We start from the raw sequence: 43,324 nt of genomic DNA, 5'->3' as shown, positions 1-43,324 counted from the left end.
GGCTTCCTTCAGATTCGCAGTCACCCGCGACACCCTTGCCGTTCAGCTAACTCTTCCCCTTGTCGGGCGAGTAGAGGACTTTCACCTCCAAGTGAGTGCGCCCTGCCGGGCGCACCACGAAAAAACGCCCGCCCCCTGAGGGACGGGCGCTCTGCCAGAGCACTACGCGCGACGCTGCGCGTCAACCAGCCGCATCTCAAGGCTCGGCCCCCGCATGCGGATTCAGCTGACAGCAGCGGCCCGCTTACTCTTTCCGGCTGGCGCTGCTGCTTTTGTTTTGAGCGGAGCCCGCTTGCGATGCGCTGCCGCTGGCCGAACTTTCGCCGCCGGCCGACTGCTGGCTGCCCTGGTTGCTGACGCTTTGCAGGGTTTGGCCGTCACGGCTTTGCGCACCGCGTTGCTGGTCGCGGTTGCTACCGTTTTGATGGTTGGCCTGGAACGGTTCGGCGACGCGCTGCATGGCTTCGTGCTGCTTGCGCACATTTTTCTCTGTTTCTTCCGCAGCCGTGCGGGCCACTTCTTCGGCCAGGGCCTTGGCAGTGCGGCTCGTTTCATTCACATGACGCTCTGCAACATTGGCCAGTTCGACCTGCGTATCGGCTGCCAGACGCGATACCTGTTGCTGGTACTTGCGCAATTGCTCGGCCGCTGGCTGGCCCGCCACGGCAGCCACCTGGAACACATCTTCAGCGCGCTCGAGCGTCAGCAGATTCTGGCTGGTGGCCGTGATTTCTTCCAGCAAGCCTTGCGCCAGCTGCATGTTCAGGTCACTGAAATGCTGCACCGACTGGAACAGCGACTTCGACAGCCCATTGAAAAAAGCCAGTTGCGCTTCCAGGTGTTTTTTGGCGGCGGGGGTAACACTATGCGAATATGGATACATGGAGTTCCTCATTAAATAGCGGTTGGGTGGACATAAACAGATGGCGGCACCAACGGCTGTCGAACGGTGAGGCAGACGGCCAGGCTACGCCACGAACGCGAAAAACATATCCGATTGGTGGAAAGATGCTTTGCAACGCGAGTCCCAAGGCTACGTGAGCACCGCAGGTGAGGGATGATCTGGATCAAAGGTGCGCTAAGCTGCGCAGAAAGTTTTCGCCGGACGGCTTGCCCTAGCCAAACGTCAGTGACGGGAAGGAAAATCTGTGCCAGGCAAGCTCAACAAGTGACGCCCGCGTCCGGCACGACGGGCTTGTAGCCATGGCTGCGCAGCGAGGCTTCCAGCCAGCGGTTGCCATACCAGCCACGCGCCAACAGGTAACTGAGCTCCGCGGCGGCCATCAGCAGCATCATCGGACCGATGCGCATTTCGGTGGCCAGGTGGCTGCCAAACCACAGGCATGCATCCATCGCCAGCATGAGCAGCAACAGCCACCAGCGGCGCTTGGCCACGGCCCAAAACGAGCCCAGCAACAGGGCCGGCCAGGAAAAACCCGCTTTCACGTAGGCATAGCGGCCGGCATCGTCGGCAAACAGGGTGGCGCTGTGCTTCATGCTGCTCTCTTCTGGTAGTGAACGGTGTCAGGGTTCGGGATGGTGGCAGACAGCTTCGACATTGTGACCGTCCGGGCCCAGCACGAAGGCGCCATAGTAATTCGGGTGATAGATGGCGCGGATGCCGGGGGCGCCGTTATCCTTGCCGCCCGCTTCCAGCGCGGCCTGGTAAAACGCGTCCACCTGGGCGCGGTTGTCCGCCGCGAAAGCGAGATGCATGCCGGCATGCGGCGTGCCGCCTACGCCGAACCAGAAATCGGGCTTGCCATCCTTGCCCAGGCCGACCCAGCCATGCTCTTCCATCACCACCGACACGCCCAAGGGTGCCAGGGCGGCCGAAAAGAAAGCCTTGCTGGCCTGGGCATCGCTGACAGTCAAACCAATGTGATCAAGAATCATGATGGTGCTCCTCGCAGGTAAGGGGACAGGAAATGCAGTATGCGCCAATATTGCCTTTTAAGCAATCAAAACTACAGATCCGGCGCGTAGCGGGCGACCATCTGTTCCTGCGTTTCCTGCGGCCCGCTGCCGCCCGTCTGGTCCTGAATCATCTGCCCCATCGTCGGCAAGACGCAGCGTTCGACCTGGGCCGCGCTGTCCCACAGGCGCGAACGCATGAGGGCCTTGGCGCAATGCAGATACGCCTCGGCCACGTGCAGGCGCATGATCAGGCGCGGCGGGCTGCGCTCGCCGGCGAAGTGCGCCAGCAGCGCCGGATCGTCGCTGAGACTGGCCTCGCCATTCACGCGCAAGGTTTCATCGACGCCGGGGATCAGGAACAGCAACCCCGCCCTGCCCGTCTCGGCAATATTGCTGAAACTGTCGAGGCGGTTATTGCCCTTGGCATCGGGCAGCAGCAAGGTATGAGCATCGAGCACGTGCACGAAACCTGGCGCGCCGCCGCGCGGCGAGGCGTCGAGCTGACCGCCAGCCCCGCCCGTGGCCAGCACGGCGAACGGCGACAGCCCGATGAAGGCGATGCAATGCGGGTCGAGACGGTCGAGCTGCTTGCTCAGTGACCGCCCCTGCGCGGGCGGATAATGCGCGCGCAGTTGCTCCAACGAATCGATTTCCATGCGCTTCCCCAGCCTAGCGCAGGTTGCCCGTATGCCCCAGCGAATAACGGCCCGGCTGCGGCCATACGGTCAGGCCGTGCGGTTCCTGGCCGACTTTCACCTTGGATACGTCGCCGCTGTTCGTGTCGATGCGGTAGACCACGTCGTCGAAACGGCCGGACAGCCACAGGTACTTGCCATCGGCGGACACATTGCCCATGTCGGGGCTGCCGCCGCCAGGAATCGGCCAGTTCGACACGACTTTTTCCGTGGCGAAATCGATCACGCTGACGCTGCCCTTGCCGTTGCGCTTGCCATGGATGCGGTGCGTGCCACGATTGGCCACGTACAACTTCTTGCCGTCACGGCTGGGGTATAAGCCGTGCGCGCCCACGCCCGTCTGGATGAAGCCGATTTCCTTCAGGGTGGCGCCATCGACGATGTGCACGCCATCGGCGTCCATGTCGGCGATATAGAATTTCTTGCCGTCCGGCGAGATGCGTATATCTTGCGGCATGCCCTTCTTGACGCTGCAGATTTCATTTGCCGGGCCGCCCACGGGACCGGACTCGGCAAAGCGCTTGGCCGGCATCTGCAATTTCAGGTAGCCGTCGACCTTGCGGCCCACCAGGTCGATCTTGGCGATGGTGCCGTCGAACTCGCAGGTAAACATGGCGTAGCGGCCGTCATTCGAGAAATCGGCATGGTTGATGCCGCCGCATTGGGGCGTGTCGATCGAATACTGCACCGCCATGGTCTTCGGATCGCGGAAATCGAGGCGGTGGCGCGCTTCTGCCACGACGATGGCCGACTTGCCATCCGGCGTGTAATACATATTGTAGGGATCATCGACGGGCACTTCCTTGCCCGGCTTGCCGCTCAAAGGGTCGATCGGCGTCAAACTGCCCTTGTCCGTGCGCTCGGCATTGTTCGCCACCCACAGGGTGCGCAAGTCCCACGACGGCACGACGTGCTGCGGGCCGCTGCCGACCTTGAACTTGTCGACCACTTTCAGGCTCTCCTGGTCGATCACGTAGACGTCGTTCGAGCGCAAATTGGGCACGTAGACGCGGCGCAGATGATCCTTGACGACAGGACTCATATTGCTGCTGGCAATGCTGCCATACACGTTTTTCGGGTCCACCAGCGGCGGCATGCCCGGCAGCGGAGCATAGGCGGCGGCAGGGGCCGGCGTGCTGGCGCCGGTGACCTGGCTGGCCACGCCCAAACCTGCCAGCGCGGCAGCCAGGGCGGACAAGGTGACGATGGTGCGTCGTTGAGATTTTTTCATGTGATTTCGCGTCGTTTCGTTGCAAAAGCCGGAAGTTCAGCACTTCCAGCAGAAATTATTTATGACGTTGCAGCAGCTGCCTGATGGCGGCCACCGAGGTGTCCACCTGCAGCTTGATACCGATCTGGCCCAGTTCAGCCGTGGCACGCGTGGCGTCGCCGCGCACGCCGTCCGCCACGCCAGGCTTGGGTCCGTGCGCCATGGCCTCGCTGCGCACCAGCGACGGGTCAGTCGCCAGCATCAGCGCCGCGTCGGCCAAGCCCGCGTGCAAGCCAATCTCGGCGCTGCTGTGGCCGCGCTTTTGCAGTTCGGCAATATAGGCCGATTGCGTGATGTCATAGTAGTCGAGCAAGGCGTAAGCGCGCGCATCTTTGGCGGCGGAAGCTTTGCCCCAGGCTCGGTTCAGCCTGTTGGCCACATTCTGCTCGTTCTTCTGGTAGCCGCCATGGTCGCCGATAAAAATGATGTCGCGGAAACCATGCTGGCGCAGACTGGCGGCCGCCCCTTCCAGCAAGGCTTCGAAGGCGGCGGGCGGTATCGATATCGTGCCGGCAAAACGCATGTGGCCGGCCGGCGGCGAAATAGCGCCTTCCGGCACGTAGGAAACGACAGGAGCGACAATGGTGTTGCCCAGCTTTTGCGCAATCTGCCGCGCCAGCAGCCCGACGCGCGCATTGTGCTTGCCCAGCGCGATATACGGCCCGCTCTGCTCGACGCCGCCAATCGGCACCAGCACGGTGGTGGCGCCGTGGTCGATACGGCTGCGCAACTCCGTGCTGGTCAGCTCTTCCAGCATGACGCTACTGGCAGAAGTAGCGGCCTTGACCGGCGCGGTGAGCAGCAGACACGAAAACGTCAGGACGAACAGGGAAACGAGGGGCTTGCGTGAAAGGCGAAGCGTGGATGGCGCACAGGGCGCCGTTCGCTGGGGGAACTGCAAAGTCATAAGCCAACATCTTTCCGAGGTCAAAGGCGCCGTACCCGGCCTTGCCAGGCAAGCTGGCTGCCACGCAAGAATTGTATTCCATCATGACGGGAAGGGCACGTTAATTTGACGCGGCAGCTTGCAAGGAATTGATTAGGGGAAACTATCTATCAAGCGCTTGTCGCGTTAGCCCTGTCCGCCTCGCCAACATGGAGAGTCTCGTTACGTTGCTCTGCATAGGCCTTGAGTGAGCGCATCGTCTTGGGTAACCCTTGCCGGACTTGTTTGGCCACGCCTGGCCCGAACAGAAAGGCAAGTGCTCCGGTGAACCACACGCGGTGAACGACTTCCGATCCGCCATCTACGGCGGCAACCGTGTGCTCGAAATGGATGCGGAACAGGGGGATGTAGCCCTCGACGGTGAACGAGCGGCCTGCAGAGCGCTCGGTAACCAGCATCGCAATACCCATCCCTTTATTGGGAACTATCCGGCCCTGTGTTCCCACCGCGAATGGCCCGTTGAGGCGGGCTTGCTTTGTATCCGGATCCCACAGGTGCCATCGATCGACCTCGCTCCAGATCTGGTCGACGACCGTGGGCGGGACGGCAATGTGGATACTTTCTTTGATTTGCATCAATGGGGATCTCCCTATCATGTTGATAAAAGTCACTGAATCTGCCATCCGGCGTCGTGCAGTGCCTGGGTATTGGTCAGCGGCATGGCATTCATCATGTGAAATATCCACGACAATTGCGACACTCAAAGGATCGTTTTCCGACAGGAACAAAGACAGCTGCTTTTCCTTTGCATCGATAAAAAATATAGCTGCTGCGATTGCAGGATACACTGTTTTTTTAGCATATAAATAGAGTTAGATTCTGGTTATACTTGTCGCAGACAAAGCCGGATCATGATGACAGCCTTATTTGGCGCCAGGATTTAGGGATGCGCCATTGAGCAGGAACCACAAGCTGCCGCCCGTCATGACCGTGAGCCTATTGGATGTTGATAGATTATAAACGCAACACATTGGAGGGTTCAGGAGCTACAGCATCACTCAGCGGATATCGTTTGGCTTGATGCAGAGGATGCTCGCCGTGCATATGATGTAGTGGGCCTTCATGCCACATGGCTACTTTCTAATCGTCTTCGGAACAAACAAGGCACTCACGGCGCGCCGCCGGGAGTCGGTACATACGGTTGCCGGGTCGCCTCGCCGGGCAGCGTATGGTCGATGGCATCGCGGAGAAGCGTTCTCAGCGATGAGCGACTATGCGATGTTGTGCGCTGCTTTCGATTTTTTACGGGCCCCGGCCCATAACGCAGTTAAACGTCACCAACCGACCAGTGATCTCAAGCCAACTACTATTTCTCTTTAGCGCCCTGGGCTCCGTGAATGGCATATTCCTGGCGTTTTACTTTTTCAGCCGGCGCTCCCATCGCCTGACGCATGCCATGCTCGGCGCATTGCTGCTGGCGATCAGTTTTCGCACGGTTAAATCGGCGTTTTACTACTTTAATCCCGACCTTGCCGTCGCGTTTATTCAACTGGGCCTGTCGGCATGCCTGCTGATCGGGCCGCTGACATATCTGTATGTCCATAGCCATCTGGCCGACGTGACAGGCAGTGCCGTCAGCAAGCACTGGCACTTGCATCTTTTTCTGCCCTTATGCTTAATCGGCATCGCCACGCTATTCCCGTATTCGCGCAATACGGACACCTGGTTCTATGCGATGTGCGGCATCCATGCTTACTGGTTTTCTTGTCTGCTATTGGCGGGCATGCAGCTATGGCAGGCGCGCGCCGTATTAGGCCGCGTCGATGGCCGGTTTTCCCGTCAAACGGTGCTCCTGCTCAGCGTTTACTTCAGTAGTGTCCTGATACTCATCGCTTACGTCAGCACGCCATTCACGTCGTATATTATCGGCGCGCTCTCGTTTACTTTTTCTATCCACATCACGATCTTGACGTATATCGTGAAAAATGAAGCGTTGGAAGAGGCAGGCAAGAAGGAAAAATATCACAATAAAAAAATGAGCGACGGCGATGTCCGCGCATTGCTCAATTCCCTCGATAAGGTAATGTGCGAGCAGCAGCTGTATTTGAATCCGGCCTTGAGCCTGGCGATGCTGGCGAAGAAAGTCGGCAACCTGCAAACGACGGTTTCCCAGGTGATCAATGAAAACCTAAATAAAAGTTTCAACCTTTATATTAACGAGTTTCGCATTCAGCACGCAAAAGACCTGTTGATCACGGCATCCCACCTCAATATGGAACTCGTTGCCGAGCGCAGCGGCTTCAATTCCAATTCCACATTTTTTTCCGCGTTCAAGAAGATTACGGGACAAACGCCTGCCAGCTACCGAGCCGTCTTTGCGTCGGTGCCGCTCTCATCCTGTGGCGATGGCGCCGACCGTGCGCCGGCGCCATCGCCACACCATCGCGTCACCAGCGATTCCTGACATACCGCGCCGCACGCAGCGGCCGGTAAGCCCGGTGTGCAGGCCGCCTGAACTTGCGCTTGCGCTCCATCGCGGCCATCGTCGCCATCCCTCTCGAATTATGGATCCGGAGTCCTAAACTGTGGTTTGCGAGCATGGGCTTTCCCGTTCGCTCTAACGTGTCATTCGGCAGCATCGCTTCGTCGCACAGAGTGCGGACTCGATAGCCGCCCGAACAACCGTATTTACCTTCGGCGAATAGGTAATAGTAAAACTCTAGGTAATGTATGAATCAATATATTCTTTTGCGCGCCATTCTCCATATCTTTTTCTCATTTTACATGACCGGGCAGGCGATGGCTGCCACGGCGCCTGCCGCAGCAGGCGCGGACCGGGATCGGATCACAAAAACTTTGACGGACTATATGGATGGAACGGCCAATGGCGAACCAGCCAGATTGAAACAGGCGTTCCATCCTGATTTCAAGTTATACGCGGTAACGGAAGACAATGAATTGCTGATCCGTTCCGGGGAACAGTACATCGCGAAAATTAAGTCAGGCGAAAAAATTAAGCGCATCGGACGCATCGTATCGATCGACGTCGAGAACAATGCAGCCACCGCAAAGGTCGAAATACTAATGCCCAATTTCAGGCTTTACACTGATTATTTCCTGCTTCTCAAATACGCGGGCTCCTGGAAGATCGTGCAAAAGAGTTACACCTGGAAAGCGGTGCCCAAACAGCAAAAAAGGATCTTGTTCGTCACGTCGAACCAGCATACCTATGGCAATACGAAGATCAGCGCGGCCAACCATTTCGAGGAAATAGTCATTGCCTACGACGTTTTCAGGAAAAATGGCTATGCTGTGGATTTCGTCAGTCCCGACGGCGGTGCAATTCCAGTCGGCTACGTCGATACATCGAATCCGACGCAAAAGGAACACCTGTATGACGCCAGCTTCATGGCCTTGCTGAAGAATACGCTGAAGCCCGAACAAATCAATGCCAGCGAGTACCAGGCCGTCTATTATAGCGGCGGCGGGGCGGCCATGTTTGGCGTTGCAGAAAATAAAAAGATTCAGAATATCGCCAGCACAATCTATAAAAATGGCGGCGTCGTCTCGGCCATCTGCCACGGCACGGCCGGCATTGTCAACCTAAAGAATCCCGATGGCGCGTTCATCTTCGCGAATAAGAAAGTTACCGGATTTCCCGATATTTTCGAAGACACGAAAGCCGAATATTACAAGGCATTTCCATTTTCCATCGATAAGGAAGTCAGCAAGAACGGCGGGCATTTTGTCTACTCTAAAAAATGGGGCGACAACTTCTTCATCGTCGACGGCAACATCATCACGGGACAAGATCCGACGGCCACTGCTTCCGTGGCGCAGGAAGTTATCAAGAATCTCCAGCAACACAATTAAAAAGACAGGGGCTGACAATGAACATCCAAACTTTAAAAGCAGCATATTTAATGCTGGGACTCCTTGTATTGCTTCCGTTTTCGGCAAGCGCGAACAACGGCGCCGAAGCAATCCCGATAGAGAAGTTCGACCAGATCGTCAGCGAACTCAATACACCGAACAAGCCGGCATTTGCGATCGCCATTTTCAAGAAAGACAAATTGATATACGAAAAATCTTTCGGAAGCGCCAATCTCGAATACAAGATTCCTGCCACGGTTAATACGAAATTCCAGATCGATACACTTGCCTGGGAATTTATCGCGTACTCCGTCTTGAAGCTCGAAGAGCAGGGCCTGATAAAATTAAGTGACGATATCGGCATGTATGTTCCGGGGTTGCCGGATTTCGGCAAGAAAATCACCGTCAATCATTTGCTGAGCTCGACCGATGGCTTGCACGGATACAAGGTCTTGAAGTCGCTGTCAGGCTGGGAGCCGGCAGGGGCCGAACAGCACAATACCGTCCTGGAACTCGTGAAAAACCAAAAGAAATTGAACTTCAAACCCGGCGACGACTTTTCGCCGGGCGGTGACACGCGGCTGATACTGCTGGCGAAGATCGTCGAAGTCGCATCGGGCAAACCGTTCGATGAGTATTGCAAAAATAATATTTTTGCACCGCTTGGCATGGCGAACACCACGTTCCTCTACGGCGACGCGCCGCCGGAAAACACGGCCGTTCCGTATCGCGATGACGGCAAAGGTACTTATAAAATCGACTATGGCAGCGGAAACGTTCCAGGCCCCGTCAATCTTTACAGCTCGATCCGGGACCTCGCGATCTGGCGCTCCGCCATCTTATCCGACGCGCTCGGCGGGAATGCGCTGGCCACTAAACTCAATGCACCGATCAAGCTTGATGGCGGCGAAATCATCAAGGATATCGCCAGCATTTCGACATACGGACAGCAACACGCCGGCAAGGAACGGGGAATTGCAAAGATTTACCAGATAGGCAGTTTTGGCGGGTACGCGAGCGCGATTTTCCGTTTTCCCGATCAGGAAATTACTGCCGTCGTATTGAGTTCCGGCCTGGCGTACAACGGAATGTACGGCATGCAGATTGCCGCCACGATGTTGAAAAACCATTTCAGCGAGCCTGAAACCATCGATTATTCCAAGATCGAAAGCGTGAAGCTGAGCCGTGCGCAGAGTCAGAAATACGAAGGCGTGTACTGGAACCGCGAACGGGCGCTTGCTGCGAGAGTGCACGTTAAAAATAATGTCTTGTATTACACGCGGACGGAAGCCGATGGCCGCGTGCTGATCCCGTTAAGCGATTCGACTTTCCAAATGAAAATTGACGGCGACGATCATTATTTTATTAAATTCGTGGATAAGAAAGGCAAAATGAATATGCACTTCAGCATGGGGGACAGCGATCCCGTTGTTTTCGAAGCGTATAAGGCAGTTTCCTACGCAGAAAATGAACTGGCCAAATTTACGGGAACGTTTTACAGCGAAGAACTCAATTCCTCTTTCGTTTTTTTGGTAAATAACGGCCAGCTTACGGCCAACAATGTGCGTGTGGGCTCCGTTACTTTCAAGCCCGTCAAGATCGATGTATTTTCCGGAAATAAATCTTTCATGGGCGGCATTCAATTCAACCGTAATAGCAGAAATAAAATTATCGGATTTCAGGTTGTCGTAGACGAGGTGCGGAATCTGGAATTCAAGAAAGTGTGCATCGACGGTAGCTTAGTTTGCGAGATTTGAATGGGCGCGGTTTGGAAAGTACTGATCAATTCAATCTCCAGCGATTTCAAGGCGAAGTAACTGGCTCGACAGATCTGCGATTGAGAAACTCAAAAAATGGGGCAGCCTGAGGCCGCCAAGCCGACAGTCCGCAGGCGAAAGGCAGGCACGGCTGACTAGCGGGGAACGGGGCTGCACCCCACCTTCACTTCCATCCTGCCAGGCCACTTTATTCAACCTTGTCATAGCCGCCGAACATCAACGCCCCCCGATTAGCCAACCCCACCACCAACACCCCGGCATACCGGAGCAGTCACAAGCGTTACGCGCCTGTGCTGCGGCCGGGCAGCGCCAGGCGCCGGCTGGCTGCCGCCGCCGGGGCCGGCAAGCCGCCCGCCACCTTCAACGCTTTCCCCTGAGCATCGCCGCGCAGGCGGAACACGGCCACCACGTCGACCATTTCCACGGCGCGGTCTTGCAGCGAGGAAGCTGCTGCTGCCGCCTCTTCCACCAGGGCCGCGTTTTGCTGGGTCACCTGGTCCATCTGCGAAATGGCCTGGTTCACTTGCTCGATACCGGCGCTCTGCTCGTGGCTGGCGTTGGCGATGTCACCCATGATGTCCGTCACGCGGCGAATGCTGGCGACGATTTCTTCCATCGTCGCACCCGCCTGGTCAACCAGCGCGCTACCCGTGTTGACCTTGTCGACGGAATCCTCGATCAAGCCCTTGATTTCCTTGGCGGCAGCGGCCGAGCGCTGCGCCAGGTTGCGTACTTCCGTGGCCACCACGGCGAAGCCACGGCCCTGCTCGCCCGCGCGGGCCGCTTCGACGGCCGCATTCAGCGCCAAAATGTTGGTTTGGAAGGCAATGCCATCGATCACGCCGATAATGTCGGCGATCTTCTTCGCCGATTCATTGATGGAACCCATCGTGCCCACCACTTGCGCCACCACGGCGCCGCCCTTGCGGGCCACATCCGAGGCGGACACGGCCAGCGAGTTTGCCTGGCGCGCATTGTCCGTATTCTGGCGTACGGCCGAGGTCAGCTCTTCCAGGCTGGAGGCCGTTTCTTCCAGCGACGACGCCTGCTGCTCCGTGCGCACGGACAAGTCCGCGTTGCCGGCGGAAATCTGCGCGGCCGCCACGCTGACCGTATCGGCAGAGGCGCGCACGGTGGCGATCACGCCGACGATGCGTTCCAGGAATTTATTGAAAGCGGTGGCCGTGCGGCCCACTTCATCCATGCGCTCGACGGGCATGGCGACGGACAGGTCCAGCGAGGCGCTGACGCGCTCCAGCGTGTGTTCAATATTGCCCAGGCCGCCGCTGATGGTGCGATAGATATGCCAGGCCAGCGCGCCAGTCAGCAGCACGGCCACGCCCAGCACGGCCAGCATGGTGTTGAACGCCGTGTCGTAGGCGGCCAGGCTTTCGGCCTTCACGTCATCGACCAGCTTGTTGTTGTAGGCGATATGGTCATCCATGCTCTTTTTCGCGGCGGCAGCCGTGATGGCCAGTGGCGTACCGGCCAGCAAGGTGGCGCGCACGCCATCCATGTCGCCCGCGTAGGCGGCGGCAAAGAACGGCACCAGCGCGCGGCGATAGGCTTCCATGGCGGCCTGGTCGGCGTCGAGCATCTTGCTGTCCGTCGCGTCGTACAGGCGCTCGGCGCGATAGGTGGCAATGACCTTGTCGAAATTCGTGTTGGCATCGGCCACGGCCTTGTCCAGCGCCGTCTTGTCGGCCAAATTAGAGAATACGGACAGGCGGTAGCCGGCCAGGCGCGAGTCGGCCAGGAAACCCTTGGCCGCGTTCAAGCCCTGGATGCTGGGAATGATGCGGTTTTGCACAGTGTCAAAACGTTCCTGGGCGCGCTGCAACTGGATGGCGCCGCCGGCGCCCAGCAATAGCAGGGCCAGCAAGGCGATGGTCAGGGTCAGAATTAATTGCTTGGTGATATTCATGGTGTTTCGCAGTAAAAAAGGGGCCTGGCAAGGCCAGGCGGGATAAATAGCTGCCGATCAGGTGGCCGGGATGCGGGTGCTGGCGGGTGCTACGCGGCCAGCGGCGCGGCGTCAGGCGCGCGGCGCAGCAAGTCGCCATGCTGGCGGCAAAACGCCAGGCCCGCCTTGTGGCCCACGTCGAACAGCAACTGCATGTTCGAGCTGGACCAGTCCAGGGTGTCGGGCCAGTGCTGCTCCGGGATGCCGCCCATCAAGTCGAGTTTCAGCAAGCGCCGCTTGGGCTGGCCCGTGCGAGCGTCCGTGTTGTGCTCGAGTTCAAACAGGCGCAGCTCGCTCTTGGAAATCTTCACCAGCGGCGTAATGATGGAGCGCACCCAGGCGTCGTACAGGTTGCGCGGCTTGCGCAGCAAGCGCTCATCGCCCAGGATGTCGAGGATGACCAGGGTGTCGGCGTCATGGTGCTCGCCCTTGCCTTCGATAAACGGGTCGAAATTGAGCGTGTCGAGCGCCGCGCCTTCGATGTAGTCGTCGCCGGCGATGGTCGTGGGCGCATACAGGAAGGGGAACGACAGGGCCGCGCGCACGTGGATCGGCTCGATCTCGTGCTTACCCCAGATTTGCATGCGGTGCTCGCTGAGGTTGTAGGCATTGATGTAGAAATCGGGGCGCATGCGCGCCACGCCGGAGAAATCCACGGCTTTTTCCAGGAAGGGCAAGTGCGCGCACAGGCCCAGGCTCTTCGCCGACAAGTCCGATGGCGACAGCGACGACAGCATCAGCTTGCCCCAGTCCGACCAGGCCGTGGGCACGCCCGCAAACGTTTGCTGGAATGCCTGAAAAAAAGGATTGTTGGCCGGCGGTTGGAAAGCGTCGCGGAAAGTGCTCGCGTGCATGCCCGGCTTCTGGAATACCTTGTAGTTGATCGGGATCATCTTGTAGATGCTGTCGGCCACGCCCGTGTCGGCCCAGCTTTGCAAGGCCTGGCGCGGCGTGGCTTCGTGCGGCGTCGTGTAAAGCAAACCCATCAATACGCCGGCGCCCGAGGCGGAAATGACGTCGAACTCGATGCCCTCATCGAGGAAAGCGGCCAGGGCGCCGGCGATCAAGGTGGAATTTGGTGCGCCGCCGCCCAGCAGCAAACCCGTTTTGCGGGCCGGTTTCGCTGTCGCAGCTGGCACCGGATTCGGCGATGTCGTAGTGACTGTCTTCATGCACACTCCCTGAACGGAACGGGGTTACCATCCCTTAATTGTTGGTTACTACACGCTTATGGCGCCTAATCCTGCACATGTCCCCGCAAGCGACGCGCCGATACAATGTCGCAGAAACAGATATGAAATTAACATAAATAAATTCCTTATGGCAATTTTAATAACGCATGACCGGTATTCACGAAGGGCATAAGTTGATGCCGTGCGGCATGGCGTGATGCGGCGCAACAAATATAAATGCGACGCGGTTAGGAATAATCTCTTTGGGGTAGGAATATTCCTCAACCCGCCGCCAGCGCGGCGGCCCGGGGCATCAGAGGAATGATGCAGGGTCGGGAAGGGGCGAAGAAAAATGCAGGTGGGTACACAAATGGTCAACAAAGACGCGAATTTTGGGCGACAGATGGCGGCTCGACGGCCATAGCACCCAGAACTTGCTCGAGTACAGCAAGTGTTCAGCCAGCACGGCTTGCAGTTCGCCGCGCGCGATGGCGTCGCGCACGATAAAGTCAGGCAAATAAGCGAGGCCCACGCCCTGCGTGGCGGCGCCGATCAGCGCTTCGATATTGTTGCAGGTCAAGGCCGTCGGCAAGCGCAGCTCGCCGCCGCTGTCGCCCTCGGCGCGCTGCAGCGCCCATTCCTGTAATTTTCCCGTGGTGGGAAATTTATAGCGCACGCAAGCGTGCCCTTCCAGCTCGCGCGGCGTGGCCGGCATGCCATGGCGGGCGAAATACGCGGGAGCGCCCACGATGGCAAAGGCAAACGGCCCCAGCTCGCGCGCCATCAGGCGCGAATCGGTCAGCGTGCCGCTGCGCACGGCCACATCGACGCCTTCGGCCACCACGTCGACCAGGCGGTCGTTGAAATCGAGGTCGAGCTCGATCTCCGGATACTGGCGCGTAAAGTCCGCCAGCAGGGGCAGGATGATGCGGTAGCCGATCACGGGCAAGCTGACGCGCAGCTTGCCGCGCGGCGCCTCGGCCAGATGCGACAGTTCCGCCTCGGCATCGTCCAGGTCTGCCAGGATGCGCTGGCAGCGCTCGTAAAACAACGCGCCCTCGTTGCTCAGGCTGATGCGCCGCGTGCTGCGGTTCAGCAGGCGCACGCCCAGCTTTTCTTCCAGCCGCGCCACGCTTTTGCCCACGGCCGAGGCCGACACCCCGAGCAGCCTCCCGGCCGCCACATAGCTGCGCGTTTCCGCCGCGCGCACGAAGGCGACGATGCCATTCAGATTATCCATGCCACCTCGTCATTTCCATTAAGGAATATTTGTCCGTTATGAGTGGATTTTCAGCCACTTTTTCATTGATTGCGTCCATATTATCATCAGATTCCCTCTTTCTGGAATCATTCCCATGGATACAAATCTTCCCGCGCAAGCCCCGGATCAAGCGACTGCACGACGCACGCTGGTGCTGGCCGCCGTCTGCCTGGCCGCGCTGTGCATGCCGCTCAGTTTTACGGGGCCGGCCATCGCCATTCCCGCCATCGCCGCCGACCTGCACGGCACGCCGCTGGCGCTGGCGTGGATCACGAATGCCTTCATGCTCAGCTTTGGCGGTTGCCTGATGGTGGCCGGCGCGCTGGCCGACCGCTACGGCCGCAAGCGCGTGTTCTTGCTGGGCATGGGCGTGTTTTCCGCCGCCGCACTGGCGCTGTCGGCCGCCCCCGGCCTCCTGTCGCTCGATGTGCTGCGCGCTGTCCAGGGCCTAGGTTGCGCCATGGCCCTGTCGAGCGGACTGGCGGCGCTGGCGCAGGAATTCGACGGCCCGGCCCGCGCACGCGCCTTCAGCCTGATCGGCACGGCCTTTGGCGTGGGCCTGGCCTTCGGTCCCTTCCTGGCAGGCACATTGATCACCCACACGGGCTGGCGCGCCATTTTTGCCGCCACTGCCGCGGCCGGCCTGGCCGCCCTGCTGGCGGCCGCGCGCGCCATGCGCGAATCGCGCGATCCGCAGGCGCAAGGCGTGGACTGGCCCGGCGCCCTGACGTTTACGGGCGCCCTCTCCTTGTTTACCTATGGCTTGCTGCAGGCGCCGCACAAAGGCTGGGGCAGCGCCGCCAGCCTGGGGCTGCTCGGTGGCGCGGCCTTGCTGCTGGGCGTGTTCATCCGCGTGGAGCGGCACGCGGCGCGGCCCATGCTGGACTTGACCCTGTTCCGCCTGCCCGCTTTTGCCGGCGTACAACTGCTGGCGGCAGCGCCCGCGTTTTCCTTTGTCGTGCTGCTGGTGTTGCTGCCGGCCCGCTTCATCGGCATCGAAGGCTACAGCGCGCTGGAAGCGGGACGCATGATGATCGCCCTGTCGGCACCCATGCTGGTGCTGCCTATCCTGGCCGGTATGGCGGCGCAGCGCATTGCCGCCGCCCACATTTGCGCCAGCGGCCTGCTGCTGGCGGCGGGAGGCTTGCTGTGGCTCTCCAGCTGCGCGCCAGGGCAGTCACCCGCCACGTTGCTGGGGCCGCTGCTGCTGATCGGCTGCGGCATCAGCCTGCCCTGGGGCTTGATGGATGGCCTGGCCATCAGCGTCGTCCCGGTCGAGCGGGCGGGCATGGCGGCCGGCATCTTCAATACGACGCGCGTGGCGGGCGAAGGCTTGGCGCTGGCCATCGTCAGCGCGCTGCTGGGCACGCTCACTGTCGCAGCCCTCGGCGGCGGCATTGCTGGCATCGGCGCGGAACAGGCGGCGCACGCCGGCCCCTTCCTGGCGCTGGGCGAGCTGCGCCATGCGAACACACTCCTGCCACACACTCCCGCCGCCGAGCTGGCGCAAGCCTACGGCACGGCCTTCCGCCACCTGCTCTATGTGCTGGCCAGCATCACGACGGCGTCGGCCCTGCTGATCCTGGCCTTCCTGCGTCATCCGGCCGCTGCAACAATGGGCACGGACACGGCCGCACTGCCCGCCGGCAAGGTGCAAAACTAAGCCACCCTATTTCCTCACGACAGCAATTTCCTCCCCGCCACATCCGGCGGCGCCCACGCGCCGCCGCCCGCCTTTGACGTTTCTCCGCAACACCCGCAAAGTTCCTGAAGGATGCCAAGGATAAAACGAGTTTACTTATCAAAGCGCTTTGAACTATACTCAAAGCGCTTTGAAACATAGTTAAAGCGCTTTGAAACATAGTTAAAGCGCTTTGGTTGTGCAAAGCTATGCGCACCGACCCTACACCTATAAAAACACTGGAGACACAATGAACAAATTTTTCTTGAAAGCGTTGCCAGCGGCAGTACTCATGGCCTTGAGCGCGTCGGCCCAGGCCGCCCTGCCGATCGACTTCGGCGGCTACATCCGTTCGGGCCTCGGCACCAGCAGCGAAGGCGGCAAGGAAGCCTGCTTCGGCCTGGCCGGCGCCTCATCCAAGTATCGTCTGGGCAATGAGTGCGAAACCTACGGCGAGCTGAAATTCGGCGGCGAAGCCTTCAAGGCAGCCAACGGCACCACCTTCCGCATCAATACCCTGGTGGCGTTTTCCGTCAACCAGAACCAGGACTGGGAGCAATCGGACCCGTCGTGGCGCGAAATGAACGTAGTGGCCGACAAGATCGGCACGGGCGCCTTCGCCGAAGCGCGCGCCTGGGTCGGCAAGCGCTACTATGACCGCCAGGACGTGCACATCACCGATTACTACTTCTGGAATAACAGCGGCCCTGGCGCCGGCCTGGAAAACATCGATCTGGGCGCCGCCAAGCTGGCCTACGCCGTCGTGCGCACGGCCGATGACGGCGACAGCAAGCGCATGGGCCTGTCCCACGACCTGCGCTTCTCCGGCATCAAGGTCAACCCTGACGGCGAACTGACGCTGGGCTTGCAATTCAACCAGAAACGCAACGCGCAAGGCGCGGCCCCCATCGCCAGCGGCCACTTGCTGACCATCATGCATACGCAAGGCAATCTGCTGGGCGGCTTCAACAAGGTGGCATTACAGTATGGCAAAGGCAGCGCCGCCAACACGGGCGGCTTCAACCTGGGCGCCGGCAAGGATGACAAGGTCGTGCGCCTGACGGAACAGATCATGATCCAGCCGAAAGGCGCCTGGTCGGGCATGGGCACCTTCGTCTACGAAGACAAGGAAACGGCCGGCGTCAGCAGCAAGTGGACGTCGATTGGCGCGCGTCCCGTCTACCACTTCACGGATAACTACAGCCTGGCCGTGGAACTGGGCCACGATATCGTCAAGCCGGAAGGCGGCGAGAGCCGCAACCTGACCAAGCTGACCTTCGCGCCGCAACTGTCGGCCGGCAACAGCTTCTGGTCGCGTCCCGTGCTGCGCGCCTTCTACACCTATGCCAAATGGAACAAGGCAGCCCAGTCGGCCGCCGCGGCGGAAACGGCCCTGTCATCGACGGGCGTGTTCGGTGGAAAAACAAACGGCAGCTCCATGGGTTTCCAAGTGGAATCCTGGTGGTAAGAGCATCCAACATTGGCTGATGCCGCAAGGCACCAGCCACTGGCAGCAACATCGCCCGCATTTCGGGGCAGGCAGTACCCGGACCCACCATTTCGCCGCTGCACGCGATGGCCGGCAGCTTCAATGTAGTGATTCAGCAGTATCCTCTTTTAGCGCGGGCGCCCCTGGGTTTGCCCGCGTATTTTTTTGGGCGCTGCCGCCGCTGGTCATCCCCCTGATCATTCCGGCATTTATCAGATAAACTACCCGTCATCGCACCGCATCGCTCCCGACCCACTCTGGATAGACCCCAACTGCTGCATTCATGAACCTCAAAAATCTCGCCAAAACGCTAGGAATATCCGAAACCACCGTCAGCCGCGCCTTGAATGGCTACCCGGAAGTGAGCGAACGTACGCGCGAGCGGGTGCTGGCCGCCGCGCAGGCGGCCGGCTACCGCCCCAATCCCATGGCGCGCAGCCTGGCCGTCGGGCGCACGAATATCGTCGGCATCATCTACCCGCTGATGCCGAACGACCTGGCCGACCCCATGTTCATCGAGATCGTGGGCGGCATGTCGGAAGCGCTGGAAGCGCAGCAGATGGACATGATGATCGCGCCCGCCTCGGCCACCAATGAATTCTACACCTATGAACGCATGGTCAAGGGCCGCCGCATCGATGGCCTGGTCGTCGGGCGCACGAAACCGTTCGACGAACGCATCGCCTACCTGGCGCAGCAGGGCATGCCCTTTGTCGCGCACGGCCGCACGCAGCTGAACCAGCCGCACGCCTGGTTCGACTACGACAACGAGGCGGGCATGCGCCTGGCCGTCGAGCGCCTGGTGCAGCTGGGCCACCAGCGCATCGGCCTGATCAGCGCCACGCCGAACCTGAACTTCGTGCGCCAGCGCGTAGAGAGTTTCCAGCACGCCATGCAGGCGGGCGGCCTCGCCGTCGACCCCGACAACCTGGTCGACAATGCGCACGACCGCCGCGCCGGCTACCAGGCCATGCAGCGCCTGCTGGCCCGCTCGCCCCGCCCTACCGCCGTCATCGTCGACAACCACATGTCGGGCGTGGGTGCCGTGCGCGCCCTGCTCGACGCGGGCATCGCCATCGGCCGCGAGATGTCGCTGATCGTCTGGGGCGTGATGGAAGACTCCCTGGCTGGCCACAACGTCACCACCGTCGTCCAGCCCGACCCGCGCGGCGCCGGCGCGAAGATGATCCACATGCTGCTGGCCCTGATGGACGGCACGCCCGTCACCGACTTGCAGGAACTGTGGCCGTGCGAATTGTTGCCGGGCGAGTCGGCGGGGCCCGTGCCGAACTAGGCGCCCCCCTCCCTTACGCCGCCGGCCGCCTGGCCGGCAGCGCCGCATTGTTGTCCTGAATCACCCTCATAAAAAAATCGTATGTCTGGCGCGTGTATCGCTTTACTTTTCAAAGCGCTTTGAACTATACTCATTTCATACCCAAAGCGCTTTGAATTTTAAAATAAGACGTTCGCCTACCAACCAGCAGCGCTGCCCTGATAGCCAAGGCTACAGGCAACTTTTAAGAAATCATTCATGCCGACCATCCAGAACAATCTCGCCCACCTGCCCGCCGACTGGTGGCGCAGCGCCGTCATCTACCAGGTCTATCCACGCAGCTTCCTCGACAGCAATGGCGACGGCATCGGCGACTTGCCCGGCATTACCTCCAAGCTCGCATACATCGCCGCCCTGGGCGCCGACATCGTCTGGATTTCGCCCTTCTTCACGTCGCCGATGAAAGACTTCGGTTACGACGTAGCCGACTTCTGCGACGTCGATCCCATGTTTGGTACCTTGGCCGATTTCGACCGCCTGGTGGCGCGGGCCCATGAACTGGGCTTGAAAGTGATGATCGACCAGGTGCTGTCGCACTCGTCCGACGTCCACCCGTGGTTCGTGGAAAGCCGCTCCAGCCGCGACAATGCCAAGGCCGACTGGTATGTGTGGGCCGACCAGAAACCGGATGGCACGGCGCCGAATAACTGGCTGTCCGTATTCGGCGGTTCCGCCTGGCAATGGGAGCCGCGCCGCGGCCAGTACTACCTGCACGATTTCCTCGCCAGCCAGCCCGACCTGAATTTCCATAATCCGGCCGTGCAGCAGGCGCAGCTGGACAACCTGCGTTTCTGGCTGGAACGCGGCGTCGATGGCTTCCGTTTCGATTCCTGCAACTTCCCGTATCACGACCAGTTGTTGCGCGACAATCCACCAGCTGCGCAGCGCGATGCGAGCAGCGTGTCAGCCATCAACCCGTATGGCATGCAAGCGCACGTGTATGACAAGACGCAGCCGGAAAATATTGCCTACCTGCAGCGCGTGCGCGCCGTGCTTGACGAATATCAAGCCATTTCCATCGGCGAAGTGGGCGACGACAATGCGCTGGCCACCATGGCTGCCTACACGGGCGCCGACAAGCTGCACATGGCTTACAGTTTCAACTTGCTGACGGCGGAGTTTTCGGCCGCGCACATCCGCACGCAAGTGGAAGAATTTGAGGCGCAAGTGGCCGACGGCTGGGCTTCCTGGTCCGTGGGCAACCACGACAGCGTGCGCGTCATGACGCGCTGGGGCGGCGAGAACCCGTCGCCCTCGCTGGCCAAGGTGGTGCTGGCCGTGCAGGCGGCGCTGAAAGGCACGCCATGCCTATACCAGGGCGACGAGCTGGCCCTGACGGAAGCGGACATTCCTTTCGAAGCCCTGCAAGACCCGTACGGTATCCCGTTCTGGCCCCAGTTCAAGGGCCGCGACGGCTGCCGCACGCCGATGCCGTGGGTAGCTGACGCGCCGCATGGCGGCTTCAGTTCGGCAAAACCCTGGTTGCCCGTGCCGCCCGAACATCTGGCGCGCGCCGTTGACGTCGAAGAAAACGATTCCGCTTCACCATTGCAGTTTGCGCAAGCCATCCTCGCCTGGCGCCGCACCCTGCCGCAATTGCTGCGCGGCGACATCGTCTTCTTCGATGCACCGGAACCCGTGCTGGCCCTGCGCCGCGACTTGCCAGGCCAACCGTCCGTGCTGGCGGCCTTCAACCTGGGTACGCAAGCCGTCACGTTCGCCTGGCCAGACGCGGCCCCAGCGGCCGAGCTGGCCGGTCACGGCTTGCAAGGCAGCAAAGATGGCCAACAGATCAGCTTGCCCTCGCATGGCGGCTGGTTCGGCACCCTGGCGTAAATCGCAGGCTTTGGCGGCCATGCCGCCAATTACAATAACGAGCCCCGCGCATCAGCGGGGCCGAATTGACAGATTGAGGACGACAGACATGGCTGGACTGAAGTTAACAGGCCTGAAGAAGGCATATGGCGACGTGCAAACCCTGCACGGCATCGACCTGGAGATCGCCGATGGCGAATTCATGGTCTTCGTGGGCCCGTCCGGCTGCGGCAAATCCACCTTGCTGCGCAGCATCTGCGGCCTGGAAGAAATCAGCGGCGGCGATTTGTTCATCGGCAAGACGCGCATGAACGACGTGCCGCCCGCCAAGCGCGGCATCGCCATGGTATTCCAGAGCTATGCCCTGTACCCGCACATGAGCGTGGCGCAAAACATGGCGTTTGGCCTCAAGCTAGCCGGGATGAGTAAAGTAGAAATTGCCGACGCCGTGCAGCGCGCCGCGCAAATCCTGCGCATCGAACCTTTGCTGGAACGCAAACCAAAAGACTTGTCGGGCGGCCAGCGCCAGCGCGTGGCCATCGGCCGCGCCATCGTGCGCAAGCCCGACGTTTTCCTGTTCGACGAACCGCTGTCGAATCTCGACGCCTCGCTGCGCGTGCAGATGCGCATCGAACTGGCGAATTTGCATCGCGAATTGCGCTCGACCATGATTTACGTCACGCATGATCAGGTCGAGGCGATGACCCTGGCCGACCGCATCGTCGTGCTCAACGCGGGCCGCATCGAACAAGTGGGCGCACCGCTAGAGCTATACCACCATCCCGCCAACCTGTTCGTGGCCGGTTTCCTCGGTTCGCCCCGCATGAACTTCCTCAAAGGCAAGATCCACAGCTACGCGGACGGCGTGGCCACCATCGTCACGAATGCGGGCGGCTTGCTGCAGGCGGCACTCCAGCAGCCGCTGGCCAGCGGCACCCCCGTCACCGTCGGCGCGCGGCCCGAACACGTACAAGCGTGCGCGCCTGGCGCCACTGCCGCTATCACAGCCAGCGTGCAGGCGGTGGAAAAACTGGGCGACATCAGCTATCTGTATGTGCAGGTACCGGGCGGCGACGAGCCGCTGGTGGTGCGCGCCGATGCCGATACGGACTGGGCCATTGGCCAGAACGTGGCGCTGCAGGTGGCGCCCGCCCGCGTCCACGTGTTCGACGAGCACGGCCAGACCCGTACCTGACACCCGGCTTTAAGGGGTCAGGCGCTACAGGCGCCGCCTGGCCCGGTTGCATCGTTTCAGCCTTGATACTTCACATAAAAGAGACACTGGAGATTGACATGTCCTTCACACACCCGAAACGCAGCTTCATCAAAACCACCCTGATCGCCGCCGCCCTGGCCGGCATCGGCAACCTGGCCGCCGTCAGCATGGCAAACGCGGCCGAAGCAGGCACCCTCTTGATCTGGATCAATGGCGACAAGGGCTACAAGGGCCTGGCCAAGGTCGGCGAGGAATTCACCAAAAAGACGGGCATCAAGGTCGTCGTCGAACACCCGGAAGATGCACCGAACAAATTCCAGCAGGCAGCGGCCGCCGGCAAGGGCCCGGATATCTGGATCTGGCCGCATGACCGCATCGGCGGCTGGATTGACGCCGGCTTGCTGCAACCAGTAACGCCAAGCAAGGAAGCGCGCGCCGCCATCCTGCCGCTGGCCTGGAACGCCTTCACCGTGGGCGGCAAGACCTGGGGCTACCCGATCTCCATCGAAGCCGTGGCCCTCGTCTACAACAAGGATCTGGTGCCGAATCCGCCAAAAACCTTCGAAGAAATCGCTGCGCTGGACAAAAAACTCTCGGCGCAAGGCAAGAAAGCCATCCTGTGGGATTACACGAATACCTATTTCACCTGGCCTTTGCTGGGCGCGGGCGGCGGATTCCCGTTTGAAGTCAAGGCTGATGGGCGCTACGATGCGGCCAAGACGGGCGTCAACAATGCCGGTTCGCAAGCTGGCGTGAATGCGCTGATGACCCTGATCAACAGCGGCGCCATGCCAAAGGGCGCGGGCTACGCGGAAATGGAAGCGGGCTTCAACCAGGGCAAGATCGCCATGATGATCAACGGCCCATGGTCGTGGGACAACGCGCGCAAATCGAAGATCAATTACGGTGTGGCAACGATTCCTACCGTGGCAGGCAAGACGGCCACGCCATTCGTGGGCGTGCTGGGCGCGATGATTTCGAAAGCCAGCCCGAACAAGGACCTGGCCACGGAATTCCTGGAAAACCAGATGCTGCAGATCAATGGCCTGAAAACCATCAACGCCGACGTCCCGCTGGGCACGCCAGCGAATAAAGTGCTGTTCGCGGAATTGAAAACCAATCCGAACATCCAGGCGACGATGGAAAGCGCGCAAGCGGGCCGCCCGATGCCGAACAACCCGGAAATGGGCCGCTTCTGGTCATCGATGCAATCGGCGCTGGAAAACATCACGCAAGGCCGCCAGACGACCAAGGATGGCCTGGACGCGGCGGCGAAGCGGATTACGACGGCGAATTGATAAATAAGGCCTGAACCCCAAGCGACATCTGGGGTCGGACCCTGAGGGTCCGACCCCAGCCTTTCAAAGGGTTTGGCAGCAACCACGCCAACGCCTCGTCAGCACCATCCTTACAGCGCTTCATTTTCACAGGTATCCCATCGTGCGCAAGTTTATCGGCCCTACGGTATTGACCATCAGCATGGCGCTGGGTCTGTATCTGCTCTTCATGTTGTACATTTCCGGCCAGACCATGCTGGCCGCCGTTTTCCTCGGCTTGCTGACCTTGACGACGTTTGTCTTCACGTCGCCGCGCGCCTATGCCTACCGTTATCTGTTTCCCGGCATCACGGCGGTCATCGTCTTCGTGCTGCTGCCGATGGTGTACACGGTGTCGATCGGCTTTACCAATTTCAGTTCGCGCAACCTGCTTACCTACGAGCGGGCCACGCAATATTTGCTGGACGAGACGCAGCGCGTGGAAAGCACGGGCTACGCGCTGACCGTGCATCCCGACAACAAGGAATACCGCTTGCGCCTGGAAAGCCCGGACACGGGCGAAGTGCTGCTGACGCAGCCGCTGGCCCTGAAGCGCGCCGTGCCCCTGAACGTGGAAGTGGCGCCGATCGATCCCGTGCAGGCACCCGTGCTGGCAGCGCCGCTGTCCATCAAGGACATCATCACCCTGCAAAAGGATTTGAAGCTGCTCACCCTGGTCATGCCGAACAAAATCGAACTGCGCATGGTGGGCTTGCGCGAATTCGGCCCCGTCGCGCATGTCTACAAGCAATTGCCCGACCAAACCCTGAAGAAAATCGCCACGGGCGAACTGGTCAAACCGAACTTCAAGACGGGCTTTTATGAAATGCCGGACGGCACGAAACTGGAGCCGGGTTTCAAGGTGAACGTGGGCTTCGCCAACTTCGTCAAGATTTTCTCCGATGAAGCGTTCCGCGGCCCCTTCCTGCGCATTTTCGTCTGGACCATCGTCTTCGCCCTGATCAGCGTAGCCACCACGACGGGCCTGGGCATGGTGCTGGCCGTACTCTTGAACTGGGATGCGCTGCGCTTCCGCGGCCTGTACCGTACCCTGCTGTTCCTGCCATACGCCGTGCCGGGCTTTATTTCCATCCTGGTCTTCAAAGGTTTATTTAACAACAACTTCGGCGAAATCAACCTGGTGCTCGATGCCTTGTTCGGCATCAAGCCCGCCTGGTTCTCGGACACCACCCTGGCCAAGGCCATGATCCTGATCGTCAACACCTGGCTCGGCTACCCCTATATGATGGTGGTGTGCATGGGATTGATCAAGGCGATCCCGTCGGACCTGTACGAAGCCTCGGCCCTGGCCGGCGCGGGACCGCTGACGAATTTCTTCAAGATCACCCTGCCGTTGATCATCAAGCCGCTCACGCCCTTGATGGTGGCCAGCCTGGGTTTCAATTTCAATAATTTCGTGCTGATCAGTTTGCTGACGGGCGGGCGTCCCGATTTCCTCGACACAACCTTACCGGCCGGCACGACGGACTTGCTCGTGTCCTACACCTACCGCATCGCGTTCGAGGATTCGGGCCAGAACTTTGGCCTGGCCGCCGCCATCTCGACCCTGATCTTCTTCCTCGTGGCCGCGATTTCGCTGGTCAACATGCGCCTGACGCGCATGAACAAAGCATAAAGGACAGACCATGGCTATCGTTGTCGACCGTTCCAACCGCTGGCGCATCCTGGCGGCCCACGTCGCCGTGATCGCGCTGATCGCGCTGGTGATGTTCCCCTTCCTGATGATTTTGTCGATCTCATTGCGGCCCGGCAACTTCGCCTCGGGCAGTTTGATACCACCCGAAATCAGCTTCGAACATTGGCGATTGGCGCTGGGCATGTCTTACCAGGCGCCCAACGGCACGCTGGTCGAACCGGACTTCCCCGTGCTGCTGTGGCTGTGGAATTCCATCAAGGTGGCCAGCATGAGCGCCACCGTCACCGTGCTGCTGTCGACCACTTGCGCGTATGCGTTCGCGCGCATGCAGTTCCGCTTCAAGTCGCAAACCCTGTCCGCGCTGATGCTGCTGCAGATGTTCCCCGCAGTGCTGGCCCTGGTGGCCATCTACGCCATCTTCGATGTGCTGGGCAACTACGTGCCGTGGCTGGGCATCGACCACCACGGCAGCCTGGTGCTGGCTTACACGGGCGGCATCGCCCTGCATATCTGGACCATCAAGGGCTACTATCAAACCATCCCCATCGAAATCGAGGAAGCGGCCAAGGTCGACGGCGCCACCCAATGGCAGGCGTTTATCTACGTGCTGCTGCCGATGACGGTACCCATCCTGATGGTGGTGTTTTTGTTGTCCTTCATCGGCGCCATCATCGAATACCCGATCGCCTCCGTGCTGCTGCATGAACAGAACAACCTGACCCTGGCCGTCGGCTCGAAGCTGTTCCTGTACGAGCAAAAATACCTGTGGGGCGACTTCGCCGCGGCAGCCATCTTGTCCGGCTTGCCCATCACGGCCGTGTTCCTGCTGGCACAAAAATGGATGATCTCCGGCCTGACGGCTGGCGGCGTGAAGGGCTGACATGAAGACCGTGCTGACCGCCCTCGCCGCTTTGCTCTTCTGCGCACCGGCGCAGGCGGGCAGTTTCGCGGACAACCCCATCGTCTACTTTGCCGTGACAGATCGCTACGCCAACGGCAATCCCGGCAACGACCACAGTTATGGCCGTGCCGCCGACCCGCAAGGCGACGATGTGGGCAGCTTTCACGGCGGCGACATCGCCGGCATCACGCAGCAGCTGAAAGCCGGCTATTTTCAAGACCTGGGCGTCAACGCCCTGTGGATCACGGCGCCCTACGAGCAGATCCACGGCTGGGTGGTGGGCGGCAAGCAGCAATTCCAGCACTATGCCTACCACGGCTACTGGGCGCTCGACTACACCACCATGGACGCCAACATGGGCACGCGCGAAGAATTGCGCGAGATGATCAACACTGCCCACGCGCAAGGCATCCGCGTGCTGTTCGACGTGGTGCTGAACCATCCCGGCTACGCGGACTTGCGCACCCTGGCACAGTACAAGGTGCCCGTGCTGTGGCCCGGCCATGAAAAGGCGGTGCTGCGCGACTATCACAGCTTCATCGACTATAACAACTTCGAATTCAGGCAGTGGTGGGGCCCGGACTGGGTACGCGCCGGCTTGCCCGGCTACACGGATGGCGGCAAGGACGATTTCACCATGCAGCTGGCGTATCTGCCCGACTTCCGCACGGAAAGCGGCAAGGCCGTGGGCTTGCCGCCTATCCTGCAGCGCAAGGCCGACACACGCGCCGTCGCCCTGCCCGACACCAGCGTGCGCGCTTACCTGGTCCACTGGCTGGCCGACTGGGTGCGCGAATTCGGCGTTGACGGTTTCAGGGCCGACACCGTCAAGCACGTGGAGCCGGCCAGCTGGCTGGCCCTGCGCGCGGCCGCCACCGATGCCCTCGATGATTGGAAGGCGCGCCACCCGCAGCAGAAAATCGACGACGCGCCATTCTGGATGACGGGCGAAGCGTGGGGCCATGGCCCCGAGCGCAGCAGCTGGCATGACGCGGGCTTCGACTCGATGATCAATTTCGACTTCCAAAGCCGCGCTGGCGGCGACTGGAAAAGCATCGACGGCGTGTACCGCCAATACGCGGGCTTGCTGGGCAAGCGCATTGGCAATGAACCCCGCTACGACATCCTGTCGTACATCTCCTCGCACGACACCAGCCTGTTCCCCCGCGACCGGCTGAAACATGGCTTGTCCGCCCTGCTGCTGGCGCCCGGTGGCGTGCAGCTGTTTTATGGCGATGAAAGCGCGCGCCAGCCTGGCGCCGCGCCCATCGGCGACGAACAGCAAGCCACCCGCTCCGACATGAACTGGACAACCATGGATGCGGCCATGCTGGCGCATGCGCGCAAGCTGGGCCAGTTCCGTTTGCGCCACCCTGCCCTGGCGCGCGGCGAACATCGATTGATCGACGAAAAACCGTACGCTTTCGCCCGCGTGATGGATGGCGACGCCGTCATCGCCGTGCCCGAAGCAAAGGGCGCGTTCACCCTGAAGGTGCACGGCGTGTTCGCCGACGGCGCCCTGCTGCGCGACGCGTATACGCATCAAACATACTTAGTCAAAGATGGCGCCGTTGCCGTGAACGCGGCCGGCACCGTCCTGCTGGAGAAAGCGGCACCATGAGCACCTATGACATTTTAGTGGTCGGCGGCGCCGGCATCGACACAATAGTGCGTGTCCCTTCCCTGCAATTGCCGGTGGCCGATTCCGTGCACGTGCCGCCCATCCACGATTACGTGGCGCACACGGGCAATGGCGTGGCGCTGGGCTGCCACGCACTGGGCCTGCGCTGCAAGTTCATCGACTTCATCGGCGACGATGCGCAAGGCGCGGCCATCCTGCAGCGCTATAAGGATGCAAAACTCGACTTTTCACATCTCGTCGAACCTTCGGGCACGCGGCGCAGCGTCAACCTGGTCGACCCGCAAGGGCGCAGGCTGTCGTTGTACGACGGCCGCCATCCGGAAGACGTGCGCATGCCGCCCAACTTCTACCTGCCCTACCTGGGACCGGCCCGCCACGCGCACTTTTCCATCATGGGCTGGGTGGCCGAGCTGTTCGACGATGCGCAAGTGTGCGGCACCACGGTGTCGACCGATTTGCACGACTGGGATGGCGTCAACCCGCACCACAAGGTGTTCGCGCTGCGCGCCGACCTGGTCTTCCTCAGCACGGCCGCGCTGGGCGAGCGCATGGAATCCGTCATGCGCGCGATTGTCGCGGAGGGACGCGCACAGGCGGTGATCGCCATGGCTGGCGCGCAGGGTGCGTATGTGCTGGAACGGGGCAGCGTGTCCGTGCGCCACACTCCGGCGGCGCGATTGGAGCTGCCCGTGGTGGACACGAATGGGGCGGGCGACTCGTTTGTGGCCGCCTTCCTGCACGCCTGGCTGGGCGATGCAAGCCTGGACACTGCCATGCGCCGTGGCGCCATCGCCGGCGCGTTTGCCTGCGCGCAGAACGGCACGCATGAACGGTTTATCGGGTTGGCAGAGCTGCATGACTTATATCAAGACAGTACTAGCTTATAGCTTAATATTCTATCAAGCGTAGCATCGAGCTAAGGGGCGCATGGCACAATGGCTGCGGATTTGACCCCGCATACCATCGACACCGGAGACCACATGAGAATCGAAACCCTGGCCGTACACGCCGGCTACACCCCCGACCCAACCACCAAGGCGGCCGCCGTCCCCATTTACCAGACGGTGGCCTACGCCTTCGACAATGCCCAGCATGGCGCCGACCTGTTCGACCTGAAGGTCGCCGGTAATATCTACACGCGCATCATGAATCCCACGCAGGACGTGCTGGAAAAGAGAGTCGCGGCACTGGAAGGCGGCGTGGCTGCGCTGGCCGTGGCGTCGGGCATGGCGGCCATTACCTACGCGATCCAGACCATCACCGAAGCGGGCGACAATTTCATCTCCGCCAGCCAGCTGTATGGCGGCACCTACAACCTGTTTGCCCACACCCTGCCGCAGATCGGCATCGAAGTGCGCTTCGCCGATGCGCGCCAGCCCGAGACCTTCGCCGCCCTGATCGACGCGCGCACCAAAGCCATCTTTTGCGAATCGATCGGCAACCCGCTGGGCAATGTCACCGATGTGGCAAAACTGGCCGAGATCGCGCATGCGCACGGCATCCCGCTGATCGTCGATAACACGGTACCGAGCCCCTATTTGTTCCGCCCCATCGAGCACGGCGCCGACATCGTCGTCCATTCGCTGACCAAATACCTGGGCGGCCACGGCACCACCGTGGGCGGCGCCATCGTCGACAGCGGCAAATTCCCCTGGGCCGAACACAAGGAACGCTTCAAGCGCCTGAACGAACCGGACGTGTCGTATCACGGCGTCGTCTACACGGAAGCCTTCGGCCCCGCCGCCTTCATCGGCCGCGCGCGCGTCGTCCCGCTGCGTAATATGGGTGCGGCCATCTCGCCGCTATCCGCCTTCCAGCTGATCCAGGGCATCGAGACGCTGGCCCTGCGCATGGACCGCATCTGCGACAATACCCTGGCCCTGGCCAAACACCTGAAACAGCATCCAAAAGTCGCGTGGGTCAATTACGCGGGCCTGGAAGACCACCCGGACCACGCGCTGGTGAAAAAATACATGCACGGCCGCGCCTCGGGCATCCTGTCCTTCGGCCTGAAACTGGCCGCCGGCGAGGATCCGCGCGCGGCCGGTGCCCGCGTGCTCGACGCCCTGCAGCTGTTCACGCGCCTGGTCAACATCGGCGACGCCAAGTCACTGGCCACACACCCGGCCTCCACCACGCACCGCCAGCTCAATGCCGAGGAACTGGCCAAGGCAGGCGTGTCCGAAGACATGCTGCGCCTGTCCGTGGGCATCGAGCATATCGACGACTTGCGCGAAGATCTGGAGCAGGCCTTGAACGCGGCGTAAGCCCTACTTCACGCGGCCAGCGGGGGATTTCATGGCGTAATGCGCAACATGAACTCCCCGCCACCATCGCCGGAACAGACTGCGTCCGGCATGTTCCGCGCCGAATATACGCGGCGCATGAATGCCGTGCACGTGGACGCGCATGACGCGCGAATGGCTGCCGACCAGCGGCCTGCAATGGGACAAGCGCCCGTGCTTCGAACGCTTTTCAGCCGCCACGGCGCTGAACCCGGCCACCGGCGAATTCTCTTGCGAGATCGGCATTCCCGTGCGGCCGCTGTAATGCTCATGTCGGATTACGCTCCGCCAACAACTGCGCCACCTGCCCGAGCCTCTCGTCCACCGCACCTGAGACGTTGAAAAATGCGATTCCCCGCCGCGCCAGCTCCGTTTGATACCACGCATGCTGGCGCGCGCGGAAATCCTCGTCGCGGCGCGTGCCGTCCTGGATGAAGGGGAAATCGGGGGTGCATAGCAGCACCAGGTCGTAGCGATGTTCGGCCAGCTGCGCCAGTTCCTGCTCGGCCCTGCCGAACATCTCGAGGCAGTAAAAATACGTCGTCATGGGCGAGGTATCGCAAAACAGCCAGCGCCGCGCAGCCAATAGCGCCTGCGCTTCACGGCGCAGCTGTTCCCGGCCGATCTTCAGCAAATCATCATAAGCCAGCACGCCATCCTGGCTTTCCCACAGCTCGCGGCCATATTCGGCCACCCAGGCCGTCTCGAAACGCCGCGCCAGCGCCTGCGTCAAGGTCGTCTTGCCGCTCGATTCGCCACCGAGCACGCACACGCGCATGACGAAATCGGCGCGCACGATGGGTGACAGGAAGGCGCTGTGCGCATGCGGGTCTTGCCGCGCCAGGGTGCCAGACACGGGCACCACAGTTCTCGCCTGGTCCACGCTCACGTGCGCCACCGGCCCGCTTGCAAAATGGCGTTCCAGTACCCGCGCAAAACCGGGGCCATAGTCTTCGCTGGTGAATACGGCATCGACGGGCAGCGCCAGCACCGTCCAGCACAGCCAGCCCATGAAGTGGCGGTGCTCGTCGCCATCGGCGTCGTTGTGCGGCAGCGCGCGCGCCGGCATGCCGCGCGCACCGCACAGGGTGGCCAGGCGGGCATCGTCCAGCACGACGATTTGCGCCTGCGGGAACAGCGCGCGCAACCAGCGTTCCCGGCGCGCCGGCTCGTAACCGGGAAATTCAGGCTTGGTGTAGCTGACCACCAGCAGTTCTTCGCAAGCGTCTTGCGCACGCTTGATCAACAGTTCGTGGCCCTGGTGCAGCGGGCAAAATTTGCCGACCACGAGGCCGCGTTTATAAAGGTTCATGCCACTGCTTCCTGCAAATCCGAGGTGTATTGAATGATCTTGTCTTCCGCCAGCAAAGTCTCGACCGTGATGGCGCCGAAAAATGGCGCGAGCAAGGCACGCGCCCGGTCCGCCTGCGGCATGGCGCCCGGCGCCAGGCGCAGCGCGATGGCGCCATCGCCATGCTGGTGCAGGCCGAACAGGGCGATGGCCAGCGGCTTCAAGGCATGCGTGATGTCGATATTGTTGATCCATTCGCCCTTGATCGTCCTGTAACGCAAGGGGCTGCGGCCGGCCAGTCCCACCAGCAAGGGGCCGTGCGGGCCATGCGCGAGCGAGGCATAATCACCGGTGCGGTAGCGCACCAGCGGCAGGCAAAAGTTAAAACCGCCCGTCACCGTGATTTCGCCGCGCGCGCCATCGGCCACGGGCTGGCCCGCACTATCGAGGATTTCCACGTACAAGCGGTGCTGCAGCAGCACGTGGCCACCCGCCTGTTCGTCGTAGACGGCGACCGGTCCCACTTCATTGAGCGAATAGATGTCGAGCACGGGACAGCCGAAGCGTTGTTCCAGGCGCGCGCGCATGCCGGGCAAGAGCATCATCGAGACGGACAGCAGCGCGGCCGGCTTGTGCGTCATGGGCAGGGTCAGGAGTTCGGCAAACGAGATGGGGTCGCCCGCGATCAGCTCGGGCGCCATGGCGTCCAGATAGCGCGCGCGGTCGTCCGGGTCGCGCCAGTCGTCCACGTGCAGATTGATCTTCGCCAGGCCCGATTCGTGCATCGTCGGCGTAACGGAGACATAGGTGAAGCAGCGGCGCTGGTGCCCCAGCAGCATCACCCCCACCTGCCCCATGCCATGGCGCAGGGTGACGCCGAAGCGGCGCAGCGCGCGCTTGTGGAAGGCCAGGTAGCGCCCCGCCACCAGCGGGTGCGAAGCGATCAGCAGCGGGTGGCCCGTGGTGCCCGTCGTCTGGAAATTGATCATGCGCGCCAGGTCCGCATCGTCGGGTACGAAGGCGGCGATGTCGTGCGCCAGCTCGGCGCGGCTGATGGGTGCCACGTCCGCAAGGCGGGCGGGGGGCGAACCGCAGGCGCGGTAATGCGGCACCGTGGCGTAGACCGTTTTGAGAAAATCCGCCAGCCAGGGCGGCGGCGCGGCATCGCTCCAAGCGACTACCGCCTGCATGACTTCCTGCTCGTAGGCGCGCAAGGCTTCCACTTCGGCGCTGAGAAGCTTGTTGCCGCTGCGGTTGCGGTAGACGGGCGCCGCAGGATGGCTGCGCAGTTTTTCCAGCATGCGCACGCCCGCCGGCGTCAGGGTGGGACAGTAGTCGCGGTCCGATTCCCAGGCGCCGCCAGGCAGATTGAGGTCAGATTTGCCAGCGAGCGTCATTCGCGCGACCACTTATCGGCCGATTCCTCTGCCGCCTTTTTCGCCAGCGCCTCGCGAATTTCCCGCGCGCGCTGTTCGGCCAGCCGGCTCGCTTCGAGCAGGCGGCGGCGCTCCGTGCCGCTGATGGCCGACAACCTGTCCGTGGCCTGCGCCACGCTTTCGTCGCGGGGACGAAAACCCAGGCGCGCCAGCACGATGCGCGCCAGTTCCTCGCGCCGCTCGGGGTCTTGCGTGAACTGGTGGGCGGGCGTGGCGGCGGCCAGTTCGCGCGCCGCCTCGCCCAATACCTGCAGCAAGGCGGGCTGCGGCAATTGCTGGCCGATCAACCAGTCGTCGGCCAGCAGCCAGCACAGGATCATGGCCAGCGCCAGCCGGTTGCGGTCCGCCTTCACTTGCGCGCCGATAAAACCCTGCAGTGACGCGGCGGGGGCTCGCGCGCCATGCAGCAGCAGGATGTCGTTGACCAACGCGGCAACCGCCACGGCCTGCGCATTGGCGACGCCGGCGATGCGCGGCTCGGCGAGGAATTCGACGGGCGTGTCGGCCAGGCGGTGGGTTAAGGCTTCAAGGTGGGGACCAGAGATATTCATGGGCCTCTTCTTATACAGTGATGTGCAAATTTAGCCCCAAAAGCAAAGGCTGGGGTCAGACCCGGCGGGTCTGGCCCCGGATTTAAACATAGTGGCGCCGGCTGAACGCCCGCGCAAATTCCAGCAAGTCCTCGTAGCGCTCGACGGCGTGGATATCCCAGCCCTGTTCGCGGCGCGCGCGCTTTAAATCATCATAGGTTTGCTGCAGCCACTTGTGGCTGGCCGCGCCATCCCAGTCGCGTGCCAGGTTCAGGGCCATGGTGCCGCCCGCACCGCCCTGGGCCAGCGCCTTGGCCGAAATATCCCAGCCGCTGTTGCCCAGTTCATCCTTGTCGAACATGGTGGTGATGCCATCGTCGGAAATCATCAGGATGTGCGCAGGCCGTTCGCGCCTGGCCGCATAGGTCTGGCGCAGGCGGTGGATGGGGAAACAGGTGCCGCCGCCAAAAAATTCCGTCAGCACGCCCAGGATCATGTCTTCATCGCGCATGAAACCTGGCGTCTGCATCACTTCGTTCTTGCCGCTCCACAGGGTCACCTGCACTTTCGCGCCGGCGCGCAGGGCGGACAAGGCGATCACGGCGCCAGCCAGTGTCAAAAACGAGGTGTGCGCCTGCGGGTTTGGCATGGAGCCGGAACTGTCCACGTACATGTCCAGGTCGACGGGCACGGCGTCGGTGGCGCGCGCCGGTTCGCGGCCAACCACGCGGCGCACGGTAGTCACGCCCGGCACGGGGCGCGGCGACTGCATCACGGATTGCAGCCAGTCGATGTCTTCCAGCGGGTCGCCGATTTCCCAAGCTTCCAGCCCTTCCATCTGCGGCTCCTGCGATTCGGGCGCGGGGCGGCTGGGGAACGCCACCAGGTGCGGCAAGGCCCGCTCGCGGTAATAACGGATGGCGATTTCATGGTCGCTCAAGTCCACGCCCGAGGCCTTTAAAATGTCGCCCAGCTCGAATGGTTCGCGCAATTGGCCGCCACCCGGCCGGGCCGGCGCCTCGGCTTGCGGCTCCTCGCCCTCAAGACCGGAGATGCGTTTGTCGTGCACGGGATGGATGGCGCCGTCCGCCTCGTCATCTTCGATCTGCTGCGCGCCATACGTCTGGCAGCCACGGGCGGCGTCGCGCGTATCGAGCAGGTAGCGGCTCGGGCTCAATGCATCCGTATCCTCGACCAGGTAAGGCAGCAGCAAGGTGGCGAAGCGGCCCGCCGCCAGCATCCAGTCGTTCGCGTAGACGCGGATCAGGCGCGCACCCAGCCAGGCATCCGTGTCCAGACGCTCGTCGGCCTGGCCGCCCCCCAGCTCGCCCTTGTCCAGTTGCCACAGGTTTTCATAGATACGCATGTACAAGGTCCATACGCCACCGCTTTTAGCGTCAGCTTGCGCCGTGCATCCCTGTTGCAGCTTGCGGTAAATGTCGGCCATGCGCAGATTCGCCTGGCGCTGCAAGCGGTCGTTGATGAACAGGTCCGTGTACAGGTTGGCCACCATGGGCGCGTGCTGTTCCAAAGTGGGCAAGGCGCGGCGCATGCGCGCCAGCAGGCGGAACTGGTCGCTGGCGCTGCCCGGCGCGAGGATGTGGTGGCCGATTTCATGGGCGAGCACTTCCAGCGCATAGTCGTCCAGACCCAGCTCCGTCACCAGCGGCAAGTCCACCACGACGCTCTGGTCCAGCAAACGGATCATGGCGAAGCTGCCGGACAAACCGTGCTTGCTGGCCTCGACGTGGCTGGCGCACAGGCTCGGGTCGCGCAAGCGCGTAAATTTGCTCCACACGGCCAGGGCCTCGGGCCAGGCGGCGCGCCAGCTGTCGATCAGCGCGGTGTCGGCGGTCTCGGTCTTTTTCATGCGAGCGGCAGCAGGCGGATCGCGTGCGTCCACGGTGACGTAATGGCCAGCGTATGCGCATTGGCGGCGATGGCGATGTCGCCGGCCGGCAGGTCGAGCGCGATGCGGCGCGCGCCGATATGCAGGGTCGCCCCATCGAGGTGCACGGACGACGGCAGCTCGTTTGGCGCCTGCTCGAACTCCTGCGCCGTGGCGCTGTGCAGCACGGCGCCATAGGCGTCGGCCACCAGCAGGTAGTGGCGCTCGGCGCTGCGCACGACAAATCCGTCCTTTGTCGCGCGTACTTGCGGCGGCGCGCCGAAATCGCCACCGAGGCCACTGAAGCTGCCGAACTCCCTGCCATCGGCATTGCCGCGCCAGGGATTGCCCAGCAACTGCGCATGCACCTGCGGCCATTGCGCGCCCGGCTCGCCAAAGGCGGCCAGCGCCAGCGCTTGCGGCAAAGTGTCGGCGGCAGCCAGCGCGCCCTGGCGGAAATGCGCGACGCCGGCGCGCCAGGCCAGCACCTGGCCCACGGCGCGCAGCTGCGCCACCGTGGCGATCTGCGCTGCCAGGGCAGCCAGCTCACGCTGCCACTGCGCGGGACGCACGCCCACCACGGAGGCTATGTGGATGGCGGCGTTGCTGAGCATGCCCAGCACCTCGACAGGCGCGGTGGCCAGCAGAGGGGGAAACTGCGGTGCCAGTTCGCGCCAGACGGTGTTAAGGAAGGGATTTTTCGCCGCCGGCCCCGCCAAGCCGTGGCCCACCAGCTCCAGGGCCATGTCGTAGGCGGCCAAGGTGACGCCGCCCGCGCGCTCAGGCGCAGCGTCGGCCACGGCCACTACCAGCGGATCGACGCCATCGTGCAGGAAAGCCCCGAAGGCGGCCATGTCGAGCGATGGAAAACGCCGGCGCGCTTCCGCAGCGCGGCCGTTGAACTGGGCGCGGCCGGTGGCAAGTATCGCCGCAAAGGCAGGAGAGATCATCGCCGCTCCTCAATCGCTGTGCGAAAAGTGCAGCAGATAGCGTTCATCCCCCAGTTCGAACGCGATCTCGTCCCAGTGGATCGCGTACCAGAACCCGGAAGGCGGTGTCATCGTCACTGCGTGCAGGGAAAAACCGCCCAGCGCGTCGTCGAGCGACGCCAGGAAGGTGGCCACCAGCTGCGTGCGAAAGCGCCCGGGTGGCGCCGCCTGCATGTGCTGCGACGAGAAAAACCAGCGCTGGCACACCTGCTCCAGGTGCGCGCGCCCGCACGGCGCCGCATTGACCTGCCACAAGGCTGCCGGCAAGTCGCGTGCCGGTACGATGACGTGCAAGGCATAATCTTCCACGCGCAAGCCCAGCGCCGTGGTCAAATTGGGCGCAGCGGGCAGGCGCTGCAACTCGTAGCTGGCGCACAGGTCGCTGGCTTCACTGTTCAGTAGAGCCAGCGCTTCCAGGAAGCCTTGACAATGCAGGACGCTCATTGCGAACGCAGCCAACTGCGGTAATTCGTATAGCGCTGATGCAGGTACTTGAGCTTGAGCAGGTCGTCGTACAGGGGGCCGTACAGCTTGCGCCCTTTGGTGCGTTCGCCGATCAGCTTTTCGATGCGGTTCAGGCGCGCCAGGGTTTCGCGCTCGCTGACGCCATCGAGGCCCAGGTCGAATTCGGCGGACAGCACGCCGACAGGATCGTCGCGGTCCAGGTCCAGGCGGTTGAATTCATCGTTCGACAAATCGAACAAACGGCGCAGCCAGCCCAGTCTGTCGCTGCGGTAGGCGGCGTTTTCCGGCAGCGCGAAAAAGGGTGCATCCGGGTCCGGCTGCAGCTTGTTATGCAGGACGAACGGCAGCACCTGGCGCAAGTCTTCCAGCGCCACCTCGCCATTGCCGCGGAAATAGGCCATGGCCTTGGCGTAGATCATGAGCGCCATCAGGGTGCGCACGGAAATGCCGTTGAGGGTCTGGCAGCCCAGGTCCTTCAGGCGGTCGCGCCCATTGTCGGCCGCCTGCGCGGCGCCCCGGTCGGCGCCAGCCAGGCGGGCCGTATCCTTGGTCATGTATTCGAACTGGCCGCCGGCCGTCTCGAACAGCTCGAACTGGCTGGCGAAAAATTCCAGGCGGCGGCGCACGGCGTCCGGTATGCCCACCTGGCGGATCGCTTCGCCTATTTGATCCACTTCGCCTTCCGTGAAGATGATCTCGGGCGGCACCAGCTCTTCGGGCCGCACGTTTTCTTCCACGCGCAGCAGCAACTCGTTCAGGAAACGCGGATTGAACGCCAGCGCCTGTACCGTCACGTCGACCCGGTCGCGCAGCGCTTCGATCACCTGATAGGTGCCGCCGCCCTGGTCGTCGTTGGCCGTCAGATACCAGGCCGCTTCCGGGCATTCGTAAATATGGTTCAGCACTTCCGCGTAATTGTCGCCCATGACGGTGAGCAGCGCGCTTTGCGTACGCGTGGGGATGCGGTTGTATTCATCGACGATTTTCACGCGCATGCCCAGCCAGGCGCGCCAGGCGATGCGGATATCGTCCATGCTTTGCGCGTTCACCAGATCAAACGGCAGCGGATTGCCCAGCAAATCTGCCACCGTCATCTGCGGGTGGCCATGCTGCATGGCGCGCTTGACTTCCTTGACGGTGGAACCGGCCAGCACGCCCATCAGCAAGGCGCTGGCCGTCTTGCCCCGCCCCGGCCCGCCGACGAACAGGCATTTGCGGCGCGTGGCAAAGGTCAGCAGGGGCAGCAAAATAAAACTCGAATAGCTTTGCGCCGACGGCAAATTCAGGGTGCGCCGGCTGTCGCCCACGGAATACGTCTGCGACGGCCCATCGTTGTACTCGATATCGTAATGGGGACTGATGATGGCGTGATTGACGATCCAGAAATACGCCTGGCGCAGCTTTTCATCGAAGGGCCGAGCTTGCGCCTCGCCTTCTGCTCCCAGCGCGATGGGTCCCTGATACAGGTCCGCCACGTCGAACTGCCGCGCGGCGGGTGCCGCCTTGGGTTTGGTGGGGGCTTGCGAAAGACGCTGGAACAAATTAAAGGCTGACATGATGGACAGGCAACGTGGCGGAAACGAAATTATTACATATCGGCCCCATTACGCCTTGTTCAAATCAACAACGCTTTCATCCATCCTGCGCCAGCGCCACCAGCCCAGCGCCACGCAGGCCACCAGCAAGCACAGCAAGCCCGCCACTTCATGGCGGATTTCATACAGCGAGGCGCCCATCTGGTTGAGCGCGACAAAGCCCTGGATGCCGGCCGTGGATGGCAGCAGCCAGCGCAGCCATTGCAGCACGACGGGCATGGATGAGACGGGCCAGGTCAGGCCCGCCAGGAACAGCACCGGCATCGAGGTGGCGATCATCAGCTGCGTGCCCCGTTCGCGCGTGCGGAACAGCATGCCCAGCAGCATGCCGAAGGCCGCTTCCGCCAGAGAGAACAGCACGAGCAGCAAGAGCATGCCGCCAAAGTTGCCGCCACGGGGGTAATCCTGGAACCAGAAGACGAAACCGAAGAAATAGCAGCAGTTGAGGAACGCCACGCAGGCAAACGCCAGCAGCATGCCCATATACCCACCCGCCGTGCGCTTGCCCGCCAGGGGAAAACTCTTGCGCTGATACCAAGTACCGAACAGCATGGTCATGCCGATCAGCAAGGTCTGCTGTACGATCAACGTCGCCACGCCGGGCACGACATACGCGCCATAGCCTTCCTTGACGTTAAACAGGGGCACGGCGGTTAAGACGATGGGCGAGCGCTGCTGGTTTGCCTGGACGCTGGACGGCGTGCCGGCGCCCAAACGCTTGAGTTCAATACCAGCCGACACCGTACCCACCACTTCAGCCAGGCCATTCAAGGCCACCTTATTCAGCATCAAATACAAGCCATTGCCCGCCACCTGCGCATGGGCGGCGCGGCCGGCCAGCACGTCCGTCTGCAAGCCCTCGGGCAGGATCAATACGCCCATGACCTTGTCGCGCCACAGCAAATCTTGCGCGATGGGCAAGTCCGGCGTGACGGCGATCACCTGCAAGGAGGGATGGGCCATGGCGAAGCGCGTCAGCTGGCGCGACATGGCGCTGCGGTCCTGGTCGACGACCGCCACGGGCACGCGCTGGACGATTTCCGTCGAGTACGGCAAAGGATAAAAGAACGAATAAATGATGCCGCCGATGAACAGCAAGGTCAGCGCGCCCTTGTCCGTCAGCATGGCGCGCCAGGTGGCGAGAAAGGATTGCCACATCATGCGCGCCCCCAGGCCGCAGGCGCATTCGCGCGGCGCGCCAGCAGGAAGACGCCCACGGCGCCGCAGCCGATGGCGATACCGGCCAGTATCAGCATTTCCTGTACGCCATAGCGCCACGGCGCGCCGGCCAGCCAGTATTTGGTTTGCAGTTGCAGATAATGCGTGAGCGGCAAGGCTTCCGCCCAGGCGCGCGCCGGCGCCGGCATGGCCATCAGGGGAAAGGCCTGGCCCGCAAAGGCGAAGGCCGGCGCCGTGATGAAGGCGGCGCCCGACAGGGCCAACCGCAGGGACAGAGTGGCGGCAATCAGCAAGGTGGCCAGACCACAATAGGCCAGCACCAGCAACAGCATACTCAGCAGCAAGGCCGGCAAGCTGCCCGCCACGGCCCAGCCACGCGCCAGGCTGAAGAACAGCAAGTACAGCAGCGCCAGCGCAGTGTAAGAAATGAGGGGAAACAGCAGCTTGGCACCGATGGCGCGCAGCCAGCTGCCATGTGCCGAGACCAGCCATTGCGGCACGGTGCCGTCGCGCAACTCGCGTCCGATGGAGGTGACGACGGCGACGACGATGAAAATCTGCAGCATGGCCGGCATCAGGGCCAGGGTCAAAAACGCTTCATAACTGGTGTTTTCATTGTACAAACTGTTCAGTGTCGTGCGTATCGGTTCGAACTGGGCCGCTGCCTGCCCCCCCGACATGCCCTTTTTCACCCGCGCCGTCATCTCGATGCCGGCCGACAAGGTCGTGCTGACCGTGCGCACGTCGCGCAGCAAGGCGCCCGCGTGCGAGGAAAACTGCGCGTTGTACAGCCACTGCACGGTGGCTTGGCGGCCACCCAGCAGTTTCTGTTCGAAATCGTTCGGGATCAGCAGATAGCCGAACGCCGTGCGTTCGCGCAGCCGGTGCAGGGCTTCGTCGCTGGACGCCACTTTCGCCGCCACCTGGACGCCGGGAGAAGCGTCGAGCCAGCGCGTCAGCTGGCGCGACAAGGTGGAGTTATCGTTATCGATGACGACGATGGGCAAGTCGCGCGCGATGCCGGCGGAAAACACCAGCCACAACATGCCGCACAGCACGACGGGAATCCAGCTGAGCATGCCCATATCCCAGAAGTCGCCGCGCAAGCGCCGCCACTCGCGCGCCAGCGCCGCCGGCTGCTCTTTGTCAATCTCGCTCATCGGCTATCAGAGCGGTGGAAAAACGACCGACATGCCCGGACGCAAGCCCTCGACCTTGATGGCGGGGCGCAAGCGGATTTCAAACGTGCGCAAGTCCGTACCACCCGGACGCGCCGCGCGCCACGTGGCAAAGTCCGGCAGCACGGCCACGGAGCTGACCTTGAAGCTCACTTGCTGTTTCAACGCCGGCACATTGGCCGTATGCGTGCTGCCCATGCCAAACGCCGCCATCTCATCTTCGCGCACTTGCAGCACGGCCCAGGCGTCGTCGAGGTTCACGAGAGTGATGACGGGGAAACCTTGTGGCGCCAGTTCGCCCGGCTGGATCTGGATCTTGCTGACCTGGCCTGCCACCGGCGCGGCGATCTTCGTTTCGGCCAGGGCGATCTGCGCTTCCGTCAGCACGGCGCCCACCTGGCGCGCCTGGGCGGCGGCGGCCGTCTTGTCTTCCGGACGGGCGCCCGTTTGCGCCATGTCATACTGCGCGCGGGCAGCTTGCGCCAGCTGGTCTGCGGCGCGCCATTGCGCTTGCGCCTCGTCACGTTTCTGCTGGGCAATTACGCCTTGCTCGTACATATTGTTGACGCGGGTATACGTGGTTTTGGCGATGGTGGCCCCCGTTTGCGCCCGCTCCCAGTTGGCTTTGGCGGCACGGACTTCTTCCGGACGCGCGCCCGCTTGCGCCTTTTGCGCCACGGCATCGGCTGCCTGCGTGGCGGCCGTCGCTTGCGCGATCTTCGCATCCACTTCCGGGCTCGTCAGCTGGAACAGCAGCTCGCCTTTCGGCACCGTCTGGCCCAGCTTGACGTACAGCTCGCCCACCCTGCCCGGCACTTTCGACGAGACATTGACTTCCTGCGCATCCATCTGTCCCTGCAAAGGCAGGCGCTGCGGCTGGAACGCCTGGTACAGGCCCCAGCCCACGAAGGCGAGAACGATGACTGCGGCGACTATGGCCAAGGGTTTTTTGGAATTACTCATTATTAGTTGTCCACAGGTAATTGGATATCGGCCGCGGCCGCCAGGCTGCCCAGACGCTGCGTCTCGCCCGTCGCTTCCAGCAATTGCGCCAGCCCCATCACATAGTTATAGGCCGTCTGCGCGCGCTGGGTTTCCACCTTCGCCAGGTTCAGGCGCGCATCGACCACTTCCAGCGACGTCACTTGCCCTTGTTGGAAGGCCACTGTTTGCAAGCGGATATTTTCGCGCGCCAGCTCCACCGACGAGGCCGTGGACAGATACTGGATGCGGGCGTTTTCCAGCGCGCGCCAGTTTTTCTCGATCAGGGTGGGAATGTCGCGCTCGGCCTGGCGCGCCACCACTTCCACCCGTTCCTGGTCGAGCTTGGCGGCGGCGATCATCTTGCCCGTATTGATGCGGTGCACGAGGGGCACGGACACGACCAGGCCGATGGCCCAGTTCGAGCGCACGAGTTTTTCGTTGCCGCGATTCAAATTGTAATTACCGATGGCAAACACGGTGGGCGCATATTCCTTGCCATGCAGCTTCAAGGCTTGCTCGGCCTGCACGCGCTTGCTGTCGATCTTTTTCCAGTTCGCATTTTCGCGCATGCCCGTACTGATGAACGATTGCAGAGTACCCACCGGCAAGCTGTTGACGAACAGCGGCGTGCTGGGCAGCACTTGCGCGTTGACGGCGAGCAAACGGTCGAGCGCCACCTGGGCGATTTCCTCGTCGCTGCGCGCCTGCGCTTCCTCGCTGCGGGCGCTGTCCAGGGCCACGTCGGCGCGCAAGCGTTCCGCGCGCGAAATCAGGCCGCCCTTTTCCAGCTTGGCCGCGTCGCGCTGATGCTGCGTCACGCCGGCCGTCACTTCGGCCCGCACGGCCACCACCCGCTTGGCCAGCAACAACTGGAAATAGCGCTGCGCCACCAGGGTGGCCAGCTGTTCTTCCGCTTCCGTGTGCTCGGCCTGCGCGGCCAGGGTCAGGCTGGAAGCGAGGCCCTTGACGGCGTCCAGGCGCCCGCCCGTGTAGATGGGCCACATGCCCAGCAAGCCGAACGAGGTCAGGTCCGTCACCACTTCACGGTTCAGGGAATTGGGAATGTGCGGCGTGGGCAAGCCGGGAATCGGCGGCAGCACCGATTCGATGCCGCCCACCACGCCGGACAAGCCGCTCGTATCGATACTCAAGTCCGTCGACAAACGGCCGCGAAACGCCGTCAAGTCCACCGACGGGCCATCGATATTCGACAGCGCCTCGGCCTTTAATGTTTTGGCGCGCACGTCGAGCGCGGCGCCCTGCACGGCGCCCGAAGCCTTGGCCGCTTGCTGCAGCGCTTCGTTAAATGTCAGCGGTTGCGCCACGGCGGGCAGGGCCGCGCCCAGCGCGCTCGCCAGCAATAATGATAAGTGTCCTTGCAATCTGCCCATGTAGCGTCCAGTCAATGAATGAGGGGAAAGCACGGGGTTGCCATGTTTATACTTTCACAATAGCAATTATATCCACGGATGTCTATTTCTGCCTACACTATTGGTTACGGAAGCTGACAATCGAGTAGGGAGCTGAGTTACCTCAGCCGCCCTCTCACACCACCGTACGTGCGGTTCCGCATACGGCGGTTCATTTCACAAGCTGGAAGCGCTGCTGGGTGTCCAGCAGCGAAACTAACCCCAGCGCG

36 protein-coding genes are annotated in these 43,324 nt (G+C 61.9%); 15 read left to right on the top strand and 21 right to left on the bottom strand.

The annotated features are described in order from the left end of the window. Nucleotides 1-244: 244 nt before the first annotated feature. The 7 genes from phaP to ACQ4WS_RS22695 form a co-directional block, all read right to left on the bottom strand. Nucleotides 245-883, bottom strand: coding sequence for a TIGR01841 family phasin (phaP, locus tag ACQ4WS_RS22725; RefSeq protein ID WP_436479280.1), 639 nt, complete (start codon nt 881-883; stop codon nt 245-247). Nucleotides 884-1,161: 278 nt separating this feature from the next. Beyond that, on the bottom strand, nt 1,162-1,497 hold the full coding sequence (locus ACQ4WS_RS22720) for a DUF2628 domain-containing protein (protein ID WP_436479279.1): 336 nt from the start codon (nt 1,495-1,497) through the stop codon (nt 1,162-1,164). A gap of 27 nt (nt 1,498-1,524) precedes the next feature. Then, nucleotides 1,525-1,896, bottom strand: coding sequence for a VOC family protein (locus tag ACQ4WS_RS22715; protein ID WP_436479278.1), 372 nt, complete (start codon nt 1,894-1,896; stop codon nt 1,525-1,527). A 71-nt stretch (nt 1,897-1,967) separates the two neighbouring features. Further along, the gene (locus ACQ4WS_RS22710; RefSeq protein WP_436479277.1) at nt 1,968-2,573 is read right to left on the bottom strand and encodes a pyridoxamine 5'-phosphate oxidase family protein; all 606 of its coding nucleotides are present in this window, start codon (nt 2,571-2,573) and stop codon (nt 1,968-1,970) included. A gap of 13 nt (nt 2,574-2,586) precedes the next feature. Continuing rightward, on the bottom strand, nt 2,587-3,843 hold the full coding sequence (locus tag ACQ4WS_RS22705; RefSeq protein WP_436479276.1) for a YncE family protein: 1,257 nt from the start codon (nt 3,841-3,843) through the stop codon (nt 2,587-2,589). Nucleotides 3,844-3,898: 55 nt separating this feature from the next. After that, a complete protein-coding gene (locus ACQ4WS_RS22700) occupies nt 3,899-4,639 on the bottom strand; it encodes a creatininase family protein (RefSeq protein WP_436479275.1) in 741 nt (246 codons plus the stop codon). A gap of 299 nt (nt 4,640-4,938) precedes the next feature. Beyond that, a complete protein-coding gene (locus ACQ4WS_RS22695; RefSeq protein WP_436479274.1) occupies nt 4,939-5,616 on the bottom strand; it encodes an SRPBCC family protein in 678 nt (225 codons plus the stop codon). A gap of 545 nt (nt 5,617-6,161) precedes the next feature. On the opposite strand from ACQ4WS_RS22695, the gene ACQ4WS_RS22690 reads away from it, so the two are divergent. From ACQ4WS_RS22690 to ACQ4WS_RS22680, 3 genes are all read left to right on the top strand, one after another. Beyond that, nucleotides 6,162-7,232, top strand: coding sequence for an AraC family transcriptional regulator (locus ACQ4WS_RS22690; protein WP_436479273.1), 1,071 nt, complete (start codon nt 6,162-6,164; stop codon nt 7,230-7,232). A 266-nt stretch (nt 7,233-7,498) separates the two neighbouring features. Continuing rightward, on the top strand, nt 7,499-8,641 hold the full coding sequence (locus ACQ4WS_RS22685; RefSeq protein ID WP_436479272.1) for a nuclear transport factor 2 family protein: 1,143 nt from the start codon (nt 7,499-7,501) through the stop codon (nt 8,639-8,641). A 17-nt stretch (nt 8,642-8,658) separates the two neighbouring features. Continuing rightward, on the top strand, nt 8,659-10,398 hold the full coding sequence (locus ACQ4WS_RS22680; protein WP_436479271.1) for a serine hydrolase domain-containing protein: 1,740 nt from the start codon (nt 8,659-8,661) through the stop codon (nt 10,396-10,398). Nucleotides 10,399-10,699: 301 nt separating this feature from the next. On the opposite strand, the gene ACQ4WS_RS22675 is transcribed toward ACQ4WS_RS22680, so the two are convergent. The 3 genes from ACQ4WS_RS22675 to ACQ4WS_RS22665 form a co-directional block, all read right to left on the bottom strand. Beyond that, a complete protein-coding gene (locus ACQ4WS_RS22675) occupies nt 10,700-12,343 on the bottom strand; it encodes a methyl-accepting chemotaxis protein (RefSeq protein WP_436479270.1) in 1,644 nt (547 codons plus the stop codon). An 89-nt stretch (nt 12,344-12,432) separates the two neighbouring features. Next, nucleotides 12,433-13,554, bottom strand: coding sequence for a patatin-like phospholipase family protein (locus ACQ4WS_RS22670; RefSeq protein ID WP_436479269.1), 1,122 nt, complete (start codon nt 13,552-13,554; stop codon nt 12,433-12,435). Nucleotides 13,555-13,867: 313 nt separating this feature from the next. Further along, on the bottom strand, nt 13,868-14,794 hold the full coding sequence (locus ACQ4WS_RS22665; RefSeq protein ID WP_436479268.1) for a LysR family transcriptional regulator: 927 nt from the start codon (nt 14,792-14,794) through the stop codon (nt 13,868-13,870). Between the two features lie 115 nt (nt 14,795-14,909). On the opposite strand from ACQ4WS_RS22665, the gene ACQ4WS_RS22660 reads away from it, so the two are divergent. The 12 genes from ACQ4WS_RS22660 (at nt 14,910) to ACQ4WS_RS22605 (ending at nt 30,415) form a co-directional block, all read left to right on the top strand. Continuing rightward, nucleotides 14,910-16,478, top strand: coding sequence for an MFS transporter (locus ACQ4WS_RS22660; RefSeq protein WP_436479267.1), 1,569 nt, complete (start codon nt 14,910-14,912; stop codon nt 16,476-16,478). A gap of 268 nt (nt 16,479-16,746) precedes the next feature. Continuing rightward, a complete protein-coding gene (locus tag ACQ4WS_RS22655) occupies nt 16,747-17,964 on the top strand; it encodes a maltoporin (protein ID WP_436479266.1) in 1,218 nt (405 codons plus the stop codon). 304 nt (nt 17,965-18,268) lie between these two features. Continuing rightward, nucleotides 18,269-19,279, top strand: coding sequence for a substrate-binding domain-containing protein (locus ACQ4WS_RS22650; protein ID WP_436479265.1), 1,011 nt, complete (start codon nt 18,269-18,271; stop codon nt 19,277-19,279). 237 nt (nt 19,280-19,516) lie between these two features. Then, the gene (locus tag ACQ4WS_RS22645; RefSeq protein WP_436479264.1) at nt 19,517-21,154 is read left to right on the top strand and encodes an alpha-amylase family glycosyl hydrolase; all 1,638 of its coding nucleotides are present in this window, start codon (nt 19,517-19,519) and stop codon (nt 21,152-21,154) included. 88 nt (nt 21,155-21,242) lie between these two features. Beyond that, nucleotides 21,243-22,328 (top strand): ABC transporter ATP-binding protein, encoded by a 1,086-nt coding sequence (locus ACQ4WS_RS22640; protein ID WP_436479263.1) that lies wholly within the window; start codon nt 21,243-21,245, stop codon nt 22,326-22,328. Between the two features lie 98 nt (nt 22,329-22,426). Further along, complete coding sequence (malE, locus tag ACQ4WS_RS22635) at nt 22,427-23,647, top strand: maltose/maltodextrin ABC transporter substrate-binding protein MalE (protein ID WP_436479262.1); 1,221 nt, start codon at nt 22,427-22,429, stop codon at nt 23,645-23,647. 142 nt (nt 23,648-23,789) lie between these two features. Further along, complete coding sequence (gene malF, locus ACQ4WS_RS22630; protein ID WP_436479261.1) at nt 23,790-25,301, top strand: maltose ABC transporter permease MalF; 1,512 nt, start codon at nt 23,790-23,792, stop codon at nt 25,299-25,301. Between the two features lie 10 nt (nt 25,302-25,311). Further along, nucleotides 25,312-26,202 (top strand): maltose ABC transporter permease MalG, encoded by an 891-nt coding sequence (gene malG / locus ACQ4WS_RS22625; protein WP_099759769.1) that lies wholly within the window; start codon nt 25,312-25,314, stop codon nt 26,200-26,202. Between the two features lies 1 nt (nt 26,203). After that, on the top strand, nt 26,204-27,844 hold the full coding sequence (locus tag ACQ4WS_RS22620; protein WP_436479260.1) for an alpha-amylase family glycosyl hydrolase: 1,641 nt from the start codon (nt 26,204-26,206) through the stop codon (nt 27,842-27,844). After that, nucleotides 27,841-28,752, top strand: coding sequence for a carbohydrate kinase family protein (locus ACQ4WS_RS22615; protein ID WP_436479259.1), 912 nt, complete (start codon nt 27,841-27,843; stop codon nt 28,750-28,752). Before ACQ4WS_RS22620 ends, ACQ4WS_RS22615 begins: the two co-directional genes overlap by 4 nt. Nucleotides 28,753-28,845: 93 nt before the next feature. Then, complete coding sequence (locus tag ACQ4WS_RS22610) at nt 28,846-30,132, top strand: O-acetylhomoserine aminocarboxypropyltransferase/cysteine synthase family protein (RefSeq protein WP_436479258.1); 1,287 nt, start codon at nt 28,846-28,848, stop codon at nt 30,130-30,132. 142 nt (nt 30,133-30,274) lie between these two features. Then, a complete protein-coding gene (locus ACQ4WS_RS22605) occupies nt 30,275-30,415 on the top strand; it encodes a hypothetical protein (protein WP_436479257.1) in 141 nt (46 codons plus the stop codon). A 3-nt stretch (nt 30,416-30,418) separates the two neighbouring features. Here the strand turns inward: ACQ4WS_RS22605 and ACQ4WS_RS22600 are convergent, their stop codons facing one another. The 11 genes from ACQ4WS_RS22600 to ACQ4WS_RS22550 all read right to left on the bottom strand — a co-directional run bounded on the left by ACQ4WS_RS22600 (nt 30,419) and on the right by ACQ4WS_RS22550 (nt 43,076). After that, entirely contained in the window at nt 30,419-31,462 is a 1,044-nt protein-coding gene (locus ACQ4WS_RS22600; RefSeq protein ID WP_436479256.1) for an AAA family ATPase, read from the bottom strand. Next, complete coding sequence (locus ACQ4WS_RS22595) at nt 31,459-32,838, bottom strand: phenylacetate--CoA ligase family protein (protein WP_436479255.1); 1,380 nt, start codon at nt 32,836-32,838, stop codon at nt 31,459-31,461. Before ACQ4WS_RS22595 ends, ACQ4WS_RS22600 begins: the two co-directional genes overlap by 4 nt. Next, nucleotides 32,835-33,428, bottom strand: a complete 594-nt coding sequence (locus tag ACQ4WS_RS22590) for a hypothetical protein (RefSeq protein WP_436479254.1) — start codon at nt 33,426-33,428, stop codon at nt 32,835-32,837. The genes ACQ4WS_RS22595 and ACQ4WS_RS22590 overlap by 4 nt, the downstream gene beginning before the upstream one ends. 82 nt (nt 33,429-33,510) lie before the next feature. Next, a complete protein-coding gene (locus ACQ4WS_RS22585) occupies nt 33,511-35,277 on the bottom strand; it encodes a vWA domain-containing protein (RefSeq protein ID WP_436479253.1) in 1,767 nt (588 codons plus the stop codon). Further along, the gene (locus ACQ4WS_RS22580; RefSeq protein WP_436479252.1) at nt 35,274-36,245 is read right to left on the bottom strand and encodes a hypothetical protein; all 972 of its coding nucleotides are present in this window, start codon (nt 36,243-36,245) and stop codon (nt 35,274-35,276) included. Before ACQ4WS_RS22580 ends, ACQ4WS_RS22585 begins: the two co-directional genes overlap by 4 nt. Before the next feature lie 9 nt (nt 36,246-36,254). After that, the gene (locus ACQ4WS_RS22575; protein ID WP_436479251.1) at nt 36,255-36,728 is read right to left on the bottom strand and encodes a hypothetical protein; all 474 of its coding nucleotides are present in this window, start codon (nt 36,726-36,728) and stop codon (nt 36,255-36,257) included. Beyond that, nucleotides 36,725-38,305 (bottom strand): AAA family ATPase, encoded by a 1,581-nt coding sequence (locus tag ACQ4WS_RS22570; protein WP_436479250.1) that lies wholly within the window; start codon nt 38,303-38,305, stop codon nt 36,725-36,727. Before ACQ4WS_RS22570 ends, ACQ4WS_RS22575 begins: the two co-directional genes overlap by 4 nt. 48 nt (nt 38,306-38,353) lie before the next feature. Then, on the bottom strand, nt 38,354-39,505 hold the full coding sequence (locus ACQ4WS_RS22565) for an ABC transporter permease (RefSeq protein WP_436479249.1): 1,152 nt from the start codon (nt 39,503-39,505) through the stop codon (nt 38,354-38,356). Continuing rightward, a complete protein-coding gene (locus tag ACQ4WS_RS22560) occupies nt 39,502-40,683 on the bottom strand; it encodes an ABC transporter permease (RefSeq protein ID WP_436479248.1) in 1,182 nt (393 codons plus the stop codon). Before ACQ4WS_RS22560 ends, ACQ4WS_RS22565 begins: the two co-directional genes overlap by 4 nt. Before the next feature lie 6 nt (nt 40,684-40,689). Next, entirely contained in the window at nt 40,690-41,664 is a 975-nt protein-coding gene (locus ACQ4WS_RS22555; protein WP_436479247.1) for an HlyD family secretion protein, read from the bottom strand. 2 nt (nt 41,665-41,666) lie between these two features. Then, nucleotides 41,667-43,076 carry a TolC family protein gene (locus ACQ4WS_RS22550; protein ID WP_436479246.1) on the bottom strand — a complete coding sequence of 470 codons (1,410 nt, stop codon included), beginning with the start codon at nt 43,074-43,076 and terminating at the stop codon, nt 41,667-41,669. Nucleotides 43,077-43,324 lie beyond the last annotated feature (248 nt).

Source organism: Janthinobacterium leeuwenhoeki (assembly GCF_051380795.1).
Taxonomy (GTDB): domain Bacteria; phylum Pseudomonadota; class Gammaproteobacteria; order Burkholderiales; family Burkholderiaceae_D; genus Janthinobacterium.
The sequence above is the reverse complement of the archived record's forward strand: the minus strand, read 5'-3'. Positions and strand labels throughout refer to the sequence as shown.

Bases quoted from the DNA above. Each gene is read 5' to 3' on its own strand.
- phaP (WP_436479280.1), bottom strand. From the start codon at position 883: ATGTATCCATATTCGCATAGTGTTACCCCCGCCGCCAAAAAACACCTG.
- ACQ4WS_RS22720 (WP_436479279.1), bottom strand. From the start codon at position 1,497: ATGAAGCACAGCGCCACCCTGTTTGCCGACGATGCCGGCCGCTATGCC.
- ACQ4WS_RS22715 (WP_436479278.1), bottom strand. From the start codon at position 1,896: ATGATTCTTGATCACATTGGTTTGACTGTCAGCGATGCCCAGGCCAGC.
- ACQ4WS_RS22710 (WP_436479277.1), bottom strand. From the start codon at position 2,573: ATGGAAATCGATTCGTTGGAGCAACTGCGCGCGCATTATCCGCCCGCG.
- ACQ4WS_RS22705 (WP_436479276.1), bottom strand. From the start codon at position 3,843: ATGAAAAAATCTCAACGACGCACCATCGTCACCTTGTCCGCCCTGGCT.
- ACQ4WS_RS22700 (WP_436479275.1), bottom strand. From the start codon at position 4,639: ATGCTGGAAGAGCTGACCAGCACGGAGTTGCGCAGCCGTATCGACCAC.
- ACQ4WS_RS22685 (WP_436479272.1), top strand. From the start codon at position 7,499: ATGAATCAATATATTCTTTTGCGCGCCATTCTCCATATCTTTTTCTCA.
- ACQ4WS_RS22680 (WP_436479271.1), top strand. From the start codon at position 8,659: ATGAACATCCAAACTTTAAAAGCAGCATATTTAATGCTGGGACTCCTT.
- ACQ4WS_RS22675 (WP_436479270.1), bottom strand. From the start codon at position 12,343: ATGAATATCACCAAGCAATTAATTCTGACCCTGACCATCGCCTTGCTG.
- ACQ4WS_RS22670 (WP_436479269.1), bottom strand. From the start codon at position 13,554: ATGAAGACAGTCACTACGACATCGCCGAATCCGGTGCCAGCTGCGACA.
- ACQ4WS_RS22665 (WP_436479268.1), bottom strand. From the start codon at position 14,794: ATGGATAATCTGAATGGCATCGTCGCCTTCGTGCGCGCGGCGGAAACG.
- ACQ4WS_RS22660 (WP_436479267.1), top strand. From the start codon at position 14,910: ATGGATACAAATCTTCCCGCGCAAGCCCCGGATCAAGCGACTGCACGA.
- ACQ4WS_RS22655 (WP_436479266.1), top strand. From the start codon at position 16,747: ATGAACAAATTTTTCTTGAAAGCGTTGCCAGCGGCAGTACTCATGGCC.
- ACQ4WS_RS22650 (WP_436479265.1), top strand. From the start codon at position 18,269: ATGAACCTCAAAAATCTCGCCAAAACGCTAGGAATATCCGAAACCACC.
- ACQ4WS_RS22645 (WP_436479264.1), top strand. From the start codon at position 19,517: ATGCCGACCATCCAGAACAATCTCGCCCACCTGCCCGCCGACTGGTGG.
- ACQ4WS_RS22640 (WP_436479263.1), top strand. From the start codon at position 21,243: ATGGCTGGACTGAAGTTAACAGGCCTGAAGAAGGCATATGGCGACGTG.
- malE (WP_436479262.1), top strand. From the start codon at position 22,427: ATGTCCTTCACACACCCGAAACGCAGCTTCATCAAAACCACCCTGATC.
- malG (WP_099759769.1), top strand. From the start codon at position 25,312: ATGGCTATCGTTGTCGACCGTTCCAACCGCTGGCGCATCCTGGCGGCC.
- ACQ4WS_RS22620 (WP_436479260.1), top strand. From the start codon at position 26,204: ATGAAGACCGTGCTGACCGCCCTCGCCGCTTTGCTCTTCTGCGCACCG.
- ACQ4WS_RS22615 (WP_436479259.1), top strand. From the start codon at position 27,841: ATGAGCACCTATGACATTTTAGTGGTCGGCGGCGCCGGCATCGACACA.
- ACQ4WS_RS22610 (WP_436479258.1), top strand. From the start codon at position 28,846: ATGAGAATCGAAACCCTGGCCGTACACGCCGGCTACACCCCCGACCCA.
- ACQ4WS_RS22605 (WP_436479257.1), top strand. From the start codon at position 30,275: ATGACGCGCGAATGGCTGCCGACCAGCGGCCTGCAATGGGACAAGCGC.
- ACQ4WS_RS22600 (WP_436479256.1), bottom strand. From the start codon at position 31,462: ATGAACCTTTATAAACGCGGCCTCGTGGTCGGCAAATTTTGCCCGCTG.
- ACQ4WS_RS22595 (WP_436479255.1), bottom strand. From the start codon at position 32,838: ATGACGCTCGCTGGCAAATCTGACCTCAATCTGCCTGGCGGCGCCTGG.
- ACQ4WS_RS22590 (WP_436479254.1), bottom strand. From the start codon at position 33,428: ATGAATATCTCTGGTCCCCACCTTGAAGCCTTAACCCACCGCCTGGCC.
- ACQ4WS_RS22585 (WP_436479253.1), bottom strand. From the start codon at position 35,277: ATGAAAAAGACCGAGACCGCCGACACCGCGCTGATCGACAGCTGGCGC.
- ACQ4WS_RS22580 (WP_436479252.1), bottom strand. From the start codon at position 36,245: ATGATCTCTCCTGCCTTTGCGGCGATACTTGCCACCGGCCGCGCCCAG.
- ACQ4WS_RS22575 (WP_436479251.1), bottom strand. From the start codon at position 36,728: ATGAGCGTCCTGCATTGTCAAGGCTTCCTGGAAGCGCTGGCTCTACTG.
- ACQ4WS_RS22570 (WP_436479250.1), bottom strand. From the start codon at position 38,305: ATGTCAGCCTTTAATTTGTTCCAGCGTCTTTCGCAAGCCCCCACCAAA.
- ACQ4WS_RS22565 (WP_436479249.1), bottom strand. From the start codon at position 39,505: ATGATGTGGCAATCCTTTCTCGCCACCTGGCGCGCCATGCTGACGGAC.
- ACQ4WS_RS22560 (WP_436479248.1), bottom strand. From the start codon at position 40,683: ATGAGCGAGATTGACAAAGAGCAGCCGGCGGCGCTGGCGCGCGAGTGG.
- ACQ4WS_RS22555 (WP_436479247.1), bottom strand. From the start codon at position 41,664: ATGAGTAATTCCAAAAAACCCTTGGCCATAGTCGCCGCAGTCATCGTT.
- ACQ4WS_RS22550 (WP_436479246.1), bottom strand. From the start codon at position 43,076: ATGGGCAGATTGCAAGGACACTTATCATTATTGCTGGCGAGCGCGCTG.